Raw genomic sequence first — 57671 nt, 5'->3', positions numbered from 1 at the left:
TTGATTTTTAAATTATGTGTAGGGTGGTCATGTTTAGGATTGACAAATGCCCACCTTACCAATATCTAGTTTTCTGCACAATCAAATATGAGTTTTATACTAGTCATATAGAGTGCGATCGCAACACTCAGATGTAGGGTGGGCATGATTGCCCACCAAGCTTTCATTACTATCAAGTCGCTTATGCAGAATACAGATTAAGCAATTTTCTATCGCTTTAATTGCTGTTGCCATTCATCTAAACTGATGTATTTATTCTCAATTACATCCAGAACTTCTATCAGACCATTGTTATTAAACACCCGAAACCAATAAATTGTTGAATCATAGTCTGATTGATTTTCAAATATACGAACCGTGTAGTAAGGTTCATTTTCCGTAGGAGAACCATCCACTACCGCCCCTAATTTAATCGTCCCTCTAGAAAGCTTGGCGATTTCCCTGGCTTTGCGTTGTACTTGTGGCAACTTCCAAACCAAATTCAAAGCTGTTTCTTCATCAATTTTGTTAGTCAATTCAGCAACTTTCACAACATTAGCTGGATTTAACTCAGATAATGTTTGTGCAGTAATTAACCCCGATTTAACATCATAGTTGGAACTTTGAGAAAGAGCTACTTGGCATCCCACACTCATCAATAAAGAAGACATTATCGGTAAGCAAATGAATCTTTTCATGGAGCAATCCCTGAGTGTTATGCTGTCGTTCACTTCATGTCATATATACACTAGGGTAACAGTCATCACCCCATATTTGAGGTGATTAATCATTTCTTCTTATTGGTATTAGTAATTGTACTGAGTTAGCATATATAGGAATCCGGTTTGATTTCTGAATTTATTTGTGTAGGTAGGGAATAGGGAATGGGGAGTCGGGAGTAGGAAAGAAGCCTGATCTGAGTGTACTGATTTTTTTCCCAAATCAAATATAAGTCCTATATCAGATCCCCGAATTATTTGAAAAATCAGTAATTTGGCACTTTACTAATAATTCATAACTGCAAAATAACTACTTTAACGGTATTTTTGCCTGTAAAAATACTTGCTCAACTGTAAATTCTAACCCTGGGAACAGTGCATCTTGCAGTATTTCATCCCCCATATATGTTTGTGGTGCTGCATCGGGGAAAAACACAGTAATACTTCTGGCTTTGCTATCAACTACCCACACTCGCAGCACTTTTGCATCTAAATAATCTTTGGCTTTAGCTATCATCTGACCAAAGGTTTGCCCTGGTGAAATAATCTCAATCACCAAATCTGGCGGAACAGAACATACTCCTTCTTCTTCCCAGTCTGAAGGTAAACGCTCGTTAGAGATGTATAAAATATCAGGTACAGGAACCCAATCTCGTCCCCTACGAGTTAAAGAAACAGCCAATTCTGGACATATTTCTCCATTAGCTCCACATAATTGTTCAATCAAGTTAAGCAGGACGCGAGTCAGTTTAGAGTGAAATTTTTGTGGCGACATTTTAGAAATAGCTTGACCATCCACAAGTTCATAGGTAGTATCTCCCTCACCAGAAGAAAGATGCAAAAACTCTTGTAAAGTTAATTGATTTTTGGTTTGAAGAATCATAGCGCAAACTAGCTAATAGCTAGTTTAATTGTAATTAACCTGAGTTATGAATTAGCTTAAACCCTAATTTAATCGTTTTTTCTAAGAATATAGCAATCCTAAATGAGTAGTGAAAAACATAGATATGGAAACGAACCGCCAAGAAAGAGGCAGCGCATTGGACGGGTTTCCCGGCTTGAAGCGACTGTCGTGCCAAGGACGCAAAGGTAAGAAAGAAGAAAAAGATATAGAAATTTTACAAATGATTGTAGTACTTAAGTTCAGATAACATTTTGCACTTGTTCGAGTCACTTTTTTGAGTGTTGAGCCATAGGATGTTACACAGAAAAATCCTGTTTAATACTATCAGGACTTACGCAACTGGCACAGTGCGATCGCTACTCTAAAAGCATTTCCAAAAGCTATATAATCTATCAACGCGCAGCCCAAGCTAAACACAACTGGCGGAAGTCGTCACCGCGCACTTCAAAGTTAGGATACTGGTCAAAACTTGCACAAGCGGGAGACAGCAAAACTACAGGTGCTTGGTGTTGTTTAGCTAATTCTGCTGACCGAGGTACAGCTTTTGCCATTGTTTCCACGATTTCGTAATTGGTGTAACCCACTTCTTGTAAGCGTTGGGCAAAGGCTGGTGCAGCTGCGCCAATTAATAATACAGATGCGGCTTTGGCTTGGATTTTGGCTAACCAACCTGTATCATCGCCGGGTTTGGCTTCTCCCCCCGCAATCAAAATTGTCGGACTTTTCACTGAGGCTAACCCAACTTCGGCTGCGTCGTAGTTGGTGGCTTTACTGTCGTTGATAAAGTCCACGCCTTCCCAAGTGCAGATATGTTCTAAGCGGTGGGGAACGCCAGGGAATTGTTCAATGGCTTTGGTAATTGCGTCGGGTTGAATGTCTGCTAATCTGGCTGCGGCTACGGCCATGAGGAGATTTTGCAGGTTGTGTTCTCCGACCATACGCAATGCAGAGGCTGGAATAATTCTGGTTGGTGTTGAGGTGGCGTTGATTTTCTCAATCACCCAGCCATCTTCAATGTAAAAACCTTTGTCACCAATTAAAAAATCTTGACCTTTGACACTTGTCCAATAAGCATCAGGCCAATGATTCAAACCGACTTTATTTAAATAAGCATCATCGCCGTTAAATACTTGTAACTGAGACTGCTTTAACAGCTTGGCTTTGATGTCGTAGTAATTTTCTAAAGTTTGGTGACGGGCGAGGTGGTCGGGTGTAAATGTTGTCCACACGCCGATGCGGGGTGCTAAGGATGAAGATGATTCGATTTGATAGCTGCTAATTTCGCCAATTACCCAATCGGGAAGTTTGGGGGATAGGGCGACTTCACAAGCTGCATAGCCGATGTTACCGCAGGCGGGAGCATCAAAACCGGCTGCTTGGAAAATGGCGGCGATTAAGGCTGTGGTGGTCGTTTTGCCGTTTGTACCCGTGATGGCTACCCAAGGCTGGGATTTTAAATGTCGCCAAGCAAGTTCCATTTCACCAATTGTTTCAATCCCTAGTTCTCGTGCTTTGACTAACACGGGAATATCCCAAGGTACACCGGGACTAACAACAATTAATTGGGGTAAATCAGTATCGGTTAAATCTAGGGAATATCCTAGTTTAACGGTGATTTGTTCGGCAGCAAGTTCTTGTTGTTGTTGCAGGAAGGTATCAGAGGTGTTGCGATCGCCTAGATCCACCTCCCATCCTTCCCGTTTCAACAATCTCGCCGCAGCAACACCGGACTTACCTAATCCAATCACATGAGCTTTGGACATAGACTGTAGCAGAGACCCCTGGTTAAGCACTCATTATACTAACGCTTATTGGCAACATTTACACCATATTTTGTTGATTTATGCTACAGATTTTTGACGATCGCCCCAAAGTCAGCTAACACTCGCGCGTGATTTCGCAACAATCCGAGCAAATTCAAGCGATTGCGCTTAATATCTGGGTTGGTATCCATAACTAAGACGCTTTCCGGGCCATCAAAGAAATTACTGACAGTAGGGGCGATTTTTGCTAACGCTGCAATTAACAGTTGATAGTTCCGTGATTGCTGGGCAGTTTGGGTTTGGGGTACTAATTCCACAATGGCATCGTAAAATGCTTTTTCGGATGACTTTTGGAATAGTTCGGGATTGATTAAATTTGCTGGTTCTAGCTGTTTGGTGTCTAAATCACCTTGGGCGGCGAGGCGGGTAGAACGGTTGACAGTTTCGTAGATTTTATCGAGAGTACCATCGTTGCGGATTTGTTGCAGATATAAGGCGCGATCGCGGACATCTAATAAATCCTGCAACGCTCTTTCTGTATACTCTGGGTCATTTTCGCCCAATACAGCATTCACCAAATCGTAATCAATTTGTTTTTCTTCTTGCAATAATGTCCGAATTCTTTGCAGGAAAAATTCTTGCAAGCTTGTGACTAATGTCCCTGATTCTTTGTTATATTCCTGAGCAAAATTAGCGGCTGTTTGCTGCAATAAATTATCTAAATTAATTCCTAAATTCGCAGCCCAAGTAATATTAACAATTGCATTTGCCGCCCGACGCAAAGCAAAAGGGTCAGAAGAGCCAGAAGGAACCATCCCCAAACCAAAAATGCTGACTAAGGTATCTAACCTATCAGCTATTCCGACAACTTGACCTGTTAAAATTTCCGGTAAAATATCATCGGCTCCTCGTGGTAAATAATGTTCAAAAATTGCTGTTGCGACTGCGGCATTTTCACCACTGGCTAAAGCATATTTCTGCCCCATAATGCCTTGCAATTCTGGAAATTCATACACCATTTGGCTAACTAAATCGGCTTTACACAATAAAGCAGCACGGTGAATGTTTTGGCGGTCAGTATCAGCTAAATTTAGTTGTGCTGCAATGTGTCCGGCAATATTGATGATGCGATTTACCTTAGCACGTAGCGAACCTAAATCTTCTTGAAAAGTTACCTTTTCTAATTGAGGTAAAAAGCTTTCTAAAGGTTTAGCGATATCGGCGTTATAGAAAAACTGTCCATCAGCTAATCGGGCGCGGATGACTCGTTCATTACCTTTAGCAATGATATCTGATTTTGTCGGGTCGCCATTAGAAACTGTGATGAAATTTGGTAATAGTTCTTGATGATTTTCTCCTTTAAAAACAGGAAAATATCTTTGGTGGCTGACCATGACAGTTGTAATAACTTCTGTGGGTAAATTCAAAAATTCCGCGTCAAATTTACCCACAACTGGCGAAGGCCATTCCACCAAATTAGTTACTTCTGTTAATAAATCGGGATAGATTTCTGTGGAACCATTGACCGAATTAACGGCGGCGTGAACTTCTTTTGCAATTGTCGTTGCACGTTCATTGTCATCAACCACTACATAAGCAGAACGCAGAGTATCAACGTAATCAGTTGCTTGGTTAATAGTGATAGTTGCGGGATGTAAAACACGATGACCATGAGAAATGCGATCGCTGTTAATTCTATCCGAACCATTCACCAATTCTATCGGCAAAATTGCCTCATTCAACAACGCCACCAACCAACGCACCGGACGCGAAAATCTCACATCGCCATCACCCCAGCGCATCAACCGCTTACCTTCTAACGTAAAAATCCATTGGGGAACAAGTTCGGTCAAAATTTCCGCTACCGGGCGACCAGGAGTTTTTTTGTTAACAAATACAAAATCGCCTTTATCCGTCGGGCTAACTTGTAGCGCATCAAGTTCCACACCTTGCTTTTTGGCAAAGCCGATAGCTGCTGGTGTGGGTTGACCATCTTTAAAAGCTGCTTGGGCGGGAGGGCCTTTAATTTCTTCTTCCCGGTCTGGTTGTTGCTGTGGTAGACCCTTGATAAGCACCGCCAAGCGTCGGGGAGTACCGTAAACTTCTACCGCGTAACTGTTGAGACTATTAGCTGCCAAAGTTTGAGGAATGCGCGATCGCCATTGTACGATAGCATCACTGAGAAAATTTGCAGGTAGTTCTTCTGTACCAACTTCTAATAAAAAATCCGGCATAGGACAAGGTTCACATCAGTCAATTCCACCAGTTTACCTTGCCATCATACTGAAGAGGTGTACAGGCTAAAATCAGAAAGTCTCAGACCAAATACAGTCATGACCAGCAAAATTACGCTAGATATTGATGAAGCTTTGCTTCAAAAAGCAGAACGTTGGGCGCAGCAACACAAACTATCCCTTGCTGATGTGATTACTAATTTTCTACGTCAGTTACCAGACAATGATTTGACACCGCAAGATGAACATCCTTTAGCCAAATTTGCGGGAATTTTAAGCGATGCAGAAGCTAGAGAATTACAACAGGTAATTGCAGCCGAGTTTGAGCAGATAGACACAAATGAATGGTAATGTAGCCTTAGATACTTCTGTCGCTGTGCGCTTTTTAAATGGTGATCAAGCAGTTGTAGCTCAAGTACTGGCATTGACAACTGTGATTTTACCAACTGTTGTTGTGGGTGAATTATTATTTGGAGCAGAAAACTCCAGTCGTCCTTTGCAAAATCTGCCCCGTTATTTAGAGTTTATTGAAACCTGCGAAGTAGTAACATTAGGTCGAGAAACTGCTGTGGTATACGCTCAAACTCGGTTGGCATTAAAGCAGAAAGGAAGACCAATTCCTATGAATGATGTTTGGATTGCAGCACAGTGTTTAGAACATAGTTGGCGGTTAGTAACAGATGATTCTGACTTTAGCTATGTGGACGGACTGATATTGGAAAACTGGTAACATCTACCTTAAAAATATTTACGACCGCTTACTTAGTTTCATCTCTCAAACTCTCACTTTCTGCGCCTCTGCGTCTCTGAGTGAAACAAATTCATACTACCAATTACGCTCAACCACCATCACTTCAGTATATTCAAACTCATTCGGACTTTGCTTAACTAACGGATATCTTTCCTCACCCAACTCAATATAATCTTGCTCACAATCAGGCTTAGAGGAATAATAAGTCAACACATATTCCCGCCCAATTCTATTCACCATTTCTTGCTCTACTTCACCACGCCATTGAGTTTTCGTCACTAAAATAATTAACTGATTTGCTAACTCAGGTAATGTTTGAGCAATACGACGACGATAACTTTCATCCAAGCTACCAAATGGAGAATCCATCACAATGGGAAAAGTACTGCTATTCGGTACAGTTAAAACTTTGCGCTTTTCACTCCATTCGCGGACTTTATCAATAATACTGGCAATAAAAGACAAACTGAGAATTTGGTTTTCTCCTGTAGATGCAGCAACAAGTGATTCGACTCCGGTGGTATTTTCTACTAAAGTGAGTTCATATTTATCACTAATTTTCGGGAGATAAGGCGCAAAAGATATTGATGTGAATATTTCCTGTAATCGCTGTTCTAACTGCAACCGAAACTGTTTTTCTTGCCGATTTCTGACTTCAGTTAATCTTTCAATCGCGTCTTGAGTGGCGTTGATACGTCTTTGGGCGAGTAATTGCTTTTCTTCGTTGAGTTTTTGCTTGGCGATTTGTTTTACCAAAGCATCAATCTCAGTTTTTAAATGGGAAATTCGCTGTTGATTTGCACCTTGTTCTCGGTTTAATTCATCAATTTTACTTTCAATTTCATCTAAGCGTTTTTGTAAACTACTAATTTCTTCGTTCGCATCTTTACGCAACCGTTCTTGAATCGTGTCTAATTCAAGTTCAATTTGTGAGATGTTTTGCCGTAACTGATTAATTCTTGTTTGTTCTCTATCGACTTCTTCCCAAAATGCTACGGCTTGCTTATCAATTTCATCGACTTGGGCGCTCATGCGAATTGCTGTTTCTTCCACAACCGAAGAACCAGCCTTTTCTAACCAATGGTTTACATGAGTATGATGATGACTGCCAGCATTTAATTCTGTTCCACAAATACAGCGATTACTTTTGAGTAATTCGTTAATAAATTCCCGCGAAATACCCGATGTTAATTCGCCGCGTGCTTTCAAATCATTGAGAATTGTCCGAAATTGTTGAGTAGTATCTGACAGCAGAATTGTATAACCGCGTGCAGAAATGATTTTTTTGAGTGCATCTCTGGTTTGCCGCCATGATTCTTGATACGCGGCTTTTTGATTTTCTAATTCTTGTCGTCTGTCTTGCAATTCTTTCGCTGCACTCAGTTCGAGTAAACGATTCCCGGTTTCTTTTTTAAAGCTTTGTTGATATTCTAACTCTTGTTTAATTTCTGTTTGTCTGGTGTTTATCTGGGCAATTTCCTGTTCTAACTTGTCTTGTTCTTTGAGAAGTTGTTTAATTTCTGAGTCACCGATGGCTTTTAATTCATTTTCTAAACTTTTCTTGGCTTCACTAAGATGTTTTATAGAACGGTTAATTACCTCCACACCCAAGAAAATTTTGATAGCTTCGGCTATTTCGGCTTTTTTATCAGAACGAACTATTTCTTCAATGCGTTCTCCATCAAAGAAGAAGTATTGATGTAAACTTGCGGGTAAAATCTGCCCAATGATTTCTTCTGGTTTTTGCAGTGGAAAATACCATCTACCATCATCCCCAGCCACTTGCATTAATAATTCTGTTTTGAGAGATTCCAAGTCAGTTTTATCTTTATATATGCGACATTGGCGTTTGGCGTTGTAACGTTTACCTTCATGTTCCCAGTTTACTTCTACCCAACATTCTATCGATTGCCCAGTTTTAGCTTCTGCGATCGCTCTTTTGTTCACCAACTGTTCTGTCGAGGCAAAGGCAGCACTAAACTTCTCATATAATACCCAGGTAAAGGCATTCAGTAAACTGGTTTTTCCCGCTCCATTATTACCATGAATAATCGTGGTGTTGAGAATATCACCCCCAGCCAAAACTATCTCCGGTGTTCTGCCATAAAAAGAGCGAAAGTTACACAGTTTAATGGAAGTGAGCTTCATTGTACGGCTTCCTTGACAATTGCCAAAATATCATCGTTGATGGGGCTATTACTTTTTTTATCTAGCCTGCTTTTTTCTAGGTTCCAGACTCGCTCAATAATCTGCCGCACTTCCGGCGAGGCGCTAGTAATTGGCTCTTGCACATCATCGATATTCTGTTCTGGCAACATCTCAGTTTCGTATGCGTTATGCTTTATTTTAGCCGGAGATGATTGATAATTTTACATCCGCCATCTGACTCTTACTCGCATCTTTAATTTAGGGTAATTATGGGGAGGAAAATTTTAAAATTTTTTGACAAAATTAAGGTTAATTATGGGGAATTTACTGATATACTGATTTTAGGTTGAATATTGATCATAATGGAGTGTTTGTCGCTTTAAAAATTTCGCTCCTATCCCATTATGATCAATATTAATTATTCCATGAATCACCGAGATATTTTCAGGTAGCAAACAAAATTTTACAAAACTAACCACAGGCGGATTAAACATCTAATAATCCATAGCGTTTTTGTAAGTCTAACAATTTCATTCTCGCTTCCCCAGCGTTATCGGCTAAATCGGCAAATTCAACAAAGCGCCGCAGTTCTTTTCTTAATAAGTTACGTTCAACTTCTATGGTTTCCCTATCTAAATCTGGCGGCAGCACAATCATATCGTAAATAGTCGCCCGTTCCTTACTCGGATGGGGACGTAAAACTCTGCCCCGGCGTTGAATAAATTGGCGAGGATTTCCAGAACTCGATAATATCACCGCAGTTTTAATGGCGGGAATATCAACGCCCTCATCTAAACAACGAATGGCGACTAAACCTTGTAACTCGCCATTTTCAAATTGACGGCGTAAAACTTCTCTTTCGGCTAAAGGCGTTTGGGCTGTATAGGTACTAACTTTATAACCTAAATCTCCTCCCAAAATTTTCACAACGGCTTTGAGTTGTTGGAGAGATGAACGTCCCGTTTCCAACGAACCATCACTACAATAAAACAGTGTATGAGTAGTTTCGCGGCGTGTTGCCATTAATTGCCGTAAGGCGGATAATTTATTGGCGGCTGCACCAATTAATCTCGCCCGTTGCATTAATAAAGGTTTTAAATCTTCGTTGTCTTCAAAATTGGGTGAATTTTCAGTTTTGCGTTCTCGATAGAGTAAAGAACGCCCAATTTTTTTAGTTAACTTTAAATAGGCAATGCTTTCGGTTTCCGTTAACTCTACCAAAATTGGATAATATAAATAATGTACCAAAGCTCCTTGTGCGATCGCATCCCTTAAAGTAAACTCTGGTTGCAGCACCGGGCCGAAATAATCAAATAAAGATTGCGTACCGCTATCATCAAAATATCTTTCCGGTGTGGCAGATAAAGCCAACCGCAACCCAACCCGTCGGGGTAAACTTTCCTCTAACTTGGGTGCGCCCAAATTATGGGCTTCATCACCAATAATTAAAGTTTTCGGCGGTAAATACTTGAGTTGCGATTGAAAACCTTCACCAATTAATGTCGAGTTGGTAGTAATGATGGTAATAAAGCCTTGAGAACCAGAACGCAAATTGTAAAGTTGAGTAGAAAGTTGACTTTGCCAACTGCGGACATTCTCAAAGGCTAATATCGGTTGTAAATTAAACTTTTCGCATTCTCGCGCCCATTGGGTAACAAGATGGCGATAGGGACACACCACCAACAGCACTTGTAAGTTAATTTGCTGGTACAATTCACAAGCGATCGCCAATGCAGTAATAGTTTTACCACTACCAGTCGCCATTTTTAACGTCCCTCTGCCATTATTCGCAAACCAGTTAGTAACAGCTTGGCGCTGATACTGGCGCAATTGCAGAGATGACGGTATCTTCGGACATCCTGGTAGTGCTTGGTGATGGTACTTACCCTTATCTTCCCTAGCAAACGGTATTCTTAGCCGGAAAGTAGGTAGCTGCTGCACTGAATTTTGCGTCAGGTACATAAACAATAATGGGAGTAGTGAGTGGTGAGTGGTGAGTGGTGAACAGTGAGTAGTGAATAGTGAAATTGCATCCCCTACTCCCTACTCCCAATTCCCCACTCCCTATTCAGTTGTATCCACGCCAAACGCCGACAAGAGAACCTTGCACCTGTACCTGCATTGCCGAAACTTCAATCGGGCTATACTTTTGGTTAGCAGGTTGGAGAGTAACGCGATCGCCATTGCGGTAAAAACGTTTTAATGTATTACCGTAACCATCCACCCTTGCTGCCACAATTGTGCCATTTTTTAACTGATCTGGTTCTAGAACAGGCCTTAAAAATACCACATCACCATCAGCAATTAAATCTTCAATCATACTGTCGCCTGTCACCCGCAAAGCATAGGTTTGTGGCGGTAAAGCAAAGTTGCCAAAATCTAAATAATCGGCAGCCTCAGTGTAAGGTTCAATTAAACCACCAGCCGCAATATTACCTAAAATTGGTACACCTTGCTTGGCTGGATGTAAAATCCGAATTGTGCGAGCTTTACCTTCAGTCCATTCAATGTAGCCTTTATTTCTTAAATGTTCTAAGCGGCTTTGAATTGGTGCTGGCGACTTTAAATTCATCGCTTGCATCATTTGGCGAATTGAAGGAGAATGTTGGTGAAGTCGGATATATTCTGCCAACCATTCATATAATTCTTGTTGCGCTTCTGTTAGTCGTTCCATAATAATTATTGCCAGTAAATACAAATGTCCCTAGAACATTAGTACTACAAAAAATTCCAGATAACAAGATGAAATAAAAAAATAAAAGGCAAAAGAAAGAAAAAATTTACTTCTTTTGCCTTTTATCTTTTTAATTTTTCCTGTTCACTCAGCCCCCAAAATACTAGCCAGTAAGGCTTTTTGTGCATGGAGACGATTTTCGGCCTGATCCCAAACTCGTGAGTGTGAACCTTCAATTACTTCTTCGGTAATTTCTTCACCGCGATGGGCTGGTAAACAATGTAAAACAATTGCATCTTGATCAGCCAAACTCAGCAATTGTTCCGAAATTTGATAAGGTTGAAAAATTGGCATTCGGTCATCAGCTTCTTGTTCTTGACCCATACTTGCCCAAACATCAGTATAAAGTACAGAAGCATCCTTAGCGGCTAATTCTGGGTCATGAGTCAGCAGAACTTCTGTTTTACCAGATGCGATCGCCCTTGCTTGTTCTACAATTTTGGCATCAGGTTCAAATCCTTTAGGAGTAGCAACCCTGACATTCATCCCCGCCAACGCACAACCCAGCAACAAAGAATTTGCCACATTATTGCCATCACCCACATAAGTCAAAGTTAAACCAGCCAAATTCCCAAAACATTCTTGAATCGTCAACAAATCAGCCAATATCTGACAAGGATGTTCCGCATCAGTCAAAGCATTAATTACCGGAATTTTGGCATAGTTAGCGAAAATTTCTAAATCTTCCTGGGCAAAAGTCCGAATTGCCAAAACATCTAAATATCGATCTAACACCCGTGCTGTATCTTGAATCGGTTCACCGCGACTCACTTGGGTAACATTAGGATGAAGATCAATTACCTGTCCACCCAATTGGTACATCGCCACGGTAAAACTCACCCGCGTGCGAGTCGAAGCCTTAGAAAACAACAAACCCAACACCTTATTACAGCGCAACTTTAGCTGTTGAGATTTTAATTGCCCAGCCAATTCCAGAATTTCTTGAAGTTCCGTTGGACTGAAGTCCGCCAGACTTAATATATCTCGCCCGATTAACACTGCCATGTTTTTGATCTGTAAAGAACAATTATCTATTTCTTTACCTAGCCGTGTCAAAAAAAATACAGTTAAACACTGTATTCAATCTTTTTGCGTCCAGCCCAGGATTTTGAGTTAGCTTTTGCTATGAATATTAATTTATCAACTTTATCGACCCATCAAATCAAGGATTTTTTTGCAGCTTCCTCTAGACAACCATTAAGCTTGTGCTATAATTAGAAATCGGTGATGCCTAATTACAACGCCAGCATAGCACAGTGGTAGTGCATCCGACTTGTAATCGGAAGGTCGCAGGTTCAAATCCAGCTGCTGGCTTTTTAACAAATTGTATAGTGATTAATTATTTGTCATCGGTGACAGATTATTGTCATTGAAGACAAAATAGTTAAGCCTTGTTAGAGAATTGGTGACTAATTAATGTCATTTAATATGGAATCAATCACTTCTTTAGTCCTTATTTTTTGATGGTTTTTCGCCAAAAAAAATCAAATCATTTGTTCAAAAAGCGATCGCTAGGGGAAAACTGGAAACAATACTGAATAGCTAAGGTGAATTATCACCAACAGCCCCAAACAAGATGAAAATCCTACCCTACGATAGTTTTACAGTTACAGCACCAGAACCATTACCCATAGTAGTGCAGAGACTGAGTGCCAATATTGAACCACGACAAGCATTTAGATTCTCTAGACAACATACTCTGTATCAGGGAACAATTTCTGATGATGGGTTTCAAATCATGCGAATTATTAACTATCGCAATTTGTTTTTACCAATGATTCGCGGGCGATTTGAAGCACAACCTCGTCAAACCTTGGTGCATATCCAAATCAGCGTAAATAATGTTGTGATGGCTTTTTTAGGCTTATGGCTATTCATCTGGTGTAATACAGTTAGTCCCATCACCTTCACAGATGAAACACCTCATTTTGTAGCCGCCTTATTTGTGGCTATGCCCATCTTAATAGTACTTATCTTTTGGATAGCTTTTTGGTCAGAAGCAAATCGTAGCCGTGCTGAATTGACAAAAATTATTCAAGGACAAGTGTAAGGCAAAGCTTGGTGGGAGTGCAGATATCCCAGTTGATTCTAGAAGATAAATATTAGTTATTTATGTGCGGTATCTAGCCAAATATATGAACCCTCAAACTGTATATTTTTTACATCAATGGGCAAGATGATCAAGATAAATTAATGGCTGAGTTGAGATTCAGCACTTAATATAAAAATATTTGCTTTGATTACCAGTTAATGTGTGATTGCAATTCCAAAAATTAAATTGGTAGAGTAATCACAAACTTTGTTCCTTGACCGGCGGTAGACAAGCAGTGGATGTTGCCATGATGTTTATCCACAATAATTTGATAGCTAATTGCTAATCCTAGTCCAGTTCCCTTACCCACAGGTTTAGTTGTAAAAGATGGTTCAAAAATTCTTGCTTGCACTTCTGGCGGCATCCCTAAAGCATTATCTTCCATACAAATTGTGACAGTTTCTTGCTGCTCATCAACAGATGTCGTAATTTTAATGGTGTATTGACAAGCTGCTATCTCCTGTTTTGCAGCATTTTGATGTAAATCATCAAACGCATCAATAGCATTAGCAATAATATTCATAAAAACTTGATTGAGTTGCCCAGGATAGCAAGTAATTGGTGGTAGTTCACTGTATTGGGTGACAACTTCAATTTTCGGGCGATCGCCTTGATCTTTGAGGCGATGCTTTAATAGCATAATAGTACTATCAAGTCCTTCGTGAATTTGAAACTTGACTTTAGAAGCAATATCAGCCCTAGCAAAAGTCCTTAAAGAAAGGCTGATATCTTTGAGACGCTCAATTCCCTGGTGCATTGATAACAGAAGTTTTGGTAAATCTTCATATAAATACTCCAAGTCAATTTCTTCGATGAGTTCTTCCACTTCTGGATCTGATTCTGGTAGCTTTTGCTGTTGTAAATCCACCAAACGAAACAAATCATTGACATATTGTTCAATATAAGAGCAGTTACCACTAATAAACCCAATTGGGTTATTAATTTCATGACCAATACCTGCAACTAGTTGTCCTAAAGTGGACATTTTCTCACTTTGGATGAGTTGTAGTTGAGTTTGTTGTAGTTGTTGTAGAGAATGGGTTAATTCGGCGGTACGTTCTTGTACCCGTTGTTCTAAAGTTCTGGTGAGATGGGAGATTTTGAGGTGTAGTTTCAGTCTGGCAATCACTTCTTCCTGTTGAAAAGGCTTAGTAATATAATCAACTGCACCAATTTCTAGTCCTTTGACTTTATCTGTAGCATCAGATAAAGCCGTCATAAAAATTACTGGAATATTCTGAGTAATATTATTAGCTTTCAGCCTGCGGCAAGTTTCAAATCCGTCCAAACCTGGCATCATGACATCCAGTAAAATCAAATCAGGATGGGCGTATTCTGTTTGTTCAATTGCTGACTCGCCATCTGTTGCCATCAGTGCTTTCCAACCACATCCTTTAATCGCTTCTGATAGCACCTTGAGATTATTGGGATTATCGTCCACCAATAAAATGTGCATTGGTTTCAAAACAGCTTCAGTAATCATTGATGTGACTCCGTGGTAACAAATGTTTTCAAGAACTTACGGATTTTTGTGGTTTGGAAATTGGCAGTCATTTTACCCAAGGTAGTAGCAAAAACAGTAAATTGACTATCTTGCTTGATTAATTCGGCAATCATAGCCTCAATCGCAGGAATGTCTCCCATCATCGCCAAATGATATAGTTGTTGCAAAATCTCCTGAGATGGCAAAATCAGTTCATTATTATTGTCTGATGGCTCATTTTTAGCAGGTAACGACTGCGATATTGATTCGGCATAAATCCAGTCCACATTAAGTAGCGATCGCAGTGCATTTAATAGTTCATCAACTTGCAAAGGTTTAGGTAAAAATGCTGTTGCACCAGCCTCTAAACTTCGTTGCTGATTTTCTTCAAAAACTCTAGCACTAGAGACAATAATCGGAATCAAACTTGTTTGGGGATTTTCTTGTAATTGCACCATTAACTCAAAGCCATCCATATTTGGCATAGCTAAATCCAGCACAATCATATCCGGTTGAAGTTCAGTTGCCACCTGTAGCCCTTGTTTACCATCGGTTGCCTCTAAAGTGCGACAACCAATTTTTTGTAATAAACTACTCAAAATCGAGAGGTGGTTGCGATCATCATCAACAATCAAAATTTGTGGTATGCGTCCACGAATCCCGATAATTTTGTGATGACTGGCATTCACCGTCAATGTATTCCAGTCATGGGAAACTGGTATTGGTACTGTGATATCAAACCAAAATAAACTACCTTCGCCTAAATTACTCTGCACTTGAATTTGACTACCCATCAATCCAGCAATTCTTTGACTGATAGCTAATCCCAAACCAGTACCTTCAGATTTCCTCCCCGCTTCACCTACTTGTTCAAAAGCCAAAAAGATTTTCTCTAATTGCTCTGGTGACATCCCAATACCTGTATCTTCTATTTGAAAGCGAATCTTCTGATCAGTGATTTCTGGATTTTCCTGGCTCTTTTGTGACAAATTTTGCTCGATCACATCGATTTTCAATGTGACGCTGCCGCTATCTGTGAATTTGATAGCATTACCCAGTAAGTTAATTAAAATTTGTCGTAGCCGCTTTTCATCGACTTGAATCACAGTCGCCAAAGAATCATCAGCTACGATGTTAAATCCAATTCCTTTTTGTTCGGCTCGAATATTACAAATCTCTGTCACGCCATGTAAAAAAGTTGCTAAATGTACATTAGTTGCTACCAATTCTAATTTACGAGCTTCAATTTTTGAGAGATCGAGAATATCATTAATCAGCATCAGTAAATGGGAACCACATTGATAGATAATGTTGACTCCTTCTCGATTTTTATCGGTCAAGTTTGGCGATAACTCTAGCACCTGGGCAAAACCCAGAATGCCATTTAATGGTGTGCGTAACTCATGACTCATGTTAGCTAAAAACTCACTTTTGGCTTCGTTAGCCGCATCAGCCGCTTGTTTGGCTTCCAGTAGTTCACGAGTGCGTTCTTCGACTTTAAACTCAAGAGTTTTAGAATAATCTAGAAGTTGAGAATTGGCAATTTCTAGTTGTCGGTTAGCTTCTTCTAACTTTTGTTGTTTATAGGCATTGGTTGTGGCAATCACACTACTAATAAAGGCAGCTAACCCTGGGGTGATGGGAATCAACAAACCCTGTAAAAATATTCCATAACCACCCACCAGAAAACCACCACTGATGCCTATTGTTGCCCAGAGAATTTTGCCACCGGGAATGTTGCGCTGGGTACGCCAACTTGCTAAACACCAACTACCACCAGAACCAATCAAAGACCACAAAATAATCCAAAATGACGTGGTATTGCCAGAAAAACCATGTAGGTTTGCTTTACCTGTTTTTGCTCCTTGGACTATTTGATGGGCAATATTGGCATGAATCACGACTCCAGCTGTGGGTTTTTGAGCAGCAATCAAAGAGGAACTAAAAGGGGTGCTAAAGAAATCATTGGTACTAGAGGCCGTTGAGCCAATAAACACCATGCGATCGCGCATCATATTGGTGGGGATAGTTCCTGCCAACACATCCCGCATCGCCACTGTGCGAAACGACGTTTCAGCACCATGCCAGTTGAGCAGAATTTGATAACCACCCACATCAGTATCGGAATAACCTGCTTCTCGGTTTTGCAGTGGCAGATAAATTTGATTATTTAAGCGAAACTTCTGTTGCTCTGGATTTACTGGTTCTAAAGCAATTTTGTCTGCTTCCAGATACTTGAGGGCCACCATCGTAGCCAATCCGGCTTTAATTTTTCCGTCTTGTTTGGCATCAGCAGCTGTGAGTAAAGCACGCCGCACATGGCGATCGCCATCTAATACCAAGTCTGCTAATCCAACTTGTTCTAGTTTTTGCAATTCTGGTGGGGGATTGACACGCTCCCCAGTAATTTTTTCCACCCCAATTAAATTAGGCGTGCTGCGAAAAACCTCTACCAGTTGCTTATATCCTTTGCCTTCTGGTAAATCTCGGTAAAGATCCAAGCCAATGGCGCGGGGTTGCTGCGATCGGATTTTCTGGAGTAATTGTGCTAGTGACCAGTCTGGAATCGGCCATTTACCGACCGATTGAATATCTCGTTCATCAATTGTCACAATCACGATTTCGTCAGCTATGGTATTTTGCGAACGTTGTCGCATCCATTCATCACGAAGTTTCCACTCCGGCAAATTAAAAAGTCCCAATGACTGCCCAACAATAACTGTAAGAGCGACACTGGGAGTAATAATTAAAACGCTACGCGAGCGTTGCATCAAACCTTGGAATTTACGCCACATAATTTCGCCGGAGGCACATAACATTGATTAGCATTGGTCAGCCATGACTCCACTAAAACTTGTTTGAGCGGAGGATAAGGGGCAGGGAGCGGGAAGGGGGAGAATATGTACCCAATTCCCCCTGCAACCTTGCCTCCTGCCCTCTGTACCCCTGCTAGGTCTACACAGCATTTCGGATTGGTGAACTACTAGTCATCAGTCCCTAATTAGCTGATGCGACTAAGGGAGCAGCTGCAATATCCTTTAAGCTCACGGAAGAGAGAAGTTCTTGCCATTGCTTAACAATTGTAGGATTTTCGGGTTGGGTCGTCTGTAGTGCAGCCATTGTTGCTACACAGTCATACCACACCCCGCTTTTACCAAAGGCAACTGCCCGTTGGAGAGCATCTGACTGCTGCATTGCTGTTGTCAATTCAGCAGTTGGCTGGATACGTTCAATCCAACCATCAACATAAGGCGTACTGGGGCTAAGTGTTCCATCCACTTTCAGCGCCAAGAACCATTGATAGTTTTTCCCAACAGCTAAAGCAGGTGCATCTGCTGGTAATTTGATTGCCATGACTCCAGTTTTGTCAGCCACCGGAATAGTCATTTGATATTGGGTATCACCAGCTTCATCCTTGAGGCTAAATACAGCTTCTTCGGCATTAGAAGCAGGCAGATAAACCAAAATGGTCGGGTGTGCTGAAGTTGTGGTGCCATAAAAGCTTTCAGGCAGAAGCGCAATTAAGGCGGCTGGCCCGGTTGCGGCTACAGTTCCAGGATTCAAGTAGTAAGTACCTAAACGGGAAGCTCCGCCGTATGCTTCTTGAGGGGCGCTGTTACCTTTTTTGGGGGTAAAGATATTCCCACGAGAAGCCCCACCTGACGCTTCTTGAGGGGCGCTATTATCTTTTTTGGGGGTAAAGATATTCCCGCGAGAAGCCCCACCTGACGCTTCTTGAGGGGCATTATTATCTTTTTTGGGGGTAAAGATATTCCCGCGAGAAGCCCCACCAGTTGCTTGTCTGGGCGCACTATTACCTTGGTTTGGGGTAAAGATATTGCCACGAGAAGCTCCACCAGTTGCTTGTCTGGGCGCACTGTTACCTTTGTTGGGTACAAAGATACTGCCACGGGAAGCCCCACCGGTTGATTGTCTGGGTGCACTATTACCTTTGTTGGGTACAAAGATACTGCCACGGGAAGCTCCACCAGTGGAGTCTCTGGGCGCAGAATTTTTGACAGGCGGGGTAAATGTTACAGCATAGGCACTAGCCCATGTGCTACTAGCAATCAGAGCGATAATGCTCAATGTGCTAGTTAGATATCGTAGTTTTTTCATATTTGACCTCATCCCATTGATGCAGTAATGGAAAATACATTGAAGTCCATTGAGAGAACAATTTCTGGAAAACTGATAAACTCTGGTTAACCTGGGAACACTACTAGCATTTATATCTGAATCACTGTGAAAAAACCATAAAGCTAATGTTTTTCTTGATTCAAACAATCTAAGTAATATTACAAAATCAAGACCAGTTCCCTACCAAAACAAAGGCAGACCAAAAGAACGGATCACGGAAATCGGTTTGGCGAATCAGATTAATTTGGGCTTGCCTTAAAGCTTCAGCTTTGGTGATTTTGGGTTGTTTTAGCTGGTCATAAAAGCGAGTCATGAGCATTTGGGCAGCTTTATCTTTCACTGGCCAGAGTGTGGCAATGGTGGAACGTGCGCCAGATTTGACGGCTAAACCCGCTAATCCCAGAGCCGCGCGATCGTCACCACTGGCAGTATCACAGGCGCTCAAGACTAATAATTCGATCGCTTTGGTAGAATTACCACTACGATTTTTTAAGAGTTCAGACAGCTCTTTAACGTTGACTTCGCCATCCCATGTCAATAAAAAAGTATCTTCCAGACGAGAACTAAATTGTCCGTGGGTGGCGAGGTGAACAACATTCGCCTTACTAGATTTGACATAATCAGCGAGGGCTTCACTGGTGAATTGCTGGTTGAGCAATGTGGAAGAAGGAACTTTTTGAGAGATTTGCTTAACTTCTGATTCCACTGCTGGTAAAGCACTAAAACCAGAACGAGATTCGCTAATACCTCCGATAATGGCATCAATGCGGCTTTGTTGGAGCGATTGAGCAGCCATCAGTTGTAATCCGGGTGAGAGCGCCACAGCATACTTTTCAATCAGATATTGCTTACCGTCGTATAAGGCGGCCATGGGAATATTCCGCAACCGTCCATCTAAGACAAATACTAATGTTTTGGTATCTTTAAAGGCTTGCTCGGCTTCTGCGGGACGAATCAGCCAATCATAAATCTGTTGGGATAATTTCTCTCGCTCGCTGGAGTCGGAAACTGGGTTAAGAGCCACCAGGAACTTATCTAGGGTTTCGTCAATTTCTGCTTGAGATTTAGGAGTGGCATAGTAACGCAGTGGTTTTCCTGCTTGGGAGAAAATTATACCCAGGCGATCGCTTAAAATAATCGGATAAACTACTGTTGCTGTCGGGTCAACCTTATCAATTTGCTGGGCTTTATCTAAACAAGCTTCCCGGAAAAAGTTATCTAGTTCAGCAACTTGTAATGATTCAATCAATTCTCGCGCTTGAGTTAATGCGGTCTGGCTGGGTTGGTCATCTAGCAATAAACTCACTAGTTCTCGATAAACAGGCTCAACACTTTCCCGGAAGGAAAACTGCACATCAGGATTCACCGCCACCATATCTCCGCGCAATGCCTTTAATGATTTCACGGCTTCGGTGTAAGCTGTAATTGCTTGGGGGCGGCTACCTTGTTTTCTATACAACTTCCCAACCTGCCAAGCTGATTGAGCAATCAAATCATCCGCTTGAATTTCACGGGCAATCTTCAGGGATTTATCGGCTAATTCCTGTGCTTGAGACCACTGTTTTTTACGACTGTAGAGTTCTGCCCATTCATGTAGTGCATAAGCTTGGGCGCTACTGTCCTGAATTTTTTGGGCAGATTTAACAGTGTCTGCCAATAGTTGGGCTAACTCTTGACTAGGTAAAATTCGCTCGGAATTTTCGACGCGATTCATGGTGGCAACAAAGTTAATTGCTGCACCTAAAGAACTATGACTAGGTGGTAATTCAGCCAACTGTTGACGCAATTGTGGTGCAAGGGGAATGGCGTATTCTAGTTTGTTGTAATCCACCAAGAGTTTGAAGCGAGCTAACCGCGCCTGTAAAGCTTCATTAGGGTTAGTAGCAGCTGTTTCTGCATCTTCAAAGTAATTTAAGGCGGCTTCTGGGTCTTGGAAATCAGAAGCTACTTTCCCCAAACTTGCCAGAATCGAACTTAACTGGGTTTTAGCTGCAATTTGGTTGGCTGCGGCTAAACTTTTTTCTAAGATTGACTTGCTATTACGATCGCCAATGGCATGTAAAGCTAAACCCAGCGATCGCAATCCACTGACTTTAATTTCCGAATCGGGCATAGCCGCCAACTTCTGCGCTAAAGCCTCTAACTGTTGCTTAGAACGACGGTAAAATCCTAAACTTTGTAGGGCTTGGGCTTGGTTAATTTGACTACCTAAACTGCCAATTTTGTCCCCCGCCTGCTCATAATATTTTTGGGCTTGTTGCCAAATATCTAAGGCTGTTTCTGCTTTACCAGTGCGGAGTTGTAAATTGGCTTGAGTATTCAGTATTTGCGCCCAGATAATAGCATCGGCAGTTGGTTGAGCAGTTTGCAAAATCTTTACACTTTGGGCGATAGATTTTTCTGCTGCTTCCCATTGATTAAGTTCTTGTTGTGCTAAAGACAAGTAACTCAAACTTAAGGCTTCGTTGGGGCGATCGCCTTGGTCATGGTAACTTTGTACTGCCATTTGCCATGCGTTCACTGCTTCTGTAAAGCTACCAGATTGATAAAGTTGTCGTCCTTGTTCCAGCCAATTGGTAGATTCTGTAGCCGATACATTGAGATTGAGACTAGCAACAGAATTGGTCGATACTGGTCGAGATGCTTGAGCGGGTGTGATGGTTACTGCCAAACACAAACTCATAATACTTAGACTGATATATAACCAACGACGTTGTTTGATGAGGAAATTCATAGGTAGTTATAGGTTAAAAGTAGAGAGAGAAAATTTAGGGAGTCAATGAACTCTGCAAAAGCGCACTACAGGTTAATTGCGGCTGTGTATTTGTGGGGAATGTCGCTGCGATTAACTCAACTTGGCCTTGGGCATTACGTCGCCAAGAAGTTGCTTGCACCATCACTTGTGGAAGAGGAGGTGCTTGTGCATTAATACTGCCTAGTTTGCGAAATGCAGAGATGTGGCGGACATCAGACCAAGTGCGATCGCTCCAAACTTGTTGAGTCGGATTTTGTGGTATTCCGCCCCTGCCAGTGGCAACAAAACTACTACCTTGATTGCGATCGCAAGCATTCGCTATTTGCTGCGATGGATCAGTTAAATTGGCTGGTAATTCCACTAAACCAGAATTGGGGTCAACACCAACGTTATTCACTTCCACTGTCCCATTCACCCCAAACTGTGAACTGGCAGTAATATCATTTTCTGGTGTCAATTGCGAACGATATTCTAAACCGATAATTCCCTGAGTGGTAATTTGAATATTACCGCCACGACCTTGAATTGCATTGGCAATAATATCGCTATTTTCTAACCCCACAATTATGGGTGCATTAATATTGATATTGCCTCCAGTAGAATTACCACTGGCATTAGCACTAATTTTGCTACCATGCCTTAGTAATAACACCTCATCTACTTGTAGTTGAATATTCCCCTGACTGCCGCCATTCACTTCTGAACGTAGACTAGCGCCATTATCCAAGAAAATCTGCCGAGCATTGAGATTGAGATTCCCGGCATCGCCTGTGCCTATATTGCTGACAGTGATTTGAGCATTATCACGTACACGTACTGTATCAGCTTGAATATTTACCGAACCTGCGGCAAAGTTAGTTGTTGAAGATGCGGTGATGCTACTGGGTAAAATCTGACCATTACTTAAGGGCTGAGATATACCCTGCACATCCAAATTTTTCACTTGTAAGTTAATACCGCCAGCATTTCCCTGACCTTGTGTCGAGGAAGTGATTTGACCACCATTGAATAATCGTAAGTTCTCTGCTGTTAAGTCAATAGTGCCACCTAGACCAACTACATTTTTACCTACGGAAGTATTGATGCCAGTCACTAAACCGCTAAAAGTTTCAATAACTGGGTCGCTGATGGTCACATCTGTAGCTTGGATAGTGATATTGCCAGCAGTACCATTTCCCGCTAAGGTGCTGCGAATTGAACCACCATTACTCACCGTTAATCTGCCAGTCTCAATGTCAATATTTCCGGCTTGACCTACTCCTGATGGCTGGACAGAAGTTGTCACTCCAGAAGCTAGGGAACTTTGACTTTTGGTTCCACCTGCAATTTCAAAACTCTCGGTTGCTCGAATATAAATATTTCCGGTTTTACCTGTAGCGGTTAATCGACCACCAAATAAATCAGAACTAATTAATCCACCATCAACTGTACGTAGTCGATTTGTTTCTATCGTGATGTTGCCACCGATATTATTTGTTCCGCTAGAAACAGTGTTAATGTCAGTAGACGAGATCATATTCCTATTAGGAATAGTATTAGTACCTATCAACTCTATATCGGTAGTATGGATATAAATATCACCTGTTCTAGAGTTGTTACCCCTAGTTGTAGATTGAAGCGATGCGCCATTAGTAATGCGTAAGCGTCCTGTTTTAATTACCACATCTCCTGCACGACCAGTACTTGAGGCACCAATAGAAGTGCCAAGGGAAGTCCTGGGTCTTCCTGAAGTAGATGCTCCCAATATTTCAACAAAATCTGTGGTGTTAACAATAATTCCTTTACCTTGACCACCGGAAGTACTAGATTGAATATTTGACCCATCTTGTAAAGTCAACCCCCGCCCACGAATATTGATAGCACCACCATTAGTTCCATTAGTGTTAATCGATGAGGCTGTTTGCAAAGTAATCGTACCCCAATCAGGTGTATTAGCTATGCTTGTTAATTGCCAGCCTGCTTGATTGTCAATTTTGATATCGGCATTTCGCACCGCCCATAACTCCACACGCCCATCGGGAACCCTCAGTCTGGCTTCTGTCAGATTAATTTGACTCCCAACTAACGCCAAAGTTTGGTTAGTCGGAACTTGTAATTGTCCTTGTACTTGGATAGCGCCGGCGTTAGTCCCCAGTTGTAAACCAACAGGTACGCTCATAGTTAACACAGGAGTTTGAGCGATGTCAGTGCTGAACTCTTTCCCATCCGCAAATGTAATAGTGTTGGCTGTTGTCCCAATAAAGGAACCAGCAATACTCAAACGGGCATTTTTACCAAAGATAATCCCGGCGGGGTTGAGTAAGAATAAATTGGCATTAGCGTTGATGGTTCCATCAATGTAGGAAATACTATTGCCAGTAACACGACTAAAAATGTTTTGAATACCGGAAGTAGTTTTGAAGAATACAGAAACGTTACTAGGTATGGAGAATTGGCTGAAGCTATGAAACAAATTATTACCAACAGCAGTGCCGTTTTTGATCTCAATCTCAATAGGGTTGCTGTCATCAATATGGGTTTTGAGAGTGCCATCAGGCTTTACTTGCGCCAGAGTAGGACGGTTGCACAATAAGAGAACTCCTAATGGCAAGAGCGTCGAACTCAAAAGTACTTGATTCACCAAACCCATGAAAACTCCCTTGATAAACTAGTCGCAGTCTGTACTCTATGTTTAGTATTCCCACAATGACCTAGTTTTTAACTCCACTAGCAAAAAAAGGGAATGGGGAGTAGGGAGTAAGGAGTAAGGAGTATTTACTAGGACTTACGCAAGAACTCTCTCAAGCTCTTATGACTTAGTTTCCTAGCCTGCGGGTAGCCGAAGAGCAGTTTACTTTTTTTCATAATTTCGTCTAAGAGGATGTTTGAAAAGTCTAAATTATTACTCACCGGGCGATTGGAAATCGCGGCTACAAAGACGAAACCTACCTACATGGTTTTAAAAACCTTGATTTTGTGTAGTCCATGTAGGCGGTCACTGAGCTTGCCGAAGCGTGGACTTTGCTTGTGTAGTAGCGAATTCTATTCACCCAATACTTTTCTCATTACTCATTACTCAAAGAAGTACAAAATCAACAGCCAACTTCTACACAGCTACTTCCTGCTCGCAACATATCACCTACCATTAAATTTCCCTGTGTAAGTTAATGATGGGCGTTCAATCTCAGATTGCCAAATTGGTGGTTTATCCAGATAAATCAACCATTTGCCATCGGCGGCAGATTTATACAGCCATTTATTACCTGAGCAGATATTTGATGGCATTTCTGATAGCTCTCTGGGTAAGGCTTTTCCTGGATGAATAGCTGCTTTTACTTGTAAGACTTTTTGTAGCATTTCTGATTCCAACATCAGATCATGTGCCTTCAAAATCTGCTTGACATAGCTGGGACTAATTGTGGCATTTTGAGGAAAATACTGTTTTTCTAAAGCTTGTATATTCAGAGAACAAAGATTATTTTTTCTCTGTGCGATCGCAGCATAAAATTCTTGATTTATTTTAAAGTTATTCATTCCATACCAATCACGATATAACTGAGATAATTGTGTATCTTTTTCTGGAGGAATGATTTTATCTAACCCTTGCCACTGGGAAAAAGCTTCTATATTTAGTGCTTGAATCATGGCTTGGGTATAGTCTTGTTCTAGCAATCGCTGTTGCCAAACTACAGGTAGATTATCGATTTTCTCCAGTACGCGGAGTTGCGATCGCCTAATAATTATATTCACCAGTTGACCAATCAAAGACGGTTCATCTTTTAATGATTCACTGAGTTTCCAAGATGCTTCTAGCGATTTCAGCATCTCTTGGTTATTTCCTTGCTGTTGCTTATCTAAAATATCAATGATTAATAAACGTTGTAAATTCACTACCCCGATATAGCTAGGACTAGGAGCCTGAAAATCTCCTTCTTTAATCCACTTGTAATCTATACCCCAGCGTGGTACTTCATTATTTAATAGTAAGTTACGAATAGTAGCGATCGCAGTTTTATTTTTATTGACATAACTACGTAATTTCTTATCTAAGTTATGATTCAATACCTGTGATTTATCATTAAACTGTTTTTGCAACAAGTCCGCAACATCCACAAAAGCTAATACTTTGTTTTCGGGTACTTTAAACTCTTGGCTAGGTACAGTTAAAAGATTAAATCCTAATTGCCAAGCTGCTATCTCTTGAATTTTTCTGGCTGGGCTGTTTGCTTTTACAGAAAAACTATCAAACACCCCAGACATTTCTGATTTGATGGCTTTTTTTTCTGCTAACAGAGAAGGTTTGGCTGCTTGTAAAACAGGTGTGATTTTCTTAAAAAAATTATCTACAATTGGATTAAAGCTAACTTCTTCAGTCATCACTGACAAAATATCATACTCATTAATTTCTAAAGCTCCTAATGCTAGATAATATTTTTGTAGAGCATCGAGATATTTACCTTCTTTGGCTAGTTGATCAGCAGTTTGTAAAATCTGTGTCTTTCGAGGTTGATTAATTTCGATAATTTTAGCCTGATAAGTTTTAAAATTTTCTAGTTCTTGGTTGAGAGTGGTCGTTTCTTCTGGACTCAGACTGACTGGGGTAAAATTTTGAGGACAATCTAGGAAATTATTTAAGGGAAGATTTTTTAATTTTTCTAAATTTAGAGATGCTTTTTCTGGCAGTTCACAAATAATTGCTTTGGGCTGTTCTATTTGAGATTGATTACGTCTAACTATCCCCAGATAACTTTTTTGTGCTTGACTAGGCAGCAATGCAATACTAATAATTCCATTTTGGAGATTATTGATTGGCAATAATTTAATTTTTAAATCTTGATTTGAGATAAATTTATTTACAGAAAAACCAAAAAGCCGATCAATATCATCTGTAAAGCCTTGATTCTGGGAATAATATTGCTGTTGTAGAGAATTAAGCAGACTCACGATGAATCTCTGCTCTTTTTCTTTTTCTAGCTGTTCAAATGTTTGATTTTCCCTATCACTCAGTTCTAATTTTCTAAACCCAGAGGGACATTCAATGCCTTGATTCTTGGGGAATTTAGTTGGTAATTTAGGAATTATTAATTGATTTTTCTCACTTTCACACAGAGTGGAGAGTGTAAGATATTCATTTCCATCTGTTATGGTAAACATAACAAAGTTAACATAAGTCCGAGAGTTATTTTTCTGGGGTGATAATACAGTCATGGCAACTTTTTTAGCTTTTTTATCAGTGAATATTTGCCATTTATAACCGGGGATACTAGTTTCAAAATTGCTATCTAGTCCTAATTGTTTAATTTGAGTGGCAAAAACTTGCTGTTCTAGAAAATATGCTTGTTGGGCGCGACCTACTGAACCTAAACGGAATAAGATTTGCTTTTTCAGGTCTAATTCTTGAGCAGATATTTGTTGATTTTGTTTGTCAGTAACAGTATTAGCTATAACCTTTGATGTTGTAGTAAAACAAAAAATGAAACTGAGACTAGATAATAAACCAAGTACAGATAATTTCATTGGTGTTATGTGTTTATTTAGTTAACAATAATTAATTATTAATACTAAATTGAATATAGATAGTTTGTGTTTAAACTTCTAAATCTAAAATTCTCATACCAATTCTATGAGAAGCTGCAATTTATAAATCCTGTAGAAAATTTGTATACAAAATTTTTACAACAAGCGATTAATTACATCTTCATAAAGAAACTAACTTAGTATTATCACCTGTTATAGATTGTTTTAACGACAAACTACATCCCTAGCATTACTTAAAATATGGGAGTAAGGGCGTGAGGGTGTAAGGACTAGCTAAAGCGATCGCTAAATGATAATTCAGAGTTTCTGTGAGTAAATAAATGGCAGGTAGTTCGGCAATATTATGTTATCGGGAAATTCCAGCACAAGTTAATGATGGTTGCATTTGATTGGGAGAGTTATCTGCAACCAGTTCAATTTTGCCTTGGGCGTTACGTCGCCAGCCAGTTGCTTGGAAAAGCACTGCTTGGGGTTTTGGCATTTTTGCTTGTACTGGTTGTTTGGTGTTGAATGCAGAGATATCACGAGTATCTGACCAAGTGCGATCGCTACTCAATTCCTCTGTGGGGTTTTGCGGTATACCACCCCTTCCTGTAGCAACAAAACTACTACTACTATTATCTGCACATCCACTAGCAATTTGCTGGGATGAGTCGATGAGATTTGCTGGTAATTCTACTAACCCAGAATTGGGATCAACGCCAATATTATTAATTTCTACATTGCCATTAATATTAAACTGAGAACTGGCGGTAATATCATTTGTGGTGTCAACTCTTGGAGTGAGAGTATCACGAAATTCTAGACCGATAATACCTTGAGTAGTGATGTCGATATTGCCACCATTTCCTTGCACTGCATTGGCAAGGATATCGCTGTTTTCTAAGCCCAAAATAATAGGAGCATTGATGGTGAGGTTGCCACCATTACCCTTACCCTTAGCTTCTGTAGAAATGTAACTGTTATTGCGTAAAATTAAGTCAGATTTGAGATTTAAGTTAATACTACCACCTTCCCCAGAAGCAGTATTAGCAATTACTTGACCCTGGTTTTTGAGTCGTAGGGAATTCGCATTTATACTTAAAACTCCTCCATTTCCCGAACCTTCATTATTCACTCTCACTCTTGCTCCATTCTCTATTTGCAATGTAGGAGTGTTAATGGTTATACTGCCAGCATTTCCACTAGGGCGATCGGGAATTCTCAATGTTTGACGCAAAAGTGTAGGAAGAATTGGAGCAGATGCGTTAACACTGCTATTTAGTTCACCGTTTGGACTTCTACCCCTGATTTCTACTGATTTAGCGGCATTAATGGTTATTGTGCCACCAGCACCAATATTTAAGGTTGCAGTACTAACAGTGCCTCCATTTTCTATAATCAGTTTGGATGTATTGATGTTCAAAGAACCACCATTACCTTGTCCAAATACAACCGAGCCAATATTGGTAGGAGATAAATTTCTTGACTCTATACCTTTAAGTTCTATAGTTCCAGAAACATTCACATTTATGTTTCCACTATCCCCCTTTGCCAGATTGACGCTATTAATTAAGCCACCGTTGGTAATGGTTATATTCGATGCAATGATGTTCATATCGCCCGATTTTCCAGAGCTATAGGTAGTTGTGCCAATTCCACTATAAATATTCGGAGTTAGCAGTGCTGTACGATTAATTTGAATATCTCTAGCAATATTTACATTAATATTACCCCCAGAGTTGGGGCTAAAGTTTTGTGTCAGCAGCAGACCTCCGTCATTGAGGCGTAAATCTCCGGCAGAAACATCAATATCCGCACCTTTTCCTTGGCCTAGATTTTCAGATGTCAAGCGACTAGACATAACTCCTGTCACAATTCCTAAATCTGGTGCTGTCCTGACATCTCCAGAAAGGTCTAATACACCTGTTGCACGAACGCGAATAGTATTAGGTGCTTGGCTGCCCACAGTTTGAATCAAAGCCACAGAACCATCTTGCAGACTAATATTTTTCCCTTGTAATTGAATCCCTAGACTAGTTGACCCACTGGCATCTACTAAAGACCGATTTGCAAATTGGATGTCTCCGAAACTCTCAACACTTGTATAGTTTAATTGCAGATTTGAAGATGTAGAATTAAGATTAACTGTACCTGCTTGGACTGCACCTAATTCAATTCTGCCATTTTCCGCAGTTAGAACACCACCTGATAAATTGATATTTTGTCCAATTAATGCGATCGCATTTCCTGATTTCACCTCTAAGGTCGATTTGTTATTACTCCTAATTACAGGGGTACGCACTCCTCCTGTTAATTGATGTCCATTACCCTGCACTTGAATATTTCCTGAATCCTTACCCATCTGCAACCCCATAGGTACAGTCATTGTCAGCAAAGGTTTATCCACACCTTGGACAGCACTAAATTCTGTCCCATCAGCAAATTTGATACTATTGGCTGTTGTCCCTATAAAAGAACCACCAATATTTAAGCTGGCATTTTTACCAAAAATCATCCCGGCTGGGTTGAGTAAGAATAAGTTAGCACTACCATTGGCATTTATGGCACCATCTATATTGGAAATATTACCACCAGTCACTCGACTAAAAATGTTTTGAATATCAGTGTCATTATTAAATGATGCCGAACCGCCACTAGGTATAGAAAATTGGCTGAAGCTATGAAATAGATTCTTGCCTACACGAGTACCATCTTTGATAGCGTAACTATTATTACTAGCTTCAACAACCGTTTTGAGAGTGTTGTCAGAAGTTACTTGTGCGTGAACACCATTGTTGTAAACAGCAGATATGCAAATGACACCCAGAACACTCAACCCAGCAAAATTTACTTTCATTAGTTTAGTTCTTGTTTAGATTAAATATATATTGTTCCCATTTGGGTAATCTTTGTAACAATAATTATTTTTCGGCTACAGCAGCACAAGTTAAGGCTGCTGGTATATGCGGAGGTGATTTGGCTGCAAAAAGCTCAATTTTACCTTGGGCGTTACGTCGCCAACTAGTTGCTTGCACAAGGATTTCGGGAGATTTTGGTATTTGCGCTTGTATTCGTTGTTTGGTGTTGAATGCAGAGATATCACGAGTATCAGACCAAGTGCGATCGCTCCTCAATTCCTCTGTCGGATTTTGCGGCACACCACCCCTTCCTGTAGCAACAAAACTACTACCACTCGTATCAGCACAACCACTAGCAATTTGCTGGGATGAGTCGATGAGATTTGTTGGTAATTCTACTAACCCAGAATTGGGATCAACGCCAATATTATTAATTTCTACTGTGCCATTAATATTAAACTGAGAACTGGCGGTAATATCATTCGTGGTGTCAACTCTTGGGGTGAGAGTATCACGAAATTCTAGACCGATAATACCTTGAGTCGTGATGTCGATATTGCCACCATTTCCTTGCACTGCATTGGCAATGATATCGCTGTTTTCTAACCCCAAAATGATAGGAGCATTAATAGTGAGGTTACCACCATTACCCTTACCTTTAGCTTCTGTAGAGATAAAACTGTTGTTTCGTAGCAACAAGTCAGATTTGAGATTTAAATTGATGTTACCACCTTCTCCAGAAGCAGTATTAGCAATTACTTGACCCCGATTGTTGAGTCGCAAAGAATTGGCATTTATATTTAAAATTCCCCCATTTCCTAATCCTTCATTATTAACAGTAACTCTTGCTCCATTATTTATTTGCAATGTAGGAGTATTAATAGTTAAACTGCCAGCATTTCCACTAGGGAGTACGGGAAGTCCAAGTGCTAGACGAAAAGCTGTCGGGGAAATTGGAGCAGATGCGCTAATATTGCTTGGTCGTTCACCATTTGGACTACTACCCCTGACTTCTATTGATTTTGAAGCATTAATAGTTATTTTGCCACCAGCACCAATATTGAAGGTTGAAGTAGTAACACTTGCTCCATTCTCGACAATTAGTTTGGATGTATTAATATTCAAAGAACCACCATTACCTCTGCCAAATACAGTTGAGCCAATATTGCTAGAAGATAAATTTCTTGACTCTACGCCTTTGAGTTCTATAGTTCCAGAAACCTTCAAATTGATGTTGCCACTATCCCCTTGTGCAAGATTGTTAGTATTAATTAAGCCGCCATCTGTGATTTTTATATTCGATGCAGTAATATTCATATTTCCCGATGGACTAGAGCCAAAGGTAGTTGTGGCAATTCCACTGGCAATACCTGGATTGAGCAGTGCTGTGCGATTAATTTGAATGTCTCTGACAATATTTACATTAATATTACCCCCAGAGTTCAAGCCATAGGTTCTTGTCACCACAAGACTTCCGTCATTGAGGCGTAAATCTCCGGCAGAAACATCAATATCAGCACCCTTTCCTTGAACTAGATTTTCAGTCATCAAGCGACTAGACATAACTCCTGTCACAATTCCTAAATCTGGTGCTGTCCTGACATCTCCAGAAAGTTCTAAAACACCTGTAGCACGAACACGAAGACTATTAGGTGCTTGGCTTCCCCGCGTTTGAATCAAGACGGCAGAACCATCTTGCAGATTAATATTTTTCCCTTGTAATTGAATTCCAAGACTGGTTAAACCACTGGCATCTACTAAAGACCGATTTGCAAATTGGATGTCTCCAAAACTCTCAATACTTGTGTAGTCTAATTGCAGATTTGAAGATGTAGAGTTAATATTGACTGTACCTGCTGGGACTGCACCTAATTCAATCCTGCCATTTTCCGCAGTTAAAACTCCACCTGATAAATTGATATTTTGTCCAATTAATGCGATCGCATTTCCTGGCTTAACCCCTAAAGTTGATTCGGTATTGTTCCGAATGATGGGAGTAAATAGTCCTCCGGTTAGTTGATGTCCCTTTCCTTGTAATTGAATGTTTCCCGAATTCTGCCCCATTTGCAGTCCGATGGGTACACTCATCGTCAATAGGGGTGTTGTTGAATTGACAGCACTAAACTCTGTCCCCTCAACGAACTTAATACTATTCGCCGTTGTCCCCACAAAGGAACCACCAATATTTAAGCTGGCATTTTTCCCAAAAATAATCCCGGCTGGGTTGAGTAAGAATAAGTTAGCACTACCACTAGCATTAATTCGACCATCAATATTGGAAATATTACCACCAGTCACCCGACTAAAAATGTTTTGAATGCCAGAAGTAGTATTGAAAGTGGCAGAACCGCCTGTGGGGATAGAGAATTGTTGAAAGCTATGAAATAAATTATTGCCAATAACCCTACCGCCATTAATGGTATAGTTATTCATACCAGACACATCAGTATTAAGAGTTCCATCTTGTATAACTTGTGCCTGAGCATGACTGTTACCCATAGCCAAGATGTAGACTGCACCAATTAAGCCTAAGTTAGCAAGATTTAATTTCATCAGCTTGTGTTAATTATCTACTTGCTGTCTAGTTTTCCCAAGATGTATTGATTAATTGGGCTATCTATGTAATTTTATGGTGAGATTTTTTCAGATTTTGTTAACAGCAGAACAAGTTAATGAGGGTGATAAATTCACAGAAGATTTATCGGCAATTAACTCAATTTTACCTTGGGCGTTAAGTCGCCAGCCAGTTGCTTGCACAAGGATTTCGGGAGATTTTGGTATTTGCGCTTGTATTCGTTGTTTGGTGTTGAATGCAGAGATATCACGAGTATCTGACCAAGTGCGATCGCTACTCAACCCTTGTATCGGATTTTGTGGTATCCCACCCCTACCAATGGCGACAAAACTACTACCAATATTAGCAGTACAACCATTAGCAATTTGTTGGGATGGGTCAGTCAGGTTCGCGGGTAATGTAACTAAACCAGAATTGGGGTCAACACCAACATTATCAATATCAACTGTACCATTCACCCCAAACTGTGAACTGGCAGTAATATCATTTTCTGGTGTCAGTTGCAAACGGTATTCTAAACCAATAATTCCCTGAGTGGTGATGTTAATATTGCCGCCTTTACCCTGAACAGCATTAGCCGTAATATCGCTGTTTTCTAAACCGACAATTATGGGTACATTAATGCTGATATTGCCACCTGTAGCTGTACCTGTGGCACTAGTATTAATTTTACTACCATAACGCATCAATAGAACATCAGCCACTAGACTAATATTACCTTGATCGCCAGCAGAAACTTCTGCAAGGAGACTGCCTCCTTCCTTCAGTTTGATCTGATTGGCATTGACTAACAAGTTACCTGAATTACCACCACCTGTATTACTGACGGAAATTTGCCCATCATCAAGAACATTGAGCCGATCTGCCACTAGGTTAATTGAACCAGCATTAAAGTTGGTAGTAGAAGTTGCTGAGATGCTACTGGGTAAAATCTGACCATTGCTTAAAGGTTGAGAAATACCCTGTACGTCAATATTTTTAACCTGCAAGTTGATATTACCAGCCGCACCCTTGCCATTTGTGGAGGAGGTAATTTGTCCACCATTGAAAACGCGCAAACTATCTGCGGTCAGGCGAATGTTGCCTCCCTGACCTATAGAATTCTGCCCTATTGCTACAGTGATGCCACTGGAGATGTTATTCACAATATCAAGCACAGGATCGCTAACTTGCACATCGGTGGCTTGAATAGTAATATTTCCGGCTATACCGCTACTCGCCTGTGCAGAGATTGGACTTCCTGAAATCGCACTAGAAATTTTTCCACCGTTAGCAAGGGCGAGTTGCCTGGTGTTAATCGTAATATTGCCCCCTTGTCCCTCTGCTGACATCTCCAGCGCACTGAGTACAGCACTCGTAACACCGCCAGGAGTTTTACCCCGAATATCTAAACTCTCAGTTGCCGTGATCAAAATATCCCCAGTCTTACCCGTTGTCGGATTGGGAAAACCGAACAGGCTAGTACTGATGCGTGCGCCGTCTAGCACTCGTACCCGTTCAGCGTTCACCGTAATTGTGCCACTGGTATTCTGTTGCCCGCCCGAAACTAGGGTTGTAATGGCGCTGATAGTAGGGAATCCTGAGATTGGGTTTGTAAATGGACTATAGCCGCTAACATCTACATCGGTAGCACGAATTGTAATGTTACCTGTTTTAGCATTGTCAATAGACGCAGAAGTCAAGAAGTTAACACCAAAGTTGAAGGAGTTGATCCATGCCCCATTAGCAAGGCGTAATCGTGGAGTATCTACCGTGATATTTCCAGATGTCGCTCTACTGCCAGTCACACTGGTACTTAACCCTGGCAACGCATAATTAGCGGGATGGGAGATACCCATTAAATCCACGAATTCGGTGGTCTTGACAGTAATACCCTGTCCTTGCCCATTCGCTCTAGTAGAGGATTCTATATTTGAGCCATCTTGCAAGGTTAACCCACGTCCCCGGATATTGATTGCCCCTCCCATGTCCCCACTGGTGTTGATATAGGAAGACTGTTGCAGAGTAATTTTGCCCCAGGTTGGTGATGTTGATAAACTCGCTAATTGCCAGTTGCCAGAGGTGGGTATATTCACTGTGCCATTTTTTATTGCCCATAATTCCACATGACCATCTGGTGCAGAGATACTGGCACTCTTGATATCGATTTGTCCCCCAATCATCGCCAGAGTTTGATTTGCTGCCATCGACAATGTTGGCATCCGAAATAAGAAATTGTTGGCAGGTGTACCTTGCACTTCGATTGCTCCGGCATTACGTCCCATTTGCAAGCCTACAGGTACATTCATCGTCAATAATGGTGTCCCCGTCGGATTCACTGCACTAAATTCAACCCCATCAGCAAATTTAATACTATTGGCAGTCGTAGCTACAAAGGAACCACCAATATTTAAGCTGGCATTTTTGCTAAAAATAATCCCGGCTGGGTTGAGTAAGAATAAGTTGGCGTTACCATTGGCTTTAATTAAACCATCAATGTGGGAAACATTGCCGCCTGTTACCCGACTAAATATATTTTGGATGTCTGCGGTATTGCTAAAGACTGCGGAACCATTGCTAGGCACTGAGAATTGGCTAAAGCTATGAAATAAATTGTTGCCGACACGAGTGCCGTTGGTAATTGCGTAATTCTTACCACTAATACTTACAGTCGTGTTAAGAGTCTCATCAGGAGTGACTTGTGCATTAACACCACGATCGCAAACAGTAGAGATGCAGATTGCACCAAGAAGGGCAAACCCAACAAAATTTAATTTCATGAAACAATATCTTAATCTTATATTTGATTATGTATATATAGTTCCCTTGTCAGTAGCTTATATAACATTTAATTTGTCAAGTTAATTAATTTTGAGGTGTAGCAGCACAGGTTAATGCTGTTTGTACCTGAGTGGGAGATTGATTGGCAATTAATTCAATTTTGCCTTGAGCGTTACGTCGCCAGCCAGTTGCTTGGACAAGAACTGCTTGGGGTTTTGGCATTTTTGCTTGTACTGGTTGTTTGGTGTTGAATGCAGAGATATCACGGACATCAGACCAAGTGCGATCGCTACTCAATTCCTCTGTGGGGTTTTGCGGTATGCCACCCCTTCCTGTAGCAACAAAACTACTATTACTAGTATCAGCACACCCTGTAGCAATTTTTTGAGATGGATCGCTGAAATTTACTGGTAATTCTATTAAACCCGAATTGGGGTCAACACCAACATTATTCACTTCCACCGTACCATTTACCCCAAATTGTGAACTAGCAGTGATATCGCTTTCTGCTGTCACTTGGGGACTATATTTTAATCCGAAAACTCCGTGAGTTGTAATGGCAATGTTCCCACCTCTGCCTTGCACCGCATTAGCTACAATATCACTGTTTTCTAAAGCAAAAATAATTGGTGCGTTAATCGTAATATTACCGCCATTACCTACACTACCTGATGTGGCGTTGATGGCACTATTATGGCGCATCAATAAAGTATTAGCATTGACAATGATATTACCACCTTCGCCAACTTGTGTAGTTGCAGTAATAGCACCCTGAGTATCTAACATCACAAAGTTAGCATCAATCCCAACTTTTCCTGCATTACCTGTACCATCATTCCTGACATTCACTAATCCACCATCAGCCACCCGCAACTGCTGGGTTGTAATATGCACATCTCCACTATTCCCAGTCAACACTCTTGAGGAACCAGCTTGCTGCACAGTTGATGAACCGATAAAACTTGGAATTAAGAAAGATTGTGCTGGCTTACCAGCAACTTCCACTGACTCGGAAGCATTGAGAATGACATTGCCAGCATTGCCACTAGCATAAGAAGAAGCTTCAACTCTTGCCCCATGATGAACCGACAATTTAGCTGTATTCACAGTTAAGTTACCAGAATTACCCGCACCCAAAGTTGAAGAACTCAAGGAACTAGGCGCAAAACTAGTTGAAGCAGTTTCAAAACCAGAGACGTGGATAGATTCGGCGGCGTTGACTGTCAAATTTCCCGCCGCACCCGTGAAAATTGTGGAAGTTGTCACCACAGCACCATCTAAAATCACTAATTTATTTGTAGAAACATTGACATTTCCACCTTTCCCAGAAAAAAAAGTCAAACCAGAAATGCCACTACGATTACGTGGTATTTTGCCTACTCCTGCTACTTGAATTGTTCCAGAGGCATTAACTGTCATATTACCTCCACCTACAGAAGTACCAGAATTATTTGTCAAAATTATGCCGCCATTATTGGCAATCAAATCTTTGGTAAATATTTCAATATTAGCTACCATCCCAGTACCAACTGCGCCGGCTCTAATTGCACTGGTTGTACTGCCACTAGTATTATCACCAGTGACTGTAAGTAATTCCGATGTATGAACCGAAATCTTACCTGGTTTATTGACATTGGTATTATTCTGCACCGACACACGAGAACCACCACTCAAGGTTAAATTCGCACCCCAGATGTTAATTTCGCCATTTCCACCTGTAGAAAGTAAAGATTGCTGAGATAGAGTAATATCCCGAAAATTCTGCACATCTTGATAACCAAGGCTCCAGCCTAGATTATTAGAAGTGAGGCTGACAGTTCCACCATCAACAGCACCGAGTTCAATTCTTCCTTGAGGAGTGGAAAGAGTACGGCCACTTATTGAAACATCTCCGCCAACTAATGCTAAGGTTTTGTTTGTCGGGACTTGCAGTGGGATTGTAGAATCTTGAACTTGGATTGCGGCTGGATTCTGCCCCATCTGTAAACCAATGGGTACACTCATGGTTAACACAGGAGAAATTGTTGCGTTGGTGCTAAACTCATTGCCATCTGCAAATTTGATGCTATTTGCTGTTGTGCCGATAAACGAACCACCTACATTTAAACGAGCTTTGTCCCCAAAGATAATTCCTGCCGGGTTGAGCAAAAACAGATTCACACCGCTATTAGTTTTGATGGAACCGTTAATGTAGGAAACATCACCACCAGTCACCCGGCTAAAAATGTTTTGGATGCCAGAAGTACTGTTGAAAGTGGCAGAACCGCCTGTAGGGATAGAGAATTGCTGAAAGCTATGAAATAAATTATTGCCAACAGCCGTACCGCCAGTGATGTTGTAACTATTACTTCCAGACCCAGGAGACACAGCAGTGCCGAGAGTACCATCAGGTTTGACTTCTGCCTGAGCATGACTGTTACCAATAGCCAAGATGTAGACTGCACCAATTAAGCCTAAGTTAGCAAGATTTAATTTCATCAGCTTGTTTTAATTATCTACTTGCTGTCTAGTCTTCCCAAGATGTATTGATTAATTGGGCTATCTATGTAATTTTATGGTGAGTTTTTTTCAGCTTTTATTAACACCAGCACAAGTTAATGAGGGTGATAAATTCACAGAAGATTTATCAGCAATTAACTCAATTTTGCCTTGGGCATTGCGTCGCCAGCTAGTACAACAAGGCAAAAGTAAAAGGGAAGAATAACTATACCACAAGCCTTTTAGCAATTTCTTATGGTCTGTTGATTTCCGCCGACCTGTACTAGTTGCTTGGACAAGTGTTTCTGGTGATTTAGAAATTTGGGTTTGTACTGGTTTTGTGGTGTGGAATGCAGAGATATCACGGGTATCTGCCCAAGTGCGTAGACGCAGAGGGTCTTATCGCTAGACATCGCTCCTCAGCTTCACCCCTGAGAAAATTCAATGTTACTGCTATTGTTTTTCGTTCAATCTGGCTTTTGCTGCTGCTCGTACAACTCGATTTGCATCTTGCAAGAGAAATTGGAGAATTTCTGTGGTGACTTGCGGATGTTGGCTAATAACATAACGTTCATACCAAGGAAATGAACGTAATTTTTGTAAATTTTGAGCTAAATATTCAATAGGTGCGGCGGGATGTTGGAGAAGAACTAGACGAAATGGTATTGTATCCAGGGTATAAAACCTGGGTTCAATAAAATTAGCTAGATATTTACTCGCAATTGTAGGAGAGATTTGAATTAATCTTTTAACTGCCGCTATAAAAACTTTATGCTCTTTACGCTTATGCCCACGCGAATAACAAATATATTCATAATGGTCATATTGATAATTATTAGCCAAATTTTCTAGTATATGAATCGGAGTATTGATATTATTAGCAACAGCTAGTTGTACAAGTTTATTTTTGTCTTGGGCGAGTTTTTCTAAGCAATTTTTACTTTTGGGACTGCTATAGGCTTCTATTATCCGAGGATTTTTGGCAACGGCTTCGCGGATCAGTACTGATTTATGCTTGGCTAGTTCAGCTAATTTTGGCAGTGGCGTATGCTCATCAATAGCCTCGTTGTATTGAAGGATAAAATTACTTGTATTTGCAGACTTTTCTTGGTAAATTTTTAAAGCATATTGACGAACTTCCGCATGTGTATCGTACAATGATTTCTCGATAAATTCTGATGATGTATTGGGATTTTGTAACATCAATAAACGTAATCGATATTCTTTAAATTTGGCTATTCTCTCGCAAACTACATCAGATATATGTGGATGAGAAGCTACTGCTGCATATACATCTACACTACGAATATCTAAAATGTCTAATAAGATTTCTGAAGATAGCTCAGGATTACAAACTACCTGTTGATAAATATTCCGTACTGCTTCCCAATAAATATCAACTGGTGTAATTCTCAGTAGTTCTAATAATTGAGGAATTGGAGTCATTGCACTTGTGGCTAGTGCATGTTGTCCTTGTTGATGTATGTCTTCAATTTGAGTTCCTTCATAGCTATATGGTTCGCTAAAAAGTCTCCAGTGTAGATAAATATTATGAGGTTTTGTCTGAGGAAAGTGTAACTGTAATTGCTGTTGTAATTCTTGTGGAAGAGCAGGATTATAGGCAAGCTTTTGCAGTATACGGCTATCTTGGTTTTGGTAAAGAAGCAGTAAAATCTCTAATGGAGTATGCGGATTTTTAGCTACATTAGCTTGAACAGATATATTGCGATCGCCTGATAATCTCTCCAAACATTCTGGCGGTGTTTGACTATTTAATGCCACTGCTTGACGAACACGAACACTCTTATCTTGGGTTAGTCTTTGAAGTATATCTAAATCAGCACTAGGATGACCAGCAACACATTCTCTGACTCTCCAATCAGAGGATTGCGCTAACGATTTTAAGTCACTTAATTCTAAATTGGGATGTTTTGCAACTCGCCATCTAATCAATGACCATTTACTTTGACAAAGTTCCCGTAATTTTTCTACTTGTGTATGGGGATGGGTGGCTAAAAATCTTTCTTGGAAAAAATCATTAACGATTGACCTTGGTAAACTAGGATTTAGCATAGTAGCTTCCCTTATTACCCGACTACGATGATCGGCAAGTTCAATTAAACATTCAAGAGGTGTGTTTTTATTTTTAGCAACTTCAATCAGGGTGGTAAGTTTAAATTTTTTATTTAAGAATTGACGTAAATATGCTGGTGGAGTATCGCTAGATTTAGCAATGGCTACTTGCACATATTCTGAAGTTTGCTTGAGTTGCAAATCAGGTGTAATTCCCAATTGCCACAAAATAAATTGATAATAATGTCCTTTAGAATGGTTAATGCTATTGCATCCAACTGCGGCAAAGTCAGAAAAGCTTGCTGCGATAATCTGTGGTAATTTATTTTCTGCATATTCTTGCCACCCTGAATCCATTTCTCCGGCAATATTGACGTGCATTTTGATTAATTCATGAATAAACACATCGCCAGAGGGATTTTCTGCGGCTAATTCTAATACTTGTTTACTAACTTGAGGATTCTGCACAATTCCCACTAAATGATAATGATATCCAGAAATGGCGAATCTGTGTAACCATTCTTGAGGGGCATCGTCACAAGCTAATATTGTCTGTAGGGATGAACCGGGAATTACTGATTCTGGATTTTCTAAATCTAGTGTCGGGAAAATAGGATTGTGAAGAAAATCTTGGGGAAATTCTTCTGCCAAGAGAAATAAAGTATAAGTTGGAGTATGCGGATTTCTAGCTACAGCTTGACGGACTTTTATATCTTTATGTCTTGCCAATTCTGTTAATAATTCTGGTGTCGTATTCAGACTTTGGGCAACAGCAATTTCTGATTGATCACTGACTTGCATCAATTCCACCACTCATCCTTTGATAGACTAATATCCTGTTCACTATTGAGAAATAGCTTTACAGGTTAATTGTGTTGGTACAGGAATAGAAGATTTATTGGCAACTAGTTCAATTGTACCATCGAGACGACGATGTACACCTGTTGCTTGGACAAGTGTTTCTGGGGATTTTGGTGTTTGAGCTTTGACTGGTTGTGTTTGCTGGAATGCAGAGATGTCGCGCACATCAGACCAAGTGCGATCGCTCCTAATATCCTGTGTCGGATTTTGTGGTATTCCACCCCGTCCTGTGGCGACAAAACTACTACCACTTGTATCAGCACATCCAGTAGCAATTTGTTGGGATGTATCGGTAATATTCGCGGGGAGTTCAACTAAACCCGAATTGGGATCAACACCAACATTATTAATTTCTACTGTGCCATTCACCCCAAACTTTGAACTGGCAGTAATATCATTTTCACTGGTCAGTTGTGAACGATATTCTAAACCGATAATTCCCTGAGTGGTAATGTCAATATTACCGCCTTTACCTTGGAAAGCATTAGCAACAATATCACTATTTTCTAATCCGACGATGACAGGAGCATTAATGGTAATATTGCCACCGTTGCCATTACCGCCTGCTTCTGTTGTGATTGTACTACCATCACGAAGCAAGAGAAAGTCTGCAACATCTAAATTGATGTCGCCACCTTGCCCAGAGGCAGTAGTCGCTCGAATACGACCGTTCTCCAAAAAAATTTGCTCTGCTTGAATGCTTAACTGTCCCGCATTACCTGTTCCAGAGTTTGTCAGGTTGATGTAAGCACCATCGCGGACTTTGAGGCTGTTGGTTGTAATATTCAATCTACCTGCATTACCCGTAGGAGCATCTGGTAAACCATAAAATTGTCTGGCAGTCTCATTGAGAATGGGCGCACTGGCAGCAATGGAAGAACTGAAGATATTTTGCCCCCCTATTAAAATATCATTTGCCTGGATAATTAATGCCCCTGCATTGCCTGTGGCTTGGGTGCTGGTGTTGATTGATGCACCATTTTGGATAACTAATTGATTGGTTTGAATCGTCACATTACCTGCTTCCCCATTGCCTAATGTCATACTGCCGATCAAAGTTGGAGCTTGAGTGAACTGATTGATGCCAGTGATGATCAGGCGTTCTGCCACATTCACACTGACATTGCCACTATTTCCTAAATTATTTGATTGTTTAGCATCGCCAAATATGCCAAATACTGGTAAGCTACTTGCCGACAACACAGATCCAGCTTGCATTGTCAAATTTGGAGTAGTAACAGACACATTACCCCCATGCCCAGAACCTGTGGTAAAGCTACCGATACCACTAGTCAGGGTTGGTAAGATTGGGTATACACCTACCATGTCTATGGATTGCTGTGCTACTACTGTGACATCACCCGCATTACCCCTACCCGTCCCAGGTATTCCCGCCAGCCGGATAGCAGAGGTAAAAATATCCCCTCCATCTGAAAGCTGTAATTTTCCTATAGAGACATGGATATTGCCGCTATTACCAGTCCCTGATGTATAAGCATTAATTCCACTAGGAGTAAAACTGATCGGATGAGCTGCGATCGCTGTCATATCTTCTGCTACCTTGACGGAAATATCACCCCCATGCCCAGTTGCACTAGGAAAGACAACCGTTGTAATTACGCCACTTTCTTGCAGATGCAATTGACGCGCTACTACATTCACATCTCCTCCATCTCCTGATGCGTAAGTTTGACTAGCAATACGGCTACTGCTAGTTCCTGTTGGTAATAAAGGAGATTTGACAGCAACAGTCCCACTAATAGCAACTGTATCTGCTCCTACCTCTACCTTCCCTGCTGCTCCCCTACCCAGGCTCAAGGTTTCAATCGCTGCACCATCTTTTAAAGTCAACTGTCCGGCTTGAATCTTGACTGCTCCCCCATTTCCCGTTGCTGTCTGCGCCACCTGATTGACAATCCAAGCACTGGGAGCTTGAGCATTGGCATTGATTCCACCCAAAAACAGCGATTGCTCTGCATTCACGGTAATATTACTACCCTGTCCACTACCTGTATTTGCACTAGCAATTTGTGATTGGTCGAGGCGAATGTCTCTCCCTACTACCTGAATTCCGCCAAACGGATTACCTACAGGATTGGGATTCCATAAGGAAGAGCGTTGTGTAAAGTGAATATCGCGGAAATCTTGCACTTGTGCATAATCTAGCTGTAATCCTGTGGGTGTGGAGATTAAATTAACTGTCCCACTCCCGACTGCACCGATTTCAATGCGACCAACTGGTGCAGTAATTACACCCCCTGTCAAGTTAATATCTCCACCAACTAAGGCAATGGTTTTGGTCGGACTGCCAATTATGCCTAAATTATTGGTCGGGACAATCCCATCATTGCCTTGTCCATTGACTTGAATTGGTTGTGCATTACTACCCATTTGCAACCCAATAGGTACACTCATTTTTAACAATGGTGTATTACTGGGATTCGTGGCACTAAATTCTACGCCATCGGCAAATTTAATACTATTTGCTGTCGTCGCTACAAATGAACCGCCAATATTTATGCTGGCATTTTGCCCAAAAATAATCCCGGCTGGGTTGAGTAAAAATAAATTGGCACTATACTGGGCGCGGATTTCACCATCAATGTTGGAAATCTGACCACCAGTCACTCGACTAAAAATATTTTGAATATCAATGTCATTATTAAATGATGCAGAACCATTTGTCGGGATAGAGAATTGACTAAAGCTATGAAATAAATTGTTGCCTACACGAGTGCCATCCTTGATACTGTAACTATTGCCACTACTTTCTACAAGCGTTTTGAGGGTGTTATCGGGAGTTACTTGTGCGTGAACACTATTGTTATAAACAGCAAATAAGCTGATTACACTTAGCACACCAAACCCGACAAAAGTTAATTTCATTGATCCAGTTCTTGTTTTTATTATGTGTTTATAGTTCCCAATCCAGTCAATTTTGTAACTTTAATTAAGTTTGAGGTACAGCAGCACAGGTTAAGGCACGTTGTATCTGCGAGGAAGATTTAGCGGCAATTAATTCAATTTTGCCTTGGGCATTACGTCGCCAAGAGGTAGCTTGGACAAGAGGCTGTGGTGATTTTGGTGTTTGGGCTTGTGCTGGTTTTGTGGTGTGGAATGCAGAGATATCGCGGACATCAGACCAAGTGCGATCGCCCCAAATCTGTTGCGTGGGATTTTGCGGTATTCCACCCCTACCTGTGGCGACAAAACTACTTCCACTATTAGTAGAACAACCATCAGCAATTTGCTGCGATGGATCATTCACATTTGCGGGTAGTTGATTTAAACCAGAATTGGGATTGACGTTGGGTGCGGTGATCTGCACAGTCCCATTCACACCAAACTCAGAACTGGCTGTAATATCATTGTCGGCAGTTAGTTGGTTACGGTATTCTAAACCGAGAATGCTGTTAGTCGTAATGTTAATATTCCCACCACGACCACGCACAGCGTTAGCAATAATATCACTATTACCAGTGGCGATGACAAACGGCGCATTGATACTAATGTTACCACCGTCGCCTGTATCGCCTGCTTCAGCATTCAGGAGACTGCGATCGCGCATCAGCAAAAAATCAGACAGATTTAACACTAAGTTACCACCATCACTAGCAACAGTAGAGGTGCTGATTTGAGCATTTTCCTTAAGAATAAGCGATCGCCCGGTAATCTCCACCGTCCCACCATTACCTGTTCCGGTGCTGCGACTGGTAATTTGTGCGCCAGTTTGCAAGTTAATGCGATCGCTGGCGGTAATGTTTAAGTTACCTGCTTTTCCTGATTGGGAGGAGGCGGTGGAAACAGTAGCATTGTCAATTAAATCTAAAGTTCCAGTGGTAAATTTCACCGTACCACTGTCACCACTACCCGAAGATTGACTACTAATTGTGCTTTGATTAAGTGCGATCGCGTTAGCTTTGACATCAATTGCACCAGCATTACCAATACCTGTGGTGTTGCTAGAGATGATACTTTGATTGTTGAGTTGTAAAGTACCTGTATTCAGGGCAATTTCTCCACCCTTGCCACTACCACTGGTATTAGCTGAGATTGTACTATTATCAAGTTCTATGGTGTTAGGCACATTAAATATAATATCTCCCGCATTGCCACTGGCAGAGGTTGAAGAGTTAACAGAACTACCATTGAGGAAGGAGAGGCGCTTTGTGGTGACATTGACATCTCCAGCTTGTCCAGTACTGTTTGTAGTGCTGAAAATTTGGCTGTTATTCAATGTTGTTAAACCAGGACTGGTAAGGGTGACATTACCGGCGGAGTCCCTACCTTTGGTATCGCTTTCAATTAGGGTGTTAGTTAGGGTAAGGTTCCCCGCACTACTAATGCTGACATCGCCTGATCTCCCTGTCTCATTAGATGGAACTATTGTTACAAGTGAGAATCCTGCCTCAATGGTCATTGGTTTACTCGTTTGGATTGTCAGATCAGTGACCTCCAAATCTCCCCGTCCCAAAATCGACACCGCCCCCGCCTCAGCAGAAGAAGATGTTGTTAATATATTCAGTCCAGATATCCGGTTTTGAGCATCTAATGTTACAGAACCACCATTTTTTGCAGTTCCTTGGGGCGCAACACTAAAACTATACAAGCTACTGCCGTTGCTCAAAATATCTCCATTTTGTGCAGTTAGGGCAATATTACCACCCTGGCCGCTATTCCCTGTGTATGAGTAGGAGAATGATACTAAGTTGCTCTCATTTAAGATGTTGCCATTGATCGCAGTTAGGGTGATATTCCCGCCGTTGCCACCACTTGATTTGGAGGAAGATATCAAAGATATCAAATCTTCTTCGCCTTTGATAGAGAGGTTACCATTGATTGCAGTTAAGGTGATATTACCGCCATTGTTATTTTGACCAAACTCGCTATCGGCGAATGCGTATATTTCGCCATTGACAGAAAGATTGCCGTTAGTTGCAGAAAGAGTAATATCTCCAGCACTTGGAGACCCATCGAAGCTGGATACGTATGAAGCTATAGAGCCACTGACAGAAAGATTGCCGTTAGTGGTAATCACGGTAATATCGCCACCATTCCCACTTCTAAGGAATGAGGAAGACGATGAGTTTAGATAGCGAATCGAGATATTGCCATTAGCCAAAAGCTTGATATCTCCGCCATTCCCACCATTCTCAAAAAAACCCAAAGACCCGGACTCAAAACCTTGGGCGACAATATCCCCAGAGGCAGTTAAGTTAATTGAACCACCATTGTCGTCTGTCATAAAACTCCTTGTGGTGATACTGCTTACCCTAATACTTCCCGGTGGCAAACCTGCCACTGTCCCCGTCGTGAAGCCTAATTGTGGCAAATTCGATGTCGGTACTGATGCCACCCCTGCCCGCAAAATCGCCGCCGGCTCAGTTGTGAGTATCAGATAATCCGGGTCAGTGCTGGGAACGCTCACATCAGGGCCGGTAATCACAATATTACCCCCCTCAATGCTCCCTGTGGCTTCCACCTTCAATGCTACTCCTGTGTAGTCACCAAACACCACATCCCCATTGGCATAAATTATCGGGTCAAACAAACTCACAAACTTCCCTGGAATCCCTGCTAAAGTCTGAAATGAGATATTGCCACCACTCAGGAAATGTGCATCCCCAGAAATATTCCCGTTGCTTACCAAACTCAGATTACCCCCACTCTGAAGTGCTGCTACTGGATGATTCAATGCCAGGATATCAATGTTTTGATTTCCTTGAATTGTTAAGTTTCTGCCTGCTTGGGCAAGAAATGGAGTTGTAAGAGTATCCCTAATTTGTACTGTATCTTGGGCTTTGAGGGTTAAGTCTCTCCCTGCTACCAATTCTCCCTGTAAGTCTAGGCTACCCGCTTCTAGTGTTAAATCTTGTCCGGCGGTGAGATGACTCTCGACTCGAATCGGTGCGGAATTCTGCCCCATTTGTAAGCCAATTGGTACACTCATGGTTAACAATGGTGTATTACTGGGATTTGTGGCACTAAATTCTACGCCATCGGCAAACTTGATACTATTGGCTGTTGTAGCGATAAATGAACCACCAATATTTAAGCTGGCATTTTTCCCAAAAATTATCCCGGATGGGTTGAGTAAAAATAAGTTGGCGTTACCATTTGCTTGAATTAAACCATCAATATAGGAAACATGACCGCCTGTGACACGGCTAAATATATTTTGGATATCTGCGGCATTATGAAAGACTGCCGAGCCGTTGCTGGGAACTGAGAATTGGCTGAAGCTATGAAATAAATTATTGCCGACACGGCTGCCGTTAGTGATGCTGTAATGATTACTACCTGTCACAGAGGTGTTGAGAGTCCCATCGGGAGTTACCTGAGCCTGAACATCACTATGATAAATAGCAGATGTCAAAATTGCACCAATTAAGCCCAAACCAGCAATAGTTATTTTCATTAATCTATTTCTTGTGTTCTATTCCATATTTATCTTTCCCCAGACAATAATCTTTTTAACAGTAGTTAATTTTCGGCTACAGCCGCACAGGTTAAGGCTGATGGTATCGGTGAATTAGTATTAGCTGCAACAAGCTCAATTTTGCCTTGGGCGTTACGTCGCCAAGATGTAGCTTGCACAAGGGTTTCTGGTGATTTTGGCATTTGGGCTTGTACTGATTGTGTTTTATGGAATGCAGATATATCGCGGATGTCTGACCAGGTGCGATCGCTCGTAATATCCTGTGTGGGATTTTTGGGTACACCACCCCTACCGGTAGCCACAAAACTACTACCAGTATTGCCAATACAACCACTAGCAATTTGTTGGGATGGATCGGTGAAATTATTTGGTAATTCTACTAAACCAGAATTGGGATCAACACCAACATTATCAATCTGCACAGTGCCATTAACATTGAATTGAGAACTAGCGGTAATATCATTGCTCAAAACTTCTCTGGGATTCAGCAGATTACGATACTTCAACCCAATCATTGCCTCAGTGGTGATGTGAATATTACCACCCCTGCCCTCGACTGCATTGGCAATAATGTCACTGTTTTCTAACCCGATAATATTGGGAGCATTAATTTTAATGTTACCCCCATTACCGCCTGCCTCTGCACTGATGTAACTACCATGACGCATCAATAAAACATCACGCACTTGCAAGTTAATATTACCGCCTTCACCTGCCTTAGCTTCCGATCGCAGTTTGCTTGCTTGATCCAACTTGAGATAATTAGCTTGGATCAGCATATTACCAGCATTTCCCGTACCTTTGCCACTCACTACAATTTCGCCGCGATCGCTCAGACTCAAATTCTTCGTGGTCAGATTTACTGAACCCGCAACACCAGGGCCTGTGGAAGAAGCATACAAGCCACTGGGGCCAGTCGCATCCAACGAGTAAAGTAGTTGCCCACTCGGCACTTGACTGACACCTGCAATATTCACAGAATTGGCTTGAATAGCAATATTTCCGGCTGTACCGTAGGTTTCAGTTGAAGTAGAAATTCGACCTCCATCCAGTAAGTTGAGTTGACCAACATTAAAAGTAATATTGCCACCAGTTCCCTGACCTAAACTAATCAGTTTTTCAGTAGCGAAATCATAGTTACCATTTGTTGAGGCAAAAAATCGGCTGGCGACTCCCGTTGAAGAACTACCAGCCACCGTTACTTCGTCAGCATTCACAATAATATTGCCCGATGCACCTTCACCATAAGTACCAGTCCGAATACCAGGGCCATTTAAGACTTCGAGTTTACCGACATTGAGAATGATGTCTCCACCCTTGCCAGTAGCGTATTCACGGTTACTGGTACTCATCCCGGTTAAAAATGCAGGTTCACCTGTGGCAGTTTCACCAGTCACACTTAAGTTTTGGGCTGTAACAATAATATTGCCCCCATCACCAGTACCTCTGGCGGTAGCACGCAATTCAGCCCCATCTCGAATGTTGACTTGTGCAGCATTAATGGAGACATTACCACCCCGACCTTGAGAATTATTCATGGTATTAGATGCTAAGGTACTCACACTAAATCGCTGTTTTGTTGGTGTATAGATTGCTTCCCCGATTAAATTGACAGTTGCAGCTTTAACTGTGATGTTGCCTGAATCGCCAATTCCATAGGCACGGGTGTTAATTTGTGCGCCATTTAAAACATTGAGAGTTGGCGTTTCAATGGTCACATCCCCACCTCTTCCCTTAGCTGTTGGTTGGGAGTAAGCTGCAATTGCCGTGTTAGCCAGGGCTGGCTGACCAATTAGTTCTAGGGATTCCGAAGCTTTGATGAGAATGCCTTGTCCTGAAGCTGTGCCTAAAGTGTGGGAAGTAATAGTAGAAGAGCCAGACAAAGTAATTTTCTGCCCTTGGAGAGCGATCGCACCACCTTGTTTTCCACTGGTATCAACCTTGGCTGCGTTCCTCAAGTTCATATTTTGGAACTGATTTACACGATTAAAATCTAAGCCAAATCCAGCCGTATTTGCCGACAGTCCCACAAAATTATTTGCCGCAACGCTACCTAATTCAACTCTGCCATCACTCGCAGTAATTGTACTCTGATCAAAATTTAAGTTACTGCCTACTAGCGCAAACGTATTTTTCGCGGGAACTGCTAATTTTGCCCGATAAACGTTAATCGCACCAGAATTGCTGCCCATTTGCAAACCAATTGGTACATTCATCGTCAATAAGGGTGTGGTCATCGGATTGACGGTAAATTCATTGCCATCAGCAAATTTGATACTATTTGCAGTTGTGCCAATAAAAGAACCACCCACCTTTAACTGAGCTTTGTCCCCAAAGATAATCCCTGCTGGGTTAAGCAAAAACAGATTCACACCGCTATTAGTTTTGATAGAACCGTTAATGTAGGAAACATCACCACCAGTCACCCGGCTAAAAATGTTTTGGATGCCAGAAGTACTGTTGAAAGTGGCAGAACCGTCTTTAGGAATAGAGAATTGTTGAAAGCTATGAAATAAATTCTTGCCAATAACAGTACCACCATTAATGGTATAGTTATTCATGCCAGACACATCAGTGTTAAGAGTTCCATCTTGTATAACTTCTGCCTGAGCATGACTGTTACCCATAGCCAAGATGTAGACTGCGCCAACTAAGCTTAAGTGAACAAAATTTAGTTTCATCAGCCAAACTTGTAATGATCTGCTTGCTGTCTAGTCTTCCCTAGATGAAGTGAGTAATTTGCTTGGCCGTGTAATTTTGTAGTGAAATTTTTTCAGCTTTTATTAACAGCAGAACAAGTTAATGAGGGTGATAAATTCACAGAAGATTTATCAGCAATTAACTCAATTTTTCCTTGGGCATTACGTCGCCAGGATGTAGCTTGGACAAGTATTTCTGGTGATTTTGGTTTTTGGGCTTGTGCTGGTTTTGTCTGGTGGAATGCAGATATATTGCGGGTGTCTGACCAAGTGCGATCGCTCCAAACTTCCTGTGTGGGGTTTTGCATTATTCCACCTCTACCTGTAGCGACAAAACTACTACCATTGGTATTAGAACAACCACTAGCAATTTGTTGCGATTGCTCAGTGAAATTTCCAGGCAGTTCAACTAAACCAGAATTTGGATCAACACCAACATTGTTAATTTCCACTGTACCATTCACCCCAAATTGCGAACTGGCAGTAATATCATTTTCTAGGGTCAATTGCGGACGATATGCTAAACCGATAATTCCTTGAGTAGTGATGTTAATATTGCCACCCCGACCTTGAACTGCATTGGCAATAATATCACTATCTTCTAAGCCCACGATGATTGGAGAATTAATTGTGATACTGCCACCATCACCTGTACCTCCTGCTGTCGCAATAATCTTGCTACCGTGGCGCAAAAGCAACACATCAGATTGCAGATTAATGCTTCCGCCTCTTCCTGAATTGGTGTTAGCCAAAATTTTGCCAGCATTATCTAGCTTGATCATCTCTGCATTAATGTAGAGATTTCCGGCATTACCAACTCCTTGATGATTGACTCGCACCAATCCCCCATCTGTAATTTCTAAGATTGGTGTATTAATAATCAGATCCCCTGAATTACCTGTAGGCAAAGCAGATAGTCCGAAAGCTTTTTGAAAGCTTAAAGGTAGAACCGTTGCACTCGCACCAATCTGACCTGATTTACCCGATGCGGCACTCACACCACTCACAAGAATCTTCTCTGAAGCATTAATTTGTAAAGTTCCAGCATTGCCTTGACCAAGGGTAGTAGCCCCAATACCTGCGCCTTGAGATACTTTTAGCCTGGGTGTATTGATAGTGACATTCCCTGCATTCCCCCTATTAAAGCTAACAGTTCCCAGCAAAGTGGCACTGAAACTGATGGGAGTTTCACCAGACAAATCAATAGACTCAGAAGCAGTGACAAATAAGTTTCCGGTTGAGCCACGACCGAAACTAGCACCTGTAATCGAACCGCCATCTTGGGCTTGCAATTGCCGTGTTGTGACTTGAATATCACCAGCCCTTCCCACTCCACGAGTTTCTGACATAATCCCACTCCGATTGGTTGCAGGTTTTAAAGGTGAAAACCCAATCAGTTGTATAGAATCTGCCTCTACGAAAATATTTCCTGCCCTTCCAGAACCGTATGTATGAGCGTTAATTCTTCCCCCATCTTGAAGTAGTAATTTTGGTGCAGTAATCGTCACATTACCACCAGCACCAGTGATGCTATTCGTCACCAATAGGCTTTGGCTAAATCCAAAATTACCAACTCCTCGAAGTTCTAGAGACTCACTGGCATTGACTATAATATCGCCAGAACCTTGATTTCCTTGGTTGGTGAGCAGAATTACAGAACCTTCCTTCACACTAATATTTCTGCCTTGTAATTGAATCGAACCGCCAGATGTACCACTGGTGTTAGCAAGAGCTTGATCTGAAAAGCGAATATCTCCGAACTTCTGCACATTGCTATAGTCAAAATTCCAGCCGAGAGATGATGAACTGAGATTAACTGTTCCAGCAGCACTGCCAAGTTCTAAATGTCCAGAAGGGGCGCTCACAATGCCACCATCTAAGTCAATCTCTCCTCCTATAAGTGCTAGAGTTTTACCAGAAACCTGCAAACCAATGGGTGTTGTTCCCATCTGAGGTGGTGTATTTCCTTCTATCAAACGATGTCCGGTATTTTGGACAGTAATTTTTCCAGGATTCTGCCCTATCTGTAAGCCGATGGGGACACTCATGGTTAATACAGGGGATTGAGTTATGTCGGTATTAAACACCTTACCATCAGCAAATTTAATACTATGGGCTGTAGTTCCGACAAATGAACCACCAATACTTAAACTGGCATTCTTCCCAAAAATAATCCCCGCAGGATTGAGTAAGAATAAGTTGGCACTACCATTAGCACTGATAGCGCCATCTATGTTGGAAACATTACCACCAGTCACCCGACTAAAAATATTTTGAATATCAGTAGCATTATCAAATGATGCTGAACTACCTGTAGGTAGGGAAAATTCGCGGAAGCTATGAAATAAATTGTTACCAACACGAGTGCCATCAGTTATGCTGTAATTATTACTACCGATCACATCAGTGTTGAGTGTGTTGTCAGGAGTTACTTGGGCGTGAACATAACTGTTGTCAAAAGCACAGATACAGATCGCGCCAAGAACAGCAAACCAGACAAAAGTTAATTTCATTAATCCAGTTTTTGTTTTTACTACGTATCTATAGTTCCCAATTCAGTAAATTGTGTAACGGTAATTAATTTTCGGCTACAGCAGTACAGGTTAAGGCTGGTGATATCTGCGAAGAAGATTTAACTGCCACTAACTCAATTTTTCCTTGGGCGTTACGTCGCCAGCCAGTTGCTTGGACAAGGGTTTTTGGGGATTTAGGGATTTGTGCTTGTGCTGGTTTTGTGGTGTGGAATGCAGAGATGTCACGAGTGTCTGACCAAGTGCGATCGCTTCTCAATTCCTGTGTCGGATTCTGCGGTATCCCGCCTCGTCCTGTAGCCACAAAACTACTGCCATTTGTATTAGAACAACCACTGGCAATTTGTTGTGATGTATCAGTGACATTTGCTGGTAATTCTACTAAACCAGAATTGGGATCAACACCAATGTTGTTAATTTCCACTGTGCCATTGACATTAAACTGGGAACTAGCAGTGATATCATTTGTTTGGTCTGTGCGGGGAGTCAGGGTATTGCGGTATTCTAGACCAATAATCCCTTGGGTTGTAATGCTAATATTCCCACCACGACCTTGAACAGCATTGGCGATGATGTCGCTGTTTTCCAAGCCCACAATTACTGGTGAGTGAATTGACAAGTTCCCACCATTCCCTGTAATCGCAGCAGTAGCAGAAATAAAGCTACCATGCCGCATTAACAGATAATCTTGCAAATTTAATCCGACATTTCCTCCATTTCCAGAGGCGGTTGATGCAGTGATACTACTTTGGTTATCTAGAAAAATCGAGTTGGCATTAATCTGCAAATCCCCTGCCTTACCGAGTCCTTCGTTTCGCACACTGGTATATGCCCCATCGGCGATCCGTAATGAAGGTGTGTTAATAGTGAGAGAACCTGCGTCACCTTTGGGAAAGGGAGGGAATCCATAGACAGCTTGAGTGATGGGATCGGCTATCTCCGCGTTAGAAACGATGCGGCTCGATAGTACTGAACCTTTAGCCTTACCCTGAATATTCACGTATTCAGAAGCGTTAATTACAACATTACCAGCCGAACCTGTAGTCACGGTAGTAGACCCTAAAAATCCCCCATCCCGAACCACTAACCTGGATGTTTTGATTAACGTATCATCGGCATTACCAGAACCTACCGTTGATGAACCTATGGTAGTTGGTGAAAGTGTGATAGAGTTGTTGCCCACAATTTCGATTAAGTCTTTTGCATTAATTTGCACTATCCCACTTTTTCCTGCACCTGCGGTGACAGAGAAAATAGCTCCATCCAAAAGCTTGACGTTGCCAGATGAGACTGTAAGATTGCCTGCATGGGTAGAACTTAACGTGTATGTTGCCAAACTAGACTTGTTACCATTGCTGGGGGCAAAACCATCTAAAACGATTGAGTCTGCAATATTGGCTGTAATCTTGCCACCAGAACCTTGATTAAATATCCTGGTAGCGATTTGTCCACCATTTTGGATGGATAGCTGTTTGGCAGAGATGGTTATATCACCTATTTGACCCGTTCCTAAATTGTCACTTTGGATAATACTTCCAATACTGCCATCGGTAACATTCCCCGTGAGATTCAGGGACTCAGTGGCCTTGACTGTAATTCCCCTAGAAATTTGTGCGCCTAAGTTTTGCAGTAAAATAGCAGAGCCATCGCTCAAGTTTATATTTCGCCCTTGGAGTTGAATCGAGCCATTGCTACCACTAGCATCAAGCAGTGATTGGTTTGTCAGGTGGATATCGTTGAATTGCGCCACGGCTGAATAATCTCCCTCCCAACCTGTAATAGTGGGTTTGAGTTTGACTTGACCTTCGCTCACACTCCCTACTTCTAGATGTCCACCTCCATTAGTGCTAACAATTCCACCGGAGAAATTAACTGCGCTACCGATCAGCATCAGTGTATTGCCTGTCTCCACTTGTAACCCAATAGAATTATTGCTGCGATCTGCGGGACTGAAAATGCCAGTGGTTAAGCGATGTCCGCTATTCTGCACACTAATCTCCCCTGAGTTTTTCCCCATCTGCAAGCCAATTGGTACACTCATAGTCAGCAAAGGAGTACCCGAAGCATTCACAGCACTGAATTCTATGCCATCAGCAAATTTGATACTGTTGGCAGTCGTCGCCACAAAGGAACCACCAATATTTAACGAAGCTTTCTCCCCAAAGATAATCCCGTTGGGATTCATTAAAAATAAACTGACGGGGTTACTGCTATTGAGCGTGCTAATCATCCCATTAATATGAGAAATATTACCACCCGTTACACGGCTAAATATCGTTGTAATATCTGGAGTATTCTTTAAATCAAAGGTGGCGGTTTTACCTGTTTCTACAGAAAAGTTACTAAAACTGTGGAATAAATTATTACCTTTATTTATGCCATCGGTAATAGTATAGTCATTGCCATTAATGCTGACACTGGTATTAGTTGTGTTATCTTGTATGACCTGAGCCAAGGTTGGTGTTGATAGAGATGATGTTGCGATCGCCGTTGTGAATGCAGCTAAAAGCCACTGTTGGTAGTACCTTGTCTTTCCATAGGTTAATCTCATACCCAATACCTAAACTTTGTTGCCTGACCATATACTTCCCGTGACAGTATAATTAATAACTAAACTTAATTTTTCTTAACAGCAGTGATAATGACTATCTAGCAAAGACTTTGGTATTACAATGGCTATTTTTTTGAAGTGTAAGGAGAACTATTTTTAACATTAAAATGCGGACATACGGAATGATTACTGAGGATATGGACATTAGATATATAGGACTCATATTTGATTTGGGAAAAAAATCAGCACACCCAGAGCAGGCTTCTTTCCTACTCCCTACTCCCCATTCCCTACTCCCTGCTTACACAACTAGATTCAGGAATCAAACCGTATTCCTATAGTAGGGGATAGGTAATATGTGACAGTTTACAAAGTACCTTGAAAAATCTGATTAGCAGTTAGTTGTAAATTTGGAAAAGTGAGAGATACAATCCGTTCGGAATTTCTAAATTGAGTAACTTGATATTCTTCGTCAACTAAATGGTAAATAGAAATTGTTGGTTGTTTAGGATTACCAATAAATTTTTTAGCTCCCAAAGCAGCATAATCGACAATCCAATATTCGGGAATTTTCATGGCTTCATAGTTCCCTAACTTAGTATAGTAATCATCTTCCCAGTTTGTACTCACAACCTCAATAATCAAAGGAATAGATTCACTGTGCATGACGGTCGATTCTTTGTCCCATAGTTCCTCATTATGAAGATTAGCATCATTAATCAAAACCACATCTGGCGAGTAACCAGATGATTTTCTTGGTGGTTTGACTAATGCTGTCTTAGGGATAAAGTATGGTAATTTTAAGCGTTTATATTCAACAGTGATTTCTCCTGCTAAAAAACCCGTAACTTTTTCATGTTTTCCACTTGGTTGAGGCATTTCTACGACTATTCCATCATGTAGTTCGTAACGTTTTCCGGTGTTTTCCGGCAGCCATGCCACAAATTGTTCAAAGGTTAATAGTTTGGGTAAAACTTGAGCCATGACAAAACCTCCGCTTGTTTTGACTTTAGCATTCTGAGCAACCAAAGTGATTAGTTGGCTACGGCAGCACAGGTTAAATCCGGTTGTGTATAGCCACTGTGAATAGCAACTAACTCAATTTTTCCTTGGGCGTTACGTCGCCAGCCAGTTGCTTGCACAAGTGTTTCTGGTGATTTTGGTGTTTGTGCTTGTGCAGGTTTTGTGGTGTAGAATGCAGAGATGTCACGAGTGTCTGACCAAGTGCGATCGCTCCTGATTTCCTGCGTCGGATTTTGCGGTATTCCACCCCGTCCTGTGGCGACAAAACTACTCTCTGTATTCCCAAAACAACCACTAGCAATCTTTTGCGACGAATCAGTAAAGTTTCCTGGTAATTCCACTAAACCCGAATTGGGGTCAACACCAACGTTATTAATTTTGACTGTGCCATTGACACTAAATGCAGAACTAGCTGTAATATCATTGGTCAAATCTGTTCTAGGGGTGAGGGTATTGCGATATTCCAGCCCGATAATGCCTTGAGTTGTGATGTTAATATTGCCTCCACGACCTCCGACTGCATTAGCAATAATATCGCTATTTTCTAATCCCACAATAATTGGAGAATTGATGGTGATATTGCCACCGTTTCCCAAGCCTCCTGCTGTGGTTGAAATTTGACTACCCTGACGTAATAATAGAGCTTTCTGAATATCAAGGTTGATATTACCGCCATTCCCTGATGTTGTTAAGGCACTAATTCTGGAGCTATTCTTCAACGTCACAATATCCGCAGTGATTTCTAGTTGTCCCCCTTGGCCTGTTTGGCGGTTTTCTACAGAAATGACAGCACCTTTATCTATGTTTAATGTCGAGGTGTTGATAAATATAGATCCGGCACTACCGGTTGCTGTTTCAGGAAGTCCTAAAATTCGTCGGAGTATAGCTGGTGCAGCAGTAACACTAGAAGTGATCTGAGTATTAATAAAATTACCATTAGCAATACTCAAGTCTAGCTGTTGAGAATTTGTAATCTCAATAGAATCTTCGGTATTAATGATGATTTTACCAGCATCACCACTAGAAAAAGCCGTAGTAATAATAGCACCACCATCGTTGAGTCGGAGTTTAGGTGTATTGACGATGGTGGTACCACCATCCCCTGCACCAAAAGAAGTTGAGACGATCGCACTATTAGATACAGAAGACGTTCCAGCCAAATCAATTAGGTCGGTTGCAGTCACACTTACTTGACCCGCATTACCAGATCCTAAAGTTGTAGAGGTAATTTGTGCGCCACCTCGAACAGTCAGTTTGCCGGTTGAGAGGGTAAGTGAACCAGCGTTACCCTGACTATAGGTTGTAGTGGCAAATGCACTCAGGCTAGAGGGGTCGAATGGGGAAGTCCCTGTGAGTTGAACAGAGAGCGGAGCATTAATGCTGACTTTACCACTAGAGGCAGCACTGAAAGTGTGGGCAGCGACAATCCCACCATTTTGCAGCATGATTTGAGGTGCAGAAATATTGATGTCACCACCTTTACCCAAGCCCAAAGCTTGAGTTGCAATTTGGCTGGGGAGAATAGACGTAGCGCCAGTAATTAAGAGAGATTCACTACCAATGATTTGAATTTTTCCACCAGGTTGCTGACCAAAATTCTGTCCAGCAATCACTGAACCATC

At 41.3% G+C, this 57671-nt stretch carries 31 protein-coding genes, 1 tRNA gene and 1 pseudogene (1 of these 33 only partly in view); 5 read left to right on the top strand and 28 right to left on the bottom strand.

Features of this window, described 5'->3' with window-relative positions; translation table 11 throughout:
- Positions 1 to 209: 209 nt before the first annotated feature.
- Positions 210 to 677: a hypothetical protein gene (locus tag H6G79_RS09640; RefSeq protein ID WP_190589281.1), complete on the bottom strand. Its 468-nt coding sequence runs from the start codon at positions 675 to 677 to the stop codon at positions 210 to 212.
- Between the two features lie 331 nt (positions 678 to 1008).
- Positions 1009 to 1581, bottom strand: coding sequence for a Uma2 family endonuclease (locus H6G79_RS09635; RefSeq protein WP_190589283.1), 573 nt, complete (start codon positions 1579 to 1581; stop codon positions 1009 to 1011).
- Between the two features lie 124 nt (positions 1582 to 1705).
- Here H6G79_RS09635 and H6G79_RS09630 point away from each other — a divergent pair, with 124 nt between their 5' ends.
- Positions 1706 to 1849 carry a hypothetical protein gene (locus H6G79_RS09630; protein WP_190589285.1) on the top strand — a complete coding sequence of 48 codons (144 nt, stop codon included), beginning with the start codon at positions 1706 to 1708 and terminating at the stop codon, positions 1847 to 1849.
- A 145-nt stretch (positions 1850 to 1994) separates the two neighbouring features.
- Here the strand turns inward: H6G79_RS09630 and murD are convergent, their stop codons facing one another.
- Both murD and glyS read right to left on the bottom strand, forming a co-directional pair.
- Positions 1995 to 3365 (bottom strand): UDP-N-acetylmuramoyl-L-alanine--D-glutamate ligase, encoded by a 1371-nt coding sequence (gene murD, locus H6G79_RS09625; RefSeq protein ID WP_190589287.1) that lies wholly within the window; start codon positions 3363 to 3365, stop codon positions 1995 to 1997.
- Positions 3366 to 3448: 83 nt separating this feature from the next.
- Positions 3449 to 5599, bottom strand: a complete 2151-nt coding sequence (glyS, locus tag H6G79_RS09620; protein WP_190589289.1) for a glycine--tRNA ligase subunit beta — start codon at positions 5597 to 5599, stop codon at positions 3449 to 3451.
- A gap of 99 nt (positions 5600 to 5698) precedes the next feature.
- Between glyS and H6G79_RS09615 the strand changes: the two genes are divergently transcribed.
- Both H6G79_RS09615 and H6G79_RS09610 read left to right on the top strand, forming a co-directional pair.
- Positions 5699 to 5950 carry a DUF6364 family protein gene (locus H6G79_RS09615; protein WP_190589343.1) on the top strand — a complete coding sequence of 84 codons (252 nt, stop codon included), beginning with the start codon at positions 5699 to 5701 and terminating at the stop codon, positions 5948 to 5950.
- Positions 5940 to 6329 carry a type II toxin-antitoxin system VapC family toxin gene (locus H6G79_RS09610; RefSeq protein WP_190589291.1) on the top strand — a complete coding sequence of 130 codons (390 nt, stop codon included), beginning with the start codon at positions 5940 to 5942 and terminating at the stop codon, positions 6327 to 6329. Before H6G79_RS09615 ends, H6G79_RS09610 begins: the two co-directional genes overlap by 11 nt.
- 96 nt (positions 6330 to 6425) lie before the next feature.
- Here the strand turns inward: H6G79_RS09610 and H6G79_RS09605 are convergent, their stop codons facing one another.
- The 5 genes from H6G79_RS09605 to argF form a co-directional block, all read right to left on the bottom strand.
- The gene (locus tag H6G79_RS09605) at positions 6426 to 8498 is read right to left on the bottom strand and encodes an AAA family ATPase (RefSeq protein WP_190589293.1); all 2073 of its coding nucleotides are present in this window, start codon (positions 8496 to 8498) and stop codon (positions 6426 to 6428) included.
- Entirely contained in the window at positions 8495 to 8668 is a 174-nt protein-coding gene (locus H6G79_RS09600) for a hypothetical protein (protein ID WP_190589295.1), read from the bottom strand. Before H6G79_RS09600 ends, H6G79_RS09605 begins: the two co-directional genes overlap by 4 nt.
- Positions 8669 to 8984: 316 nt before the next feature.
- Complete coding sequence (locus H6G79_RS09595; protein ID WP_190589297.1) at positions 8985 to 10460, bottom strand: DNA phosphorothioation system restriction enzyme; 1476 nt, start codon at positions 10458 to 10460, stop codon at positions 8985 to 8987.
- Positions 10461 to 10566: 106 nt separating this feature from the next.
- Positions 10567 to 11172: a transcriptional repressor LexA gene (gene lexA, locus H6G79_RS09590; RefSeq protein ID WP_190589300.1), complete on the bottom strand. Its 606-nt coding sequence runs from the start codon at positions 11170 to 11172 to the stop codon at positions 10567 to 10569.
- Positions 11173 to 11316: 144 nt separating this feature from the next.
- Complete coding sequence (argF, locus tag H6G79_RS09585; protein WP_190589302.1) at positions 11317 to 12237, bottom strand: ornithine carbamoyltransferase; 921 nt, start codon at positions 12235 to 12237, stop codon at positions 11317 to 11319.
- Between the two features lie 237 nt (positions 12238 to 12474).
- Between argF and H6G79_RS09580 the strand changes: the two genes are divergently transcribed.
- Positions 12475 to 12546, top strand: a tRNA-Thr gene (locus H6G79_RS09580).
- A 262-nt stretch (positions 12547 to 12808) separates the two neighbouring features.
- Positions 12809 to 13282: a hypothetical protein gene (locus H6G79_RS09575; protein WP_190589304.1), complete on the top strand. Its 474-nt coding sequence runs from the start codon at positions 12809 to 12811 to the stop codon at positions 13280 to 13282.
- A 223-nt stretch (positions 13283 to 13505) separates the two neighbouring features.
- Here H6G79_RS09575 and H6G79_RS09570 read toward each other — a convergent pair whose 3' ends face one another.
- The 19 genes and pseudogenes from H6G79_RS09570 to H6G79_RS09480 form a co-directional block, all read right to left on the bottom strand.
- Positions 13506 to 14807: a response regulator gene (locus H6G79_RS09570; protein WP_190589306.1), complete on the bottom strand. Its 1302-nt coding sequence runs from the start codon at positions 14805 to 14807 to the stop codon at positions 13506 to 13508.
- Positions 14804 to 17602 carry a CHASE2 domain-containing protein gene (locus H6G79_RS09565; protein WP_190589308.1) on the bottom strand — a complete coding sequence of 933 codons (2799 nt, stop codon included), beginning with the start codon at positions 17600 to 17602 and terminating at the stop codon, positions 14804 to 14806. The genes H6G79_RS09570 and H6G79_RS09565 overlap by 4 nt, the downstream gene beginning before the upstream one ends.
- 202 nt (positions 17603 to 17804) lie before the next feature.
- Positions 17805 to 18926 carry a DUF928 domain-containing protein gene (locus H6G79_RS09560; RefSeq protein WP_199333935.1) on the bottom strand — a complete coding sequence of 374 codons (1122 nt, stop codon included), beginning with the start codon at positions 18924 to 18926 and terminating at the stop codon, positions 17805 to 17807.
- 187 nt (positions 18927 to 19113) lie between these two features.
- Complete coding sequence (locus H6G79_RS09555; protein ID WP_190589310.1) at positions 19114 to 21681, bottom strand: CHAT domain-containing protein; 2568 nt, start codon at positions 21679 to 21681, stop codon at positions 19114 to 19116.
- A 34-nt stretch (positions 21682 to 21715) separates the two neighbouring features.
- On the bottom strand, positions 21716 to 24331 hold the full coding sequence (locus tag H6G79_RS09550) for an S-layer family protein (RefSeq protein WP_190589312.1): 2616 nt from the start codon (positions 24329 to 24331) through the stop codon (positions 21716 to 21718).
- 485 nt (positions 24332 to 24816) lie between these two features.
- Positions 24817 to 27198 (bottom strand): type IV pilin-like G/H family protein, encoded by a 2382-nt coding sequence (locus H6G79_RS09545; protein ID WP_190589314.1) that lies wholly within the window; start codon positions 27196 to 27198, stop codon positions 24817 to 24819.
- Between the two features lie 367 nt (positions 27199 to 27565).
- Positions 27566 to 30058, bottom strand: a complete 2493-nt coding sequence (locus tag H6G79_RS09540) for an S-layer family protein (RefSeq protein WP_190589316.1) — start codon at positions 30056 to 30058, stop codon at positions 27566 to 27568.
- Between the two features lie 64 nt (positions 30059 to 30122).
- Positions 30123 to 32612 carry an S-layer family protein gene (locus H6G79_RS09535; RefSeq protein ID WP_190589318.1) on the bottom strand — a complete coding sequence of 830 codons (2490 nt, stop codon included), beginning with the start codon at positions 32610 to 32612 and terminating at the stop codon, positions 30123 to 30125.
- Between the two features lie 90 nt (positions 32613 to 32702).
- The gene (locus H6G79_RS09530; protein WP_190589320.1) at positions 32703 to 35393 is read right to left on the bottom strand and encodes an S-layer family protein; all 2691 of its coding nucleotides are present in this window, start codon (positions 35391 to 35393) and stop codon (positions 32703 to 32705) included.
- Positions 35394 to 35478: 85 nt separating this feature from the next.
- Positions 35479 to 37872 carry a filamentous hemagglutinin N-terminal domain-containing protein gene (locus tag H6G79_RS09525; protein ID WP_190589322.1) on the bottom strand — a complete coding sequence of 798 codons (2394 nt, stop codon included), beginning with the start codon at positions 37870 to 37872 and terminating at the stop codon, positions 35479 to 35481.
- A gap of 90 nt (positions 37873 to 37962) precedes the next feature.
- Positions 37963 to 38256, bottom strand: a pseudogene (locus H6G79_RS37730) (hypothetical protein); the annotation flags it as partial.
- Between the two features lie 69 nt (positions 38257 to 38325).
- Entirely contained in the window at positions 38326 to 40746 is a 2421-nt protein-coding gene (locus H6G79_RS09515) for a hypothetical protein (RefSeq protein ID WP_190589326.1), read from the bottom strand.
- Between the two features lie 42 nt (positions 40747 to 40788).
- Positions 40789 to 43692 carry an S-layer family protein gene (locus tag H6G79_RS09510; RefSeq protein ID WP_191049351.1) on the bottom strand — a complete coding sequence of 968 codons (2904 nt, stop codon included), beginning with the start codon at positions 43690 to 43692 and terminating at the stop codon, positions 40789 to 40791.
- 64 nt (positions 43693 to 43756) lie between these two features.
- Positions 43757 to 47224, bottom strand: coding sequence for a filamentous hemagglutinin N-terminal domain-containing protein (locus H6G79_RS09505; protein ID WP_191049350.1), 3468 nt, complete (start codon positions 47222 to 47224; stop codon positions 43757 to 43759).
- Between the two features lie 65 nt (positions 47225 to 47289).
- Positions 47290 to 49926, bottom strand: coding sequence for an S-layer family protein (locus H6G79_RS09500; RefSeq protein ID WP_190592888.1), 2637 nt, complete (start codon positions 49924 to 49926; stop codon positions 47290 to 47292).
- Positions 49927 to 50018: 92 nt separating this feature from the next.
- Positions 50019 to 52457 (bottom strand): S-layer family protein, encoded by a 2439-nt coding sequence (locus H6G79_RS09495; RefSeq protein WP_190592889.1) that lies wholly within the window; start codon positions 52455 to 52457, stop codon positions 50019 to 50021.
- A gap of 64 nt (positions 52458 to 52521) precedes the next feature.
- Entirely contained in the window at positions 52522 to 55026 is a 2505-nt protein-coding gene (locus tag H6G79_RS09490) for an S-layer family protein (protein WP_190592890.1), read from the bottom strand.
- Positions 55027 to 55392: 366 nt separating this feature from the next.
- Positions 55393 to 56010 (bottom strand): Uma2 family endonuclease, encoded by a 618-nt coding sequence (locus H6G79_RS09485; RefSeq protein WP_190592891.1) that lies wholly within the window; start codon positions 56008 to 56010, stop codon positions 55393 to 55395.
- 50 nt (positions 56011 to 56060) lie between these two features.
- A protein-coding gene (locus H6G79_RS09480) for an S-layer family protein (RefSeq protein ID WP_190592892.1) crosses the window boundary here: on the bottom strand, positions 56061 to 57671 show its 3' portion. It continues 867 nt past the right edge of the window; 1611 of the gene's 2478 nt are visible here — the last part of the coding sequence; the start codon falls outside the window, past its right edge — the gene reads right to left on this strand; its stop codon occupies positions 56061 to 56063.

Source organism: Anabaena sp. FACHB-83, from assembly GCF_014697485.1.
In the GTDB taxonomy this organism is placed as follows: domain Bacteria; phylum Cyanobacteriota; class Cyanobacteriia; order Cyanobacteriales; family Nostocaceae; genus Nostoc_B.
This window is presented reverse-complemented; position numbering and strand designations above follow the sequence as displayed.

Excerpts from the sequence above, each read along its gene's own strand:
- H6G79_RS09525 (WP_190589322.1), bottom strand. The coding sequence starts at position 37,872 with ATGAAATTAAATCTTGCTAACTTAGGCTTAATTGGTGCAGTCTACATC.
- H6G79_RS09570 (WP_190589306.1), bottom strand. The coding sequence starts at position 14,807 with ATGATTACTGAAGCTGTTTTGAAACCAATGCACATTTTATTGGTGGAC.
- H6G79_RS09555 (WP_190589310.1), bottom strand. The coding sequence starts at position 21,681 with ATGAATTTCCTCATCAAACAACGTCGTTGGTTATATATCAGTCTAAGT.
- H6G79_RS09605 (WP_190589293.1), bottom strand. The coding sequence starts at position 8,498 with ATGAAGCTCACTTCCATTAAACTGTGTAACTTTCGCTCTTTTTATGGC.
- H6G79_RS09565 (WP_190589308.1), bottom strand. The coding sequence starts at position 17,602 with ATGTGGCGTAAATTCCAAGGTTTGATGCAACGCTCGCGTAGCGTTTTA.
- H6G79_RS09545 (WP_190589314.1), bottom strand. The coding sequence starts at position 27,198 with ATGAAATTATCTGTACTTGGTTTATTATCTAGTCTCAGTTTCATTTTT.
- H6G79_RS09600 (WP_190589295.1), bottom strand. The coding sequence starts at position 8,668 with ATGTTGCCAGAACAGAATATCGATGATGTGCAAGAGCCAATTACTAGC.
- H6G79_RS09485 (WP_190592891.1), bottom strand. The coding sequence starts at position 56,010 with ATGGCTCAAGTTTTACCCAAACTATTAACCTTTGAACAATTTGTGGCA.
- H6G79_RS09595 (WP_190589297.1), bottom strand. The coding sequence starts at position 10,460 with ATGTACCTGACGCAAAATTCAGTGCAGCAGCTACCTACTTTCCGGCTA.
- murD (WP_190589287.1), bottom strand. The coding sequence starts at position 3,365 with ATGTCCAAAGCTCATGTGATTGGATTAGGTAAGTCCGGTGTTGCTGCG.
- lexA (WP_190589300.1), bottom strand. The coding sequence starts at position 11,172 with ATGGAACGACTAACAGAAGCGCAACAAGAATTATATGAATGGTTGGCA.
- argF (WP_190589302.1), bottom strand. The coding sequence starts at position 12,237 with ATGGCAGTGTTAATCGGGCGAGATATATTAAGTCTGGCGGACTTCAGT.
- H6G79_RS09500 (WP_190592888.1), bottom strand. The coding sequence starts at position 49,926 with ATGAAACTAAATTTTGTTCACTTAAGCTTAGTTGGCGCAGTCTACATC.
- H6G79_RS09515 (WP_190589326.1), bottom strand. The coding sequence starts at position 40,746 with ATGCAAGTCAGTGATCAATCAGAAATTGCTGTTGCCCAAAGTCTGAAT.
- H6G79_RS09550 (WP_190589312.1), bottom strand. The coding sequence starts at position 24,331 with ATGGGTTTGGTGAATCAAGTACTTTTGAGTTCGACGCTCTTGCCATTA.
- H6G79_RS09615 (WP_190589343.1), top strand. The coding sequence starts at position 5,699 with ATGACCAGCAAAATTACGCTAGATATTGATGAAGCTTTGCTTCAAAAA.
- H6G79_RS09510 (WP_191049351.1), bottom strand. The coding sequence starts at position 43,692 with ATGAAATTAACTTTTGTCGGGTTTGGTGTGCTAAGTGTAATCAGCTTA.
- H6G79_RS09640 (WP_190589281.1), bottom strand. The coding sequence starts at position 677 with ATGAAAAGATTCATTTGCTTACCGATAATGTCTTCTTTATTGATGAGT.
- H6G79_RS09575 (WP_190589304.1), top strand. The coding sequence starts at position 12,809 with ATGAAAATCCTACCCTACGATAGTTTTACAGTTACAGCACCAGAACCA.
- H6G79_RS09495 (WP_190592889.1), bottom strand. The coding sequence starts at position 52,457 with ATGAAATTAACTTTTGTCTGGTTTGCTGTTCTTGGCGCGATCTGTATC.
- H6G79_RS09505 (WP_191049350.1), bottom strand. The coding sequence starts at position 47,224 with ATGAAAATAACTATTGCTGGTTTGGGCTTAATTGGTGCAATTTTGACA.
- H6G79_RS09610 (WP_190589291.1), top strand. The coding sequence starts at position 5,940 with ATGAATGGTAATGTAGCCTTAGATACTTCTGTCGCTGTGCGCTTTTTA.
- H6G79_RS09635 (WP_190589283.1), bottom strand. The coding sequence starts at position 1,581 with ATGATTCTTCAAACCAAAAATCAATTAACTTTACAAGAGTTTTTGCAT.
- H6G79_RS09530 (WP_190589320.1), bottom strand. The coding sequence starts at position 35,393 with ATGAAATTAAATTTTGTTGGGTTTGCCCTTCTTGGTGCAATCTGCATC.
- H6G79_RS09630 (WP_190589285.1), top strand. The coding sequence starts at position 1,706 with ATGGAAACGAACCGCCAAGAAAGAGGCAGCGCATTGGACGGGTTTCCC.
- H6G79_RS09560 (WP_199333935.1), bottom strand. The coding sequence starts at position 18,926 with ATGAAAAAACTACGATATCTAACTAGCACATTGAGCATTATCGCTCTG.
- H6G79_RS09490 (WP_190592890.1), bottom strand. The coding sequence starts at position 55,026 with ATGAGATTAACCTATGGAAAGACAAGGTACTACCAACAGTGGCTTTTA.
- H6G79_RS09540 (WP_190589316.1), bottom strand. The coding sequence starts at position 30,058 with ATGAAAGTAAATTTTGCTGGGTTGAGTGTTCTGGGTGTCATTTGCATA.
- H6G79_RS09535 (WP_190589318.1), bottom strand. The coding sequence starts at position 32,612 with ATGAAATTAAATCTTGCTAACTTAGGCTTAATTGGTGCAGTCTACATC.
- glyS (WP_190589289.1), bottom strand. The coding sequence starts at position 5,599 with ATGCCGGATTTTTTATTAGAAGTTGGTACAGAAGAACTACCTGCAAAT.